A 56489-nucleotide genomic window follows, 5' to 3' on the forward strand; every position below is an offset into this window, starting at 1 on the left:
GGAGATATTATAGGTACTACAACTATCTTTAACAATAGTTTCCGGATTATTTCCCTCCGTATGTATGCGTTTAATACTGTAATTATCGGTTATGGATATAAAATAAATAAAATTTCCATTTACTACAGGGGCATAGGTATTCTCGTCTGAGTAAAGGGTATTGGTAGAACCGTCATTTAAGTTCATTTTGCTGATGGAATTGGTAGTTTTTATTTTGGAGTAATAAAGAATGTTGTCCCAAATAGATATTGGCATAATCGGTTGGTTTGAGATTTTCTTTTCTTCATTGCCATCTATTTTTACCGAATAAAAGGTTAATCCATCTTTATCATAATGCTGGTAGTAAACGTAATTACCGTGAACGTTCATAAAGGTACATGGATTATCGTACAGTATTTTTATATTATTTCCTTTTAAATTAATTCGTACGATACCGTTATTGTTAAAAGAAAGAGCATTTTTCGTATCGGCGTCTTTGCTTTTGCCGTTGCGTATGTAATATATGTAACTTCCTAAAACATTAATATGTCCTGCCTTGTCCGAGGATAACTTTTCGAAATGATTTCCTTCTAAGTCCATAACATATAGGGCACCGTCGTCTTTATAATTGCTAAAATATACTTTATCGCCCAATTGGCTGAATAACCCGCCATTGAAAAGATTACCCGGTGTATTTCCTGAAATGTTCTCTTTATTAAATGTAGTCCTTGAGGCGTTTAAACCCAAAAGTACTGCTATTGCAGCAAAGAGTAAAACAAGAAAAAGTATAACAAATTTCTTGAATTTAGTCATATGCTATTCCCCTCCTATCATTAGTAAAACATTAGATAATCATGCCTTAAATAATTTCTAGCAATATGAAATATTAGGCAATAAATCCTATTCCTATTATAAAGCCTTAAAAAGTTTATTGCAATGAATTCTTTATAAGTGTTGCAAAAAGTGGTATAGTTATTTATAATGTGAAAAAGATTAGGCTCAACTACAGAAAGGAACAATGGTTGAAAAAACGAGTTTTTTCAACCGAGCAATTTGTGCTGGAACACAAATTGCTGTGGTTATTAAATGGTGCTAAAGTACCGGAATAGAGGTTAAAATGATTGATTTGCAGCAGAGCAGAAGTGAAATCGATAGAATAGATAAACAAATAGTTTCTTTATTCGAAGAGAGAATGAAAATTGCATCGGACGTAGCCAGTTACAAGATTAAAACCGGGAAAAAGGTATTGGATAAAGAAAGAGAAAATGAAAAACTCCGTGTTTTACAGGCCATGGCAAGCAATGATTTTAATAAGCATAGTATTACAGAATTATTTACGCAAATTATGTCTATGAGCCGAAAATATCAATATGGATTAATGAGTGCCGGTGAACTGGAACTTCCTTTAAAGGAAATAGAAAGTTTACATAGGGAAGAAAAAATGAAAGTTGTTTGCTTTGGAGTAAAAGGCTCATATACAGAGCAGGCAATGGAAGAATACTTTGGCGGAGATATTGTAAGTTTTTATGCCCCTACTTTTAAAGAAATTATGGAAATTATAAAAGACGGCAAAGCAGATTATGGAGTGCTCCCTATTGAAAATACTTCAACAGGCGGAATCACTGATATTTATGATCTTTTGGTAGAATATGATAATTATATAATAGGAGAACATGTAATAAAAGTTCAGCAGGCATTACTGGGATTATCGGAAGCGAAGCTGGAGGATATTAAGAAGGTCTATTCACATCCTCAGGCACTTATGCAATGTTCCAAATTCTTAGAAAACCATCCTCAATTAAATCCCATTGAATGGCTCAGTACTTCAGACAGTGCCAAGAAAGTCTTGGAGGACCGGGACCTGACACAGGGTGCTATCGCAAGTGTAAGAGCAGCAAAATGCTATAACTTAAAAGTTTTGAAGGAATCCATTAATCATGAAAATACGAATTCTACAAGATTTATAATAGTAACAAAGAAAAAAGAATTTATAAAGAATGCAAATAAAATAAGCATTTGTTTTGAACTTCCTCATGAAAGTGGATCCTTGTATAATATGCTATCTCATTTTATATATAACAATTTGAATATGACAAAAATTGAGTCCAGGCCTTTGGAAGGTCATGCTTTTGAATATCGTTTTTTTGTTGACTTTGTAGGAAATCTTAAGGAAGCAAGTGTGAAAAATGCATTGCTAGGAATTCGGGAGGAAGCGATTGGATTCCGAATATTGGGTAATTACCAAATGGTGTAAATAAAGTTGGTTCATAATTTTTTCAAAGGTAAATCACAAAGTAGACATAAATTCTTGATAAACTTTAGTTATAAACAATAGAGAAATGAATAGCTTTAGTTTGAAAGGAGATATTTGTATGAACGATGAACATAATAATTATGAATCTCAAAATGGCGAGAATAACAATACCCAATCTCAGAATCAGGACAACAAATCTGATAGTGTTTATCAATTAAATAAACAAGATTTGGAAAAATTAAATCAAACATATACGGAAGCAGTGCATGAAAATTCTTATGAAGAAAAAGTGACTTCTTTTAGTATTGAAGATTCTTCTAGAAAAGAAAATGCTTCTGGAACAGAAGATGTTTATAGAGCAGAAGTTTCCTATGAAGAAAAAGAAAACTTTTATGAGAATAATAAAGAATTTTATGAAGAGCATCCCGTTAAAGAAAAAAAGAAATCTAAATTCATAAAAAAGATTGGTGCAGTAGCATTAGCAGGACTTGCTATAGGTACCCTGGGAGCAGCTTCCTTACAGACATATAATTATTTTGGTAAAGGTATTGGAAATTCTTCCTTTGGCGAAACTATAACTGCAAGTGAAAGTGCAGAAGGTAAAGCAGGCAGCAATGGGGATACGGTCGCAGTGGAAACTAGCACAAAAGGTAAAGTGACCGGTGATGTATCCGAAGTAGTTGAAAATGTAATGCCTTCTATTGTAGCAATTAATTCTGTTGTAACCAATGTATCCAGTGATTTCTTTGGCAGACAATATAGCCAGGATATACCTGGAAGTGGTTCCGGTATTATTATTGGGCAGAATGATTCTGAAATATTGATTGCAACTAACAATCATGTTATAGATGGTGCTACCAAAGTGGAAATTGTTTTTGCAGATAAAACGAAAGCTTCTGCAAAAGTGAAGGGAGCAGCACCAAATTCAGATTTGGCAGTGGTATCCGTTGATATTAACAGCTTAGAAAAGGATACTATAAAGAATATTAAGATTGCCACATTAGGTAATTCAGACAATACAAAACTTGGAGAAATGGCTATAGCAATCGGTAATGCTTTGGGTTATGGTCAATCTGTAACCGTTGGATATATTAGTGCATTAAATAGAGAAGTAGACATTGAAGGTGTAAAATTAGACTTAATTCAGACAGATGCAGCAATCAACCCAGGAAACAGCGGTGGCGCATTGTTAAATTCCAAAGGCGAAGTAATTGGTATTAACTCTGTAAAATATGTAGATGAATCCGTTGAAAGTATTGGGTATGCCATACCAATATCGGATGCTATACCTATTATTAACAACTTAATGAACCGTACTACCTTAACGGAAAAAGAAAGAGCATATATTGGGGTATCCGGTGAAGATGTTACAGATGTTTACTCTCATGCCTTTGAGATGCCTGTTGGTTATTATGTAAGCCAAGTAAAGGAAGGCTCTGCTGCAGAAAAAGCAGGAATTAAAGCGGGAGATATTATTGTTGCTCTTAATGACATCAGTATTGATTCCGGTCAAGATTTACAAGATACTTTAACTTATACCAAAGCCGGTTCTAAAGGTACTATCACGGTGAAGAGTCTGGAAGATGGAAAATATGTTGAAAAAGTATTAGACATTGTATTTGGTTATAGACCGTAAATTTTATATAAAGGTTCAAAGAGAAACAGAATAGAAGAATTCCATAAGGTGGTTCTTTCAACCTTTTATATGTGAGAATATCCCATCTAAAAACAGAATAACAGATCTGTTTTTAGATGGGATATGCATGAATATAAGAATAAAACAAGCATGGTTATAAGAACAAAATATGCAATAGATATAAGAACAAATATAAAACAGATACTGTAATACCGTTTTTTATAGTTATAAAGGCAGCTGTATTACAAAAGTGAAGAAAAGGGAGTGGGTGTAATGATGGAAAAGTCAGCAGTAGAAGAGGGAATACTTTCTTTAACGGTAGATGTAATCATACCGGTATATAAACCGGATCATAGGTTTAAATATTTATTAGAACGGATAATAAAACAAAGTGTAAAACCCAATCGGATTTATTTGTTACAAACCATAGAGGATGATCCCGAAAAACAAACAGAAGAGTTGAGAAAAAGTGAGGAGGATATTAAATCCTTAGTTCAGGAGCTTAATGATTCCTCTTGTCTTATACAATGTGTACCTATTGATAAAAGTGATTTTGATCATGGTGGTACAAGAAATTATGGGGCCCATCTTTCTGATGCGGATATTATTCTGTTTATGACCCAGGACGCCGTGCCAGAGGACAAAGATCTTATCAGGAACTTACTGGAATCTTTCCGTAACCCTCAGGTTGCAGCGGCTTATGGAAGGCAGCTTCCAAGAAAAAATGCAGGTACGATTGAGAAATATACCAGAACTTTTAACTATCCGGAAGAAGGCACTATAAAATCCAAAGAGGATCTTCCAAGGCTTGGAATAAAGACCTATTTTTGTTCCAATGTATGCAGCGCATACCGCAAAGAAGTATATGAAGAATTAGGTGGTTTTGTAACAAAAACTATATTTAATGAAGATATGATAATGGCCGCCGCAATTATTCAGGCAGGCTATTTCATCGCGTATGTAGCAGAGGCAAAAGTAGTTCATTCCCATGAATATACCTATATTCAGCAGTTTAAGAGAAACTTTGATTTAGCAGTTTCCCAACAGCAATATAAAGAAGTATTTTCTTCAGTAAAATCAGAAAGTGAAGGAATAAAACTGGTAAAACAAACGGCACAGTACTTGGCTGATGAGAAAAAGTATATTTTAATTCCTGACTTGATTTTTCAAAGCGGATTTAAATACTTAGGCTATTTAGCAGGAAAAAACTATGAAAGAATACCTAAAAGCATAATAAAGAAGTTAAGTATGAATCCTCATTATTGGTAAAATACTGTAAAAAAGAAGAAGGGGTTATACACATGAATAAAGTGAATATCATTATGGCTGCCTACAATGGTGAAAAATATATAAAAGATCAAATCGAATCCATACTTCATAATAGTTTTAAAAACTGGGTGTTATGGATTTTTGATGATGGTTCTAAAGATCAAACAGAATTAATAATTGAAAAATATATACAGCAGTATCCTCAAAAAATAAGATATTATAGGAATAATACGAATAAAGGTGTAACACGTAATTTTTTAGAGGGTGTCAAGTTTGTAACCCTGCAAAATCGTCAGGATGAAGATGCAAAAAATCACAGTCAGTATTACATGTTTTGTGATCAGGATGATGTATGGATGGGGGAGAAGATTCATAAAACCCTAAAGCAGATGAAGAAAGCAGAAAAGAAATATGGCAGTGAAAAACCGGTAGCAGTTTTTACAGATGCCATAGTAGTGGATGAGAAACTTAATATTCAACAATCCTCTTTTTACAAAACCAGTAATTTGAATACGGGCCAAAGGGATTTAGCCCATATGTTGATGGAAAATAAATTAATCGGATGTACGGTAATGTTTAATGAAGCATTAACTGAGAAATTAGATGTGATTCCTAAGAATGCAAGATACCATGATTGGTGGATTGCTTTAATCGCATCTGCTTTTGGCCATATTACTTATCTGAAAGAGGGAACCTTGCTTTACCGACAGCACGGTAATAATGTGGTTGGAAACCAAAGCTTTTTATCCTATGTAAAGAATAGATTCATTAATCTTCATAAACAAAAAGAAATACTTGATATAACCATAAGACAAGCCCGGGAATTTTATAATATCTTCGAAAAGGAATTAACCGGTAATAAAAAAGAATTGGTGTACGGTTTTGCTTATATAAAAAAGAATAGCTGGTTTATGAGAAGAAAACTTATTTTGGAAAAAGGATATTTGAAAACCGGAATAATTCGAAATATTGGGTTATTACTGATAATATAATATGCAAAGTATAAAATTATATAAAATAGGCATGCCTATTTTTAAAATTAATAAAGATACTTAAAACTAAGGTATTAAAACAAAGGCATGAAAGTCTAGGCATGAAAGTCTAGGCATGAAAATAAAGGCATGAAAATAAAGATATGAAAATAAAGACATGAAAATAAAGACATGAAAATAAAGACATGAAATAAAGGCATGAAAATAAAGATACTAAAATAAAGGCATGAAAATTAAGATATAAAAAGACAGATTAATTTCTAATTTAATAATTAGTTTAAACTAAAATAGTATAAAAATGAAGTAAATTATTCGTATATTCATTATTGACATTTTTTATTCCTATTGTTACAATGTATACAATTTATTTGGCAATAAACTTTCGGGAGGTCCCAATGAAAAAGATGGTGTTGTCAATACTGGTGGATAATACAGCAGGTGTAGTTACCCGTGTATCTGGTCTGTTCAGTAGAAGAGGATATAATATAGATAGTTTAACAGGTAGTATAACAGAAGATCCAACCTACTCCAGAATAACTGTTGTGGTAAATGGTGACGATCAAATCTTAGAACAGATTCGCAATCAATTATTAAAATTAGAAGATGTTCGTGAAGTCAGAGAGTTATTACCGGATGAATCAGTGTGTAGAGAACTTGTTCTGGTAAAAGTCGCAGCTGATGTGAAAGATAGGCAAGCTATTATTGCAGTGGCTGATATATTCAGGGCAAAGATTGTGGATGTGGCAGTGGATTCTCTTATGATAGAATTAACAGGTAATAAGAATAAAATAAATGGCTTTCTGAATCTATTAGAAGGTTTTACAATAAAAGAACTTGTAAGAACGGGTATAACCGGTCTTACACGTGGAGCAGGAGATGTTGCTGAGTACCTGGATGATTAAAAGTGATAATCTAGGGTGGGCAAAAGAGGGCTTTCTGCCTACATAGTTGAATCTGTCCGTGACTGTGAGAAACTCGCAAAGCGTGTTTCTCATTGTTTATAACAATTATGTCCATAGGACACATATATTTGTCCAGCACATAAAAACATATAGTTACTAACCATTGCAGGATTTATTTTTTATACGTTAACTTTAATAGTTTAAACAGGTAAAGAATCATATTGATTAACTGTATATGTTTAACACTTATTAAATATAAAATTATTATTAGGAGGAAGTTTAAATGGCGAAGATATTTTATCAGGAAGATTGTAACTTATCATTATTAGAAGGCAAGACTGTAGCTGTCATTGGTTATGGCAGCCAGGGACATGCACATGCATTAAATGCGAAAGAATCCGGAGTAAATGTGGTTATTGGTCTTTATGAAGGCAGCAGCTCATGGAAAAAAGCAGAAGCTGCAGGATTTCAAGTATATACAGCTGCAGAAGCTGCTAAAAAAGCGGATATTATCATGATTCTGATTAACGATGAAAAACAGGCTAAGTTGTATAAAGAATCTATCGAACCCAATTTAGAAGCTGGAAATGTACTGATGTTTGCCCATGGTTTTTCTATTCATTTTGGTCAAATCATTCCCCCGGCAGATGTTGATGTTATAATGATTGCTCCAAAAGGACCCGGACATACGGTAAGAAGCCAATACATAGAAGGCCAAGGTGTTCCTTGCCTTATTGCTGTTCATCAGGATGCTTCTGGTAAAGCTCATGATATCGGTTTAGCATATGCATTAGCAATTGGTGGAGCAAGAGCAGGTGTACTTCAAACAACATTTAGAGAAGAAACTGAAACGGATTTATTTGGGGAGCAGGCAGTTCTTTGCGGTGGCGTTACACAATTAATGAAGACCGGTTTTGAAGTATTGGTAGAAGCAGGTTATGAACCGGAGAGTGCTTACTTTGAATGTATCCATGAAATGAAATTAATCGTTGATTTAATCAATGAAAGCGGCTTTGCAGGAATGAGATACTCTATTTCCAATACTGCCGAATATGGTGATTATATTACAGGACCAAAGATTATCACAGAAGATACGAAGAATGCAATGAGACAAGTATTAAAAGATATTCAGGAAGGCGTATTTGCCCGTAACTGGTTACTGGAAAATCAAATCGGCTGTACCAACTTCTTAGCTAAGAGAAGACAGGAGTCAGAACATCAGTTGGAAAAAGTGGGTACTGAACTTCGTAAAATGATGAGTTGGACAAATAAAGATAAGCTTATTAACAATTAAAGATAAGAAAACGTATCTAATATAATTATATAAGACCTTCGGGGATATGGATATATGTTCCTCAATGATGACTAGTGGAAATTATAGTTCTCATAAGAATTTCCATTAGTTATCGGAGGCATACTCATAATCCCCGAAGGTCTATTTTATTAGAACTCTTTGTTAAAAATGTTGGGGTATGGAAAACATACTTTCAACATTTATTTTATTATAGAACCTTTATTAGCTTGGTATCAAAACTATTTAGGAAAATTAATAGTGTGGGTTTTAGAAAGAGACCACCCACATCTGATTTCAAAGGCTATCTTTTTAGTTCTGCACCTCTGACATATCTTTTTGCAATATTCTGGCTTGAGCCGGTATAGATGAACTTCTCTAAACGTTCCACCAAAGAAGGAGTTCCATTCATTTTAAGAGAAGAGTCGTTTATAACCAAAGCATCAAAATCGTAGCCTTCTTCAAAACTGCCCACTTTGCCAAAGAAGCTTCCGCCACCCTTTGTAGCCAAATAAAAGGCTTCTGAGATACTGATTGGAGCATAGTCAGGATTATCTACAAAATACATTTTTGATGCTGTAATACAGTCTACAATGTGTCTGGACATATCAAGAACATGTCCGCCCCCTACATCTGAACCAAGTCCAACAGGTATATTCAGGTTAAGGTATTTTCTAAGAGGCATAATACCGCTGGCTAAATTAAAGTTTGATTGAGGACAATGAGCTACATATACTTGCTTTTTCCTAAGTATTTCTATTTCTGAATCTGTATTATAGATACAATGTGCCATAATTGTTCTGCCAGGCCTAATAAGTCCAAAGTGATCGTAAACTTCTGTAAAACTATCAATATCAGGATGCAGTTCTTTTACCCATGCTACTTCGGAACGGTTTTCACATAGATGGGATTGAATTGGTACGTTATATTTTTCAGCTATCTCACCTAAGGCCTTCATTAAGGCAGAAGTAGTACTAGGTACAAAACGTGGAGTCAACATATATTGAACCAATGGTGTTTCAGTAGAATCATCCTTAAGTGAAGCTTCATATAACGTTGGAGCTTCTTCCAGCAGTTCTATGGTTTCCTGAATAGATTGTTCTGTAGTTTCCTGCAGTCTTGGAGAAGAATTACGGTCCATATTTACTTTTCCAACATAAGCACCCAAACCGGATTCTTTTAGCAACTGAATTAAAAGAGAGGTAGCATCTTTGTGTCTTGTAGCGAAGATACAAGCTCTTGTGGTACCTGCCTCCTGTAAATCTTGTATAAAGTTCTTATAATGTTCCTTTGCAAACTCTACATGATCAAACTCGCTTTCTAAAGGAAAAGTATATTCATTTAACCATGGAAGAAGTTCTTTGCTATAACCAATTCCGGTGTTAAGCCATTGCGGAGCATGTACATGAAGATCAACGAAACCGGGAATAATCAACTGATCCCCCATGTCCTCAACAGCAGTGTTTTGATACATTTCCGGCAACTCTTTTGTAAGCAATTTAATTTTACCATTCTCAACCACTACATATCCATTCTCATATACTTCAAAACGATCCATTTCTTTTGTAAAAACAAAATTACCTTTAAAAATTTTAATCATATGAAGCCCTCCAATATCTAATAATATAGAAATTCTTTACCATCCCAGTAATATATTATACTATTTTGGGACGATATAATCAAGAAAAGTCGAAGGACGAAATGAGAATAGAGGCTTTCTAATCTAAATAAAATCATATATAATGGTACAAGACTATGATTTATGTTTTGATATATTAGAAAGGTGTAAAAATGAATTATGATTATTCAGAAACAGTAGAGTATTTATTAGATTGGTATGATTTAAATAAAAGATTTCTGCCCTGGCGGGAAAATCCAAAACCTTATTATGTCTGGGTTTCAGAAATTATGCTACAGCAAACCAGAGTTGAGGCAGTTAAGGTTTATTTTGAACGGTTTATCACTACACTGACTTCCATAAAAGAACTGGCAGACTGTGAAGAAGAAAGGCTGCTTAAATTGTGGGAAGGTCTGGGGTATTATAACAGAGTAAGAAATCTTCAAAAAGCAGCCAAGATTGTAGTAGAAGAATATAATGGTCAAATGCCGGCAGATTATAATAAGCTGCTTCAGTTACCGGGAATTGGTTCCTATACGGCTGGAGCAATTGCTTCTATCTCTTTTCAGATTCCCGAACCGGCAGTGGATGGCAATGTACTGCGGGTTATGAAACGAGTAGCAGGAAGCTTCGATGATATAACCAAAGCAGCAGTGAAAAAGCAAATGGAAAATGATTTAAGGGAGATTATTCCCAAAGAAAGGCCGGGGGATTTTAATCAATCATTAATGGATTTGGGAGCAACTGTGTGTATTCCCAATGGAAAGCCCCTCTGTGATAAATGTCCCCTTATGCATTTATGTATGGCATTTTCTAAAGGAACCCAAATGATGATTCCGGTAAAGCCTGAGAAAAAGCCAAGAAAGATAGAAGACAGAACTATTCTATTAATGGAATTTGACAGCCGTTATGCGATTCGAAAAAGAGATAGCAAAGGTTTATTAGCAAGGCTATGGGAACTGCCAGGGATAGAAGGAAAAATATCTTCCATGGCTTTGGAAGAAATATTGCATGGAGAAGGATATCGGAATTTTACAATACAACCTTTAGGTGAAGGGAAACATATATTTTCTCATATTGAATGGCATATGGTAGGATATCATATTAAATTTAGTGAAATTCCTCAGCAGAATATAATCTGTAATTCTGATTACGTTGCAGAATATAATGGATATGAAACGGTTAATACTGATTGTATATGGGTCAGTAGAGAAAGAATTAACAAAGAATTTACATTACCTTCAGCATTTGAAATATATAAAAAGTTTATAATATAATCCATAGGAATCTAATGTAAAAACAAGGAGACAGAAATGGTTACCTTTAAAGAAATAAAAAGTAATGAACAAATTAAAACTTATATACGTAAGGCAGATGAAGCTTTGGCAGCCCTTGGTTATACCGAGCATAGTTTTGCCCATGTAGGAATGGTAGCAGAAAAAGCAAGGTATATACTAGCTACCTTAGACTATCCCAAACATCAAATTGAATTGGCCCAAATTGCAGGCTACATGCATGATATCGGTAATGTGGTAAATCGTGTGAATCATGCACAAAGCGGAGCTGTTATGGCTTTTCGTCTGTTAGATAATATTGGGGCAGACCCGGAAGATATCGCAACGATTATATCGGCTATTGGAAATCATGATGAAGATACGGCATTTCCGGTTAATGAAGTAGCTGCCGCATTAATTTTGGCAGATAAAACGGACGTACGTTATACCAGAGTCAGAAATCGGGATCTGTCTAATTTTGATATTCACGATAGGGTTAATTATTCTGTAAAAGAAGCAAAAACCACTATTAATGAGGAAAAAACCATGATAAGTCTGGAACTTACCATAGATACCGAGGTCTGTCCGGTAATGGAGTATTTTGAAATTTTTCTTACCCGTATGTTATTATGCAAAAAAGCTGCAGGAAAGCTAAATTTAATATTTAGGTTAGTTATTAATGGACAGAAAATATTATAATTTACAATTTGAATTGCTGATAGAAGTTTATAAACTTCTGGGCTGAATCAGAAAGGTAGTTATTATTGGAATAAGCGAAGCCAACTTCTCTTTTTACCAAAGGAACTTTTAGTGGTATCTCAACTAAAGAACCATTCTTTAGTTCTGTTTCAACAAATTCTTTTATAACGCAGGAGACACCCAGCCCAATCTTTGCAAATTCAATTAGTAAATCCATATTACTGACTTCCAGGATTTGATTGGTTTCTATATGATTTTTAATAAAATAGTTATCAATAAAGATACGGGTCATATTCTTTTCATCTAACAACATAACAGTGGCATTTTTAAAAACAGAAGCAGAAAGCAAAGTGGGTTTCCTGCTTCCTTTTTCTTTTTCAGGTAATTCTCGAACCATTAAATTTTCCCAATAAGCCTGCGTAGTTACAAATATATCTTCAATCTGCATAACCGGATAAAAATCTAGATTTTTCCGGTTTTCCGGTTTGCCAATAAGCCCAATGTCTATTTTTTTGTTCTGCAATAAATCCAAGGTTTGAAAAGTAGATTGACATTCAATCGTTATTTTTATGTGAGGATAGGATAGTACAAATTCTTTTAGGAAAGGCAGTAGTATATATTTGCATAAAGTAGTGCTGACACCGATACGAAGATGCCCTATGCCTAACTGAGTTATCCTTTTTATATTCTCTTCCCCTTGAGATAAAGTATCAAAAGCGGATTTAGTATATTCATAAAAAAGTGCACCTTCTTCTGTTAATTTTACACCTCTTGAAGTCCTGGTGAATAAAGTAACTCCAAGATCCGATTCTAACCGGCGGATAGCTTTACTGATGGCAGGCTGGCTGATATAAAGTTCTTTGGCTGCATGAGAAATATTTCCCACAGCAGCTACGGTATTAAATATTTTATATTGGGATAAATTTTGCTCCATAGTAATCTACCTTTCTATTTTGTATTTCGCTTAAAAGAATAAGTCTTTATTAATGATTTGCCGACAAATATTGATTATTTCTAAAATATATTACTAAAATATTCGTAGTTATAATATAAATATAAGTTATATTAAGTATTCTTAATATGTATTTTAATTATATCAGGAGTTGTGTTAAAATAGCAATAGAAAAGAAGAGGCTGAAGCTAAGAATCGAGGTTAATATGAATTATAATATAGCAGTGATACCAGGAGATGGAATCGGACCGGAAATCATAACAGAGGCAAAGAAAGTATTGGATAGAATTGGGGATAAGTATGGTCACCATTTTAACTATAACGAAGTTTTAATGGGTGGTATATCCATAGATACTTATGGAGTACCCCTGACAGAAGAGGCTCTTGCCATAGCTAAGAAAAGTGATTCTGTTTTACTTGGTGCTGTTGGTGGCAATGTTGGACAGTCTAATTGGTATAGCTTTCCTCCAAGTCTAAGACCGGAAGCAGGACTTCTTGCTATACGTAAAGGCTTAGGCCTGTTCGCCAATATAAGACCGGCTGTTCTTTTTCATGAGCTTAAGACAGCATGTCCCCTAAAAGATGAAATCATTGGAGAGGGATTTGATTTTGTGGTAATAAGGGAATTAACCGGAGGCTTATATTTTGGAGAACGGAGCACTACAACTGAGAATGGAATTCGAAAAGCTTTCGATACTTTAAGTTATGATGAAAATGAAATCAGAAGAATTGCAAAACGAGCTTTGGAGGTTGCAATGAAACGGAATAAAAAAGTGTGCAGTGTGGATAAAGCAAATGTGCTTGATTCCTCCAGACTGTGGAGGCAGGTGGTAGAAGAAACAGCGAAAGGGTATCCGGAAGTGGAACTTACTCATATGTTAGTGGATAATTGTGCTATGCAAATAGTAAGAGACCCAAAACAATTTGATGTTATTTTAACGGAAAACATGTTTGGGGATATTCTTTCTGATGAGGCAAGTATGGTAACTGGTTCTATTGGTATGCTGGCTTCTGCAAGTTTAGGTGAAACAAAACTTGGTCTATATGAGCCCAGCCATGGTTCTGCTCCGGATATTGCAGGACAGAATAAAGCAAATCCTATTGCAACTATTCTTTCCGCAGCTATGATGCTTCGTTATTCTTTTGATCTGGAAGCAGAAGCAGATAAAATTCAGACAGCTGTAAAAACAGTATTAGAAAAAGGTTACCGCACTATAGATATTATGTCAGAAGGAAAAAGATTGGTGGGAACAAAAGAAATGGGCGATTCCATTATTGCTGAAATATAATAATATTGCATGTAAGAGGATATAAAATCATGTAAAGCAGGTTAAAAATCATAGTTAGGAGGATATTCATATGGGAATGACAATGACACAAAAGATATTAGCTGCTCATGCAGGTCTGAATAAAGTAACGGCAGGTCAGCTGATTGAAGCCGATTTAGACTTGGTATTGGGTAATGACATAACATCACCGGTAGCCATTCATGAAATGGAGAAAATGAATAAAAAAGGTGTATTTGATAAAGATAAGATTGCTTTGGTTCCGGACCACTTTACACCAAATAAAGATATTAAATCAGCAGAACACTGTAAATGCCTCCGTGAATTTGCAATGGAATATGATATAACAAATTATTTTGAAATCGGTGAAATGGGAATTGAACATGCATTACTTCCAGAAAAAGGTTTAGTAGTGGCGGGAGATGTTGTTATAGGCGCGGATTCTCATACCTGTACTTATGGTGCATTAGGTGCTTTTTCTACAGGTGTAGGAAGTACAGACATGGCGGCAGGTATGGTTACAGGCAAAGCATGGTTTAAAGTTCCGGGAGCATTAAAATTTGTGTTAACAGGAAAACCAAACAAATGGATAAGCGGTAAGGACATTATATTACATATTATTGGTATGATTGGAGTAGATGGGGCTCTTTATAAATCCATGGAGTTTGTAGGGGATGGAATCGCTAATTTAACCATGGACGACAGATTCACAATTGCCAATATGGCAATAGAAGCAGGCGCAAAAAATGGAATGTTTCCGGTAGATGAAAAAACCATTGGATATATGAAAGAACATTCCACAAAAGAATATAAAATCTATGAAGCCGATGAAGATGCAGAATACGAAAAGTCATATGTAATAGATTTAAGTACTTTAAAATCTACTGTAGCCTTTCCGCATCTTCCTGAGAATACAAAAACCATAGACCAAGTGGGGAATATTAAGGTTGATCAGGTTGTTATTGGTTCTTGTACCAATGGGCGTATGGAAGATTTAAGAGCTGCGGCAAAAGTGCTGGAGGGAAGAAAAGTAGCAAAAGGAATGAGAGTGATTGTTTTTCCTGCTACTCAGGCCATTTATCTTCAAGCTATGGAAGAAGGATTACTTGCAACCTTTATAAAAGCAGGTGCTGTGGTAAGTACCCCTACCTGTGGGCCATGTCTGGGAGGACATATGGGTATTTTAGCAGCAGGTGAAAGAGCAGTAGCTACTACCAACCGAAACTTTGTAGGGCGCATGGGACATGTAGAATCCGAAGTATATCTTGCAAGCCCAGCGGTGGCGGCAGCAAGTGCAGTAACCGGCAGAATATCAGCTCCAAGTGAGTTAGGCTTATAGGAAGTAGGTTGAAAACCAGCTTTTCAACCGGGAATTTGTATCAGAGCACAAAATTGCTGTCGTTATTAAAAAGGCCTAAAAACCTTTAATGGAGGTTGTCATAATTTGTATGCGTAATAAAACACGCAGAAAGGAGTATAAGTATATATGAATGCACATGGAAAAGTACATAAATACGGTGATAATGTAGATACAGACGTAATCATTCCTGCAAGATATTTAAATTCCTCAGACCCGGAAGAACTTGCTAAAAAATGTATGATAGATATTGATCCTGATTTTGTTAACCGTTTAAATAAAGGAGATATTATTGTAGCAAATAAGAATTTTGGCTGCGGTTCCTCAAGAGAACATGCGCCCCTTGCAATTAAAACTGCCGGTGTAAGTTGTGTTATAGCTGAAAACTTTGCAAGAATCTTTTATCGCAATGCAATCAACATTGGTCTTCCGATCATTGAATGTCCGGAAGCTGCCAAAGGGATTGAAGCAGGGGATGAAGTAGAAGTTAACTTTGATAACGGAATGATTTACAATATAACAAAAGAAACTAGGTATCAAGGTCAGCCTTTCCCGGAATTTATGCAAAAATTAATGGAGGCTGGGGGCTTAATCAATTATATAAATAATTAGTAAATAGAGAGGAAAAACTGTGGTTTTTGTATGAAGATTGGATTAAGCATACAAAAATTCATGGTTTTTCTTTTTATGTTAAGGAAATCCGTGATTTTAATTTTGTTAAAGGTGCAGTAAAGAAAATAAATCTATAACTATAGTTTAAAAATAGCATATGAAAACGTTGCATTAAAAGGAGATAAGTGGTAATATCTATTATAACAAATTATTGGGACAACCCAAAATAAATATGAAAAAGGTGAATTATGAGAAATTATGTTATAGTCACAGAAACAACGACTGATCTTCCGGATGAAATTGCAAAAGACCTGGATATTCGAGTAATTCCAATGGCATTTGAACTAGATGGAAAAAGTTATTATAACTATTTAGATGAAAGAGAATTGGATATACATGAATTCTATGAGAGTTTAAGAAAAGGTGGAAAGTCAGTTACCTCCCTAGTTAACACGGAAGTTTTCATGGATTTCTTTGAGCCAATTCTAAAAGACGGATGTGATATTTTATATATCTCTTTTTCTTCTGGATTAAGTGGAACATATAATGCCTCTCTTTTAGCAATTGATGAGTTAAAGGAAAAATATCCGGAATCAAAAATCTTTTCAGTGGATTCAAGATGCGCTTCTCTCGGAGAAGGTTTATTGGTATATAGTGCAGCATTAAAGAAAGAAGAAGGTATGTCCATTGAGGAGTTACATGAATGGTTAAATGAGAATGTTCTTAAACTATGCCACTGGTTTACCGTGGATGATTTAAATCATCTGAAACGAGGCGGAAGAGTAAGCGCAATCAGTGCTGCAATTGGAACCGCACTGAATGTAAAGCCGGTACTTCACGTTGATAATGAAGGTAGATTAATTCCTATAGAAAAAGTAAGAGGACGTAAAAAATCGTTGATTGCTTTAGCAGACAGAATGCTTGAAACTTGCACGAATCCGGAAGAACAGACGATTTTTATCGGACACGGTGATGCAATAGAGGATGCAGAATACTTAGCACAGCTTATTAAAGAAAGAATGAATGTAAAGGACTTTGTTATTAATCCAATAGGTCCGGTAATCGGTTCCCATTCAGGTCCGGGTACCATTGCTTTGTTCTTTTTTGGAACAGAAAGATAAAACATATTTAGCATTCTTTTGCAATGTACAAAGAATGCTATTTTGCTATATAATAATACAAAAATGATACTGGAAAATACTTTCCGGCAGTGCTTGTAATCTGCACATTATGTATACTAGGAGGATAAGTTATGAAGTTAACTTTTTTAGGAGCTGCACATGAGGTTACAGGAAGTTGTTTTTATTTAGAAGCTTGTGGAAAACATATTTTAATTGACTGTGGTATGGAGCAGGGAAAAGATGTTTATGAAAATGAGGAACTTCCCATATCAGCAGCAGAAGTGGAAGCTGTTTTATTAACCCATGCTCACATTGATCATTCAGGTAATTTGCCGCAGCTTTATGCAAAAGGGTTTCGGGGAGAGATACATGCTACAGGAGCAACTTGTGAATTGTGTGAAATAATGCTTAAAGATAGTACCCACATTCAATTATTTGAGACAGAGTGGAAGAACCGAAAAAGAAAACGTACCGGAGAGGAACCAATCATACCCTCCTATACGATGGAAGATACTTATAATACCATAAAATTATTTGCACCCCATCATTATGGTGAAAGAATAAAACTATTTGAAGGTATTGAATTCCGCTTTGTGGATGTAGGACATTTGCTCGGCTCTGCAAGTATTGAAGTTTGGATAACAGAAGAGGGCGTCACTAAAAAAATTGTATTTTCCGGTGATATTGGCAATATAAATCAGCCTTTAATTAATGATCCAAGTTATATAAAAGAAGCGGACTATGTCGTTATGGAATCCACTTATGGTGACCGAAATCATGAGGAACGGCCTAATTATATAAAAGAATTAACTGAAATTATTCAAACTACTTTTGACCGGGGAGGGAATTTAGTTATTCCTTCATTTGCGGTTGGAAGAACACAGGTGCTGCTATATTATATAAGACAGATTAAAGCGGAACATTTAATTAAAGGACATGATAATTTTAAAGTATATGTGGATAGTCCTTTAGCAAATGATGCGACCCAGATATTCAATGAAAATATGTATGGATATTTTGATAAGGAAGCTATGGCTCTTGTCCGCCATGGTATCAAACCAATATCCTTCCCTGGATTAAGAACCTCTATTACCAGTGATGATTCCAAAGCAATTAACTTTGATGAAGAACCTAAAGTTATTATATCTGCAAGTGGTATGTGTGAGGCAGGCAGAATCCGCCATCATTTAAAACATAATTTGTGGAGAGAAGAAAGCACAGTTTTGTTTGTAGGTTATCAGGCTAACGGTACTTTAGGAAGGACTATACTGGATGGAGCAACGGAAGTAAAACTATTTGGAGAAACTGTGCAGATAAATGCCCAGATCCGTAAGCTATCCGGTGTAAGCGGTCACGCAGACCGGGAAGGTTTGTTAAAATGGATAAGAAGTTATGAAAAGAAACCGGAGAAAGTATTTGTAGTTCATGGAGAAAGTGATGTAACAGATTTATTTACCAACACTTTGAGAGAGGAACTGGATCTGAATGCAGATGCTCCTTATAGTGGTGCCATCTTTGATTTAAAGAACAATTTATGGATAGAAGAAGGAAAAATGGTAGAAGTTCAAGCTAAGCCAAAACAAAAGAAAGGTTTTACTGTTTTTGAACGATTAGTTAATGCGGGAAGAAGACTGATGGTTGTCATACAGCATAATGAAGGCGGTGCCAATAAAGATTTAGCCAAATTCACCAGTCAAATTGAAGCATTATGTGATAAATGGGATAGATAATAAAAATAGGCGAAGCTTTTTCGCATAAAATTATGGAGGACATAAAGATGAAACTAGTTATTATTGAGCCGCTTGGAGTGGATAAAGAAAAATTATTATCTTTGGCAACAGAAGCCTTAGGAGATAAAATAGAAGTAGTTTATTATGATACCAAGGTGACAGATACGGAAACTTTAATTGAAAGAGGAAAAGATGCGGACATAATTGCTGTATCCAATCTTCCCTTAAATGGAGAAGTTATTAATGGATGCAAGAATTTAAAATTATTATCCGTTGCATTTACCGGTGTTGATCATATAGCAATGGACACCTGCAAACAGAATGGAGTTATGGTATGTAACTGCGCAGGATATTCTACAGCTGCAGTAGCAGACTTGGTATTCGGAATGATTATTGCCCTTTATCGTAATATCATTCCATGTAATAAAGTAACCAGAGAAGAAGGCACCAAAGACGGCCTTATTGGTTTCGAACTGGAAGGAAAGAAATTTGGTGTAGTTGGTACCGGTACCATCGGTATGAGAGTAGCTAACATTGCCAAGGCATTTGGATGTGAAGTATATGCTTATAGCAGAACCAAAAAAGAAGTATCGGGAATTACTTATACAGATTTAAACACGCTGCTATCAACCTGTGATATTGTATCCATTCACACTCCGTTAAATGAATCTACAAAAGGGTTAATTCATGCAGAAAATATTGCCTTAATGAAGGAGAACGCCATCCTGATTAATACGGCAAGAGGGCCAATTGTAGACAGCAATGCACTTGCGGATGCTTTGAATTCAGGTAAAATCGCAGGAGCGGGAATCGATGTATTCGAAAAAGAGCCTCCAATTGGAAAAGACCATCCTTTATTCCAGACTCCAAATACAGTAGTAGCTCCCCATATAGGATTTGCTACGAAGGAAGCCCTTGTAAAGAGAGCGGTTATAGTATTTGATAACATTGTAAAATGGATGGAAAATAAACCTCAAAATGTAATGTAAATAAAGTCATCCGGAACCTTTAAATCGCAGGTACTTATTAGACTGAAACTAAATAAAAAATTAAGAAAATGTCATTCTGAGCCTTGAAGGCGGAAAAACTCATTTGAACGGTGAGTTCTTCTAGCTAAACTGCTGTCAGAATGGCATTTTTGTAAACATCTTCTTTTCAACGATGTTTACCAACACCAAAATCATAAATTTCATTGGTAACTTCTTTAATTCTAACATCTTCAATTTCATTTCCAAGAAAGTACTCCACTGCATATTTTGCCTGTGCAACTAGCATTTCTAAACCATTAACTGCCTTCATTCCCAAGGCTTCTGCCTGAAGAAGCAGCTTTGTCTTTAAGGGATTGTAGATTAAGTCAAGAACTGCCTTACAATTTGTAAATTTACTTAAGTCAATGGGAGATTCGTTTACATTAGGGTACATACCGACAGGAGTGGCATTAACGACAACCTGCCCATCAAAATGTTTTTCATAACATTCTGCAAAAGTTATGGTATTTTCACGGAGAGTTCTGCCAGCCAGAATGATTTCTTTTGCTTTTAGGAATTTTAAAACAGCAACCACCGCTTTGGAAGCGCCGCCATTTCCTAATACAAGCACTTTTTTGTTCTTAATTTCAACTCCATTATTTTGTATCACATATAGGAAACCGGAAAAGTCCGTATTGTGTCCTATTAGTTTGCCGTTGGTATTTACAATAGTATTAACAGCACCAATCTGTTTTGCGTTATTGTCCATTTCATCTAAATAAGGAAGCACTTTTTCTTTATAAGGTATGGTTACATTGATTGCTTTGAACTCTCTTTTCTCCATAAATAATGGGAATTCTTCTTTTGTTAAAGGCGTTAAGTCGTATTTATAATCTGCCAGTTTTTCATGGATAATTTTTGAATAACTATGTCCCAATTTTTCTCCGATTAATCCGTATTCCATAATTCCCTCCTAAAAATACATCAAGCATAAATTTTCATTACTAACTAGAATAATATAATTCAGTGAGTTTTACAAGCCTTATGTTGTCAAAGAATTTTGAAGAGCGCTATTATATTGTCTATGATTTTTCTGCTTTGGGTTTAAAAGGTAATTTAAACAGACTTTTTTTCTCACATTTTTTTAGAATATTTTCTTTAGGTGGACATATATTGTTCTAAGGAGGGGAGATGAGATGAATAAAAAAGACGAGCTGTTAAAAATCTTTTCCTTAAAGCTTAGAACCATACTCTCGAAGGTGGAATTTGATTACGATAAGCTGCAGGAAATCAGACTTCGAGTAAATGGACCCTTGATTGTAATCTATGATAATAAGGAATATTTTATTACCGCTGAGTCCCAGATGGTAGAAAACGATAAAAATGCTTGTATTATCTTGAAAAATGAAATCCGGGAAACAATGGAATATATCAGTAATTTTTCTTTGTATGCTTTTGAAGAAGAAATCAGACAAGGTTTTATAACTATTACTGGGGGACATAGAGTAGGAATCGTTGGCAAGGCTGTATTGGATGACAATAAAATTAAGAGTATAAAGCATATATCCTTTATTAATATACGGTTATCCCATCAGATAAAAGGCTGCGGTGATAAAGTTCTGCCCTATCTCATAGATGAATATAATAACTGTTACCATACTTTAATTATTTCGCCGCCCCGCTGCGGGAAAACCACTCTTTTACGGGATGTAATCCGTCAATTATCTAACGGTAACGGAAAGAGACCGGGAATGACAGTGGGAGTAGTGGATGAAAGGTCTGAAATAGGTGCCTGCTATATGGGAATTCCCCAGAATGACTTAGGAATTCGGACAGATGTATTGGATTGTTGTCCCAAAGCAAAAGGTATGCTCATGTTAATAAGGTCTATGTCTCCAAGGGTGATTGCCGTTGATGAAGTGGGTTCCGGTGAAGATATTGATGCTATAGAGTATGTAATGAATTGCGGATGCAAATTAATTGCCACGGTTCATGGTAATTCCATAGAAGATATAAAAAGTAAGCCGATACTTGGAAAATTAGTGGAGGAAAAGCTTTTTGAAAGATATATTTTATTAAGCAATGCAAAAGGTGTGGGACATTTAGAAGATGTCTATGATGCAGAGGGAAATAAAATTAGTGATAGGTGCTAATGTATCGAAAGAGAGATTAGGTTCACTTTGATTTATAAGCGTGCTAAATCACGCAGATGGGAGTTGTCATGGGATTTTTAAAAATAATAGGTTGCATATTAATCATCACATCTTCAACCGGAATGGGTTGGTATTTTAGCGGTGAATTAAAAAACAGAATCAGTGATTTGAAAGAACTAAAAAAGCTTCTATTCCTCTTGCGGGGTGATATACGATATGCTAATACACCATTGCCTGAAGCAGTACAAGCCTTATCGAATCGTCATAGCGGTAAGTTTAAGCAGTTCTTAACGGTTATTGCAAATCGGCTTTTTGAATTGGGTGGAGTGTCCTTTTGTGATATATGGAAGGAAGCAGTAGAAAAAGAGCTGGAAAACACTTCCCTAAGTAAAAAAGATTTGACTGGCCTTAGTCAATTTGGTGAAAACCTTGGCTATTTAGACAAGGATATGCAGATAAATACCTTGGATCTGTACATATCACAATTAGAAGAAGAGATTAATGATTTATCCCAAACTGTAAAGCAAAAATCTTATTTATATAATTCCTTAGGCATTATGGGAGGAATCTTTATCATCATAGTGATGTTATGATTGATGATAATTGAGAAAAAGGCATACGCAAGGAGGATGACATGAATATCAACCTGATATTTAGGATTGCGGCAGTAGGTATTTTGGTTTCCGTACTTAATCAGATACTAAAGCAATCCGGTAGAGACGAGCAGGCATATTTGGTAAATCTGGCAGGATTACTTTTAGTATTGTTTTGGATTGTGCCATACATATTTGATTTGTTTGAAATAATCAAAAGATTATTTGCATTATAAAGAGAGATTTGTGCTATATAAAGTCTCAGTCTTTGAAAGGAGCAAGGTTATAGATGATAAAAATAGCCCTGATTGGATTGGTTGCGGTATTATTGGCCATACAGTTTAAGAGCAGCAGAGCAGAATTCTCCACCTATATCAGCATAGTAGGCTGCATCCTGATTTTCTTACTGGGTGTAAATAGATTAGAGATTATTATCAATGCAATTAAGAAAATTCAATCCTATATCAGTTTAAATCAAGCCTATATTACCATATTACTTAAAATCATCGGTATCACCTATGTAGCAGAAATATCGTCCAATATATGCAAAGACTGTGGATATACGGCAGTAGCCAATCAAATTGAATTGGTAGGAAAGTTAACTATATTAGCTACTGGTATGCCTATATTATTAGCTTTATTAGATACCATTAATAACTTCCTCAAAGCTTAAGTCTGAAGGAGGACAAAAGACATGGCAGAATGGGACAAGAGAAATAGCAAAAGGAAGGTACTGGTATTTCTGATACTGATTATTTTATTTCTTCTTTTAGTAGAAAAAGAGGTATTTGCCAGTGATGTGACAGCAAAGAATAAGACAGGCTCAGACAGTGCGGAAACCACCAATGATACGGGATTATCCAGCGGAATAAACGTTGCTGATGATATGGATATCAATTATCAGGAAGTGCAGCAGGTCATTGATGAAATACTTAGTGGCAATGAGAAGATTAATTTTGAAGAATATGTTTCTAATCTGGTATCGGGGAAAACAGAATTTTCTCTTAAACAAATCAGTATAGATATAAAGGATGGTATTATAAATGAGTTAAAAGGAAATATCGGTACTTTAACAAGCCTGCTATCTGTTGCGATTATTGCCGCTGTTTTTACGAATTTTTCTCATGCTTTTCAGAACAGTCAAGTTGCAGAAACCGGGTTTTATGTAGCCTACTTGCTGCTATTTAGTGTATTGACCGCCTCCTTTATTTCGGCAGCAAACTTAGCAGCAGCCACGATTTCAAAGGTACTTAATTTTATGACGGTCCTGGTTCCAACTTATTTTATAACCGTGGCCTTTACTTCAAGCGCAAGTACTTCCATGGTGTACTATCAGGCGACGTTATTTCTAATTACTTTTGCAGATGCATTATTAATCAAAGTTATAATACCATCTATTAACATATATTTAATTACTTCCATGGCCAATAATTTATCCAAAGAAGATTTATTATCTAAACTATCCGAATTAATGGCAGTGATTATAAAATGGGTATTACGAACTTTACTTGCAGTTGTATTAGGTTTTAATGCAGTACAGGGGCTAATATTACCGGTGGCGGATAATTTAAAAAAGTCCGTATTTATGAGAGCAGCGGGAGCGATACCGGGAGTGGGAGACATTCTTGGAGGAGTAACGGAAAGTATTTTAGGAGCAGGCATACTTTTAAAGAATTCGGTGGGAATTGTTGGTGTAATTATTATAATTATCGTTTGCGCAGTACCTATATTTAAGCTGGCAGCAACCACGCTTATTTATAAAGTAAGCTGTGCGGCTGTCCAGCCAATTTCGGACAAGCGGATGCTTAATTGCATAAATTCCTCAGCAGAAGCCTCGGCATTACTGCTTGAAACGGTCTTTGTAGGCGCTGTTTTATTCTTATTAACCATTGCCATGGTTGCGGCAAGTACTACATAGGAAGTTATAGTACAATAATCTAAAGTGCTGACCCAAATTAGCGGTGTCCGGCAGAATGGAGATTCTTGTGAATGAAGTTTATAGCTGGGTAAAAAATATTATTATATTCTTGGTACTTTCAACCATTATTAATAACTTACTTGGAAAAAGCACATATAAAAAATATATTAACCTTATAACGGGAATTATTTTAGTTATTCTTGTAATATCACCACTATTTAAAGTTTTTGAACTGGATAAATCCTTGGAATATTATATGTCAACTAATTTTTTTATAGCGGAATCAGAAAATATTAATCAGATATTGTTGGATTCAGAGCAGGAGCAAAAAGACAGGATTTTAGCAGAATATAAGGAGAGAATCAATGAACAAATTGCTTCATTAATTAAAAACCAGGATTTATATGTTGTTAATTTAAATATAACTATAGATGAAGAACCAGAAAGTATTTCCTTTGGTTCATTAAAAACCATTGATTTAACGGCAGGTTTTAAAAAACAAAAAGCAAAAGAAAATCTTTCAAAAATGGAACCTATTGAGATCGATAAAATTAAGATTGGAAATGAGGAGGAAGACCGCAGGACAAAAGAAAGGGATCACTTATCTCCTGAAGAAATTAATGTAAAAAACCTGTTGTCGGACTTCTATAATATGAAACCTGATAATATAAATATTAGTATACAGGAATAATAAATTTCTGTGGTACTAAAGTAGGAGAAGTCATGGATAAGGTAAAAAATAAAGAAAGTGATCATGAGAAGGATATTGGAAAAGATAATGGTAAAAGATTAGCAGGAAAGAAGTTTATCATCAAACCAGTTAATTTGGTAATGCTCCTAATAGCCGGTGTGCTGCTTCTGCTCACATCATTTCCGAATTTATTTTCGTCAAAAAATCTCCAGAACGAAAAAAGTACAGCAGAAAAGATTAACCAAACAGAAACAGTAAAAAGTTCTTCAGATATTAAGAAGGAAGATGAAACAGAAGTCTATTCCGAAGATTTGGAAAAAAAACTAAAAAAATTTCTATCTAATGTTGCCGGTATCGGTAATGTAGAAGTCATGGTAACCTTAAAAGGTTCTAAAGAAAGGATTGTTCTTAAAGATAATCCATTTACACAAGAAAGCATGAATGAAGTTGACGGGGAGGGCGGAAATAGAGTAAGTAGTAGTGTAAGAAATGAAGAAAGCACAGTTATGGTAGGCAGTGGAAGCGGGGAAAACCTTCCATATGTGGTTCAGGAATTAGAGCCGGAGGTAGAAGGAATAGCAGTAATTGCCGAAGGTGGTGATAAGCCTGAAATTATTGCTGAAATTATTGAAGCTGTACAGGTATTATTTAATGTTCCCGCACATAAAGTTAAAGTAATGAAAATGAATTAAAGAATATTAAAGGAGGCAAGTATGAAGAATATATTCAAGAAAAACCAAATAATCATAGTAGCTCTTGCGGTTATGATTATCATTGCAGGGTATCTAAATTATTCCGGAAAGAACGATAAAAATAAGACGAATACCGCAAATATTGGAAATGGCGAAGTATTAGATTATGATGAACATGCAGAAACGAAGGGTGATAATATTCTGAATGGAGATATGGTTGAGTTAGAAGGGGATGTTTCTTCTGATTTACTTGATCCTACGGCAGAAGGTAAAGATGCGGAAGTAAAAGATACCACCCAGGTAGATACACAAAACGCTGAAGTAGCAGATGCTGACGACAAGGATGCAGAAGAGGTTGCAACTTTTGACGTAAGTGATACCGGCGAAATCGTTTCTAATGAGGGTCAGGAAAAGAGTACGGAACCCGGTGAAGCTGTTTTAGTAAACACAACCATTGCTCCTAATTATTTTGTATCCAACAGACTGGAAAGAGAGCAAATACGTTCCAAGAGCAAGACTACTTATACAGACATTATAAATAATGCCAATCTTTCAGCTGATGTAAGAGATAATGCTGCCAACATGTTGTTAAAACTAACAGCTAATGCAGAGCGAGAAGACGCTACGGAATCTTTATTGGAGGCAAAAGGCTTTGCAGATGCATTAGTTACAATTTCAGAAGAAGGAAAAGTAGATGTTGTTATTAATGCTGCCAGTATTTCAGATCAGGAAACCGCACAAATTGAAGACATCGTAAAGAGAGAAACTAATGCGGAGTCTAAGAATATTGTGATTGCACCGGTAGTTATAGAAGAATAATCCAGCAATACATAATCCACGGAAGGTCTGTTACAAAACAAAGTGTTTTGAAATACACTTTTATTTGTGACAGCCTTTTTCCTCTTAAGAAGCTGTAAAGTGTATTAAGAATATAGACTCTTAGGGGGCATGTTTCGTTCTTATACAAAAATGTGAATAAAATGGTTTGCAAAAAGGTTCAATTCTGATATAATACCTAATAAGAACTATTTTTGAACACAATGAATCCAGAAATGTGTAAGGACTTAGGAGGTAATGACTGTGAATAAGGAACAGGAGAATAGAAATACTTATCAAATACATGCAAGTAGTAAAGTGGGAGAGGTTCAGATAGCAGATGAAGTCGTTGCTACAATTGCCGGCATGGCCGCTACGGAAGTAGAAGGTGTTGCCTCCATGGCAAGCAACATTACCAATGAGCTTGTTAGTAAATTAGGAATGAGGAACCTTTCAAAAGGGGTTAAAATTGATGTGAATTCAAATGCAGTCTCTGTTGATTTAGTCCTGACCTTAGAATATGGTTATAACATTCCCAATACATCAAAGCAAGTTCAAGAAAAAGTAAAATCAGCTATCGAAAGTATGACTGGGCTAAACGTTTCCAATGTTAACATTCGAATTACAGGTGTTAATATTGATAAGAAAAAGTAAGCATTATAAAATCAATAATGTCTAATCCTATACAACCCTTAGATAATTACTATTTAAGGGTTGTTTATGCGTTAATTCTGCACTTTTATGCATAAGATAGAATATAGTATATAAAAATATAGGTGGTTGAAAGAAAATATATCTGAAGAAAGGCTGCCGCGAAATGATTCTTTCAACCTGTTTTTTGTGGCGGTATCGCATTTACAGCATATATTTTATGCAGGGTATGTGATATGCAATAGGTATAATTATGAGCAGAAGAGAAATAAGAGAACACTTATTTAGAATGTTATTTAGAAGAGATTTTCACGACGAAGCAGAATTGAATGAACAAATTGATTTCTATTTTGAATCATTGGAAGCACCAAAAGAAGAAGAACTTTCCTATCTAAAGGAAAGATTTAACAAGATCATAGAAAAAATTCCGGATATCGACGTAATTTTAGCAGATGCCTCTAGTGGCTGGAGACTAAACCGTCTTGGAAAAGTAGACTTAACCATTATGAGACTGGCTGCCTATGAGATTGAATATGATGATGAAATTCCCAATAAGGTAGCAATTAACGAGGCCGTAGAGATTGCTAAAATATTTGGCGGGGAGTCTTCCGGATCTTTTGTGAACGGAGTTTTGGCTAAACTGATAAAATAGGGTTTTGCTATATAGATTCAATTAGTTGAACTGAAATGTAAAAACCATGTAAATTTAAGAGGAGGTGTGGTATGAATAATGTATATTCTGTAACACAGGTTAATTTATATATAAAAAACATGTTCATTCGGGATTACACCTTAAGTAATATATATGTAAAAGGCGAAGTGTCAAACTGTAAGTATCACACTTCAGGACATATATATTTTACATTAAAAGATGGACAAGGACAGATGGCTTGTGTTATGTTTGCAGGCCAGCGAAGCGGTCTGAAGTTTCAAATGAAAGAAGGACAAAGTGTAATAGCACTGGGCAGTATCAGTGTATATGAACGGGATGGTAAATATCAATTATATGCAAAAGAAATTATTCTGGATGGTTCTGGTTATCTATATGAAAAGTATGAGCAGTTAAAGAAGAGTTTAGAGCAGGAAGGACTCTTTGACAGCAGTCATAAAAAACCAATACCTTCTTTTGCTAAAAAAGTAGGTATCATAACCGCAAGAACCGGTGCAGCATTGCAGGATATAATTAATATTTCAAGCAGGAGAAATCCCTATGTGCAGTTGATTTTATATCCGGCACAGGTACAAGGGGAAGGTGCGGCAGCTACCATTGTAAAAGGTATTAAAACCTTGGACAAGTTAGGGGCTGATATCATTATTGTGGGCCGTGGAGGCGGGTCTATAGAAGACCTGTGGGCATTTAATGAAGAAATAGTAGCCCGGGCAATTTATCAATGTAATACACCAATCATATCGGCAGTTGGTCATGAAACCGATACAACAATTGCCGATTTTGTATCGGATCTTAGGGCTCCCACCCCGTCAGCTGCAGCAGAATTAGCTGTATATGATATTAAAAACTACAATGCAGATATAGAAACACTTAATAAGACCCTGAATTATCAGATGCAAAAGAAGATCATCGCTTTTAGAAATCAAGTAAAACAACTTTCAATGAAGTTGGTATACTCCAGTCCTATTTATCAGGTAAGACAGAAGCGGCAAAACCTTATGGATATGGAACAAAAGCTGGGTAATTTAATGGAAATGATTGTTACAAAGAAAAGGCATCAATTGGAAATTTGTGCAGAAAAGTTAGAAGGTTTATCTCCTTTAAAGAAATTAACTAAAGGATATTCCTTGGTTGTAAATAGTAACAATGAAGTCATGAATCGTCTGGAGAAAGCAAAAGTAGGGGAAATGCTGCAAATCAGTGTGACAGACGGTGATGTAATGGCAAGAGTAGAAGAATTAATTAAGAAGGAGAGAGGTAATGAAAACCCAGGACATGCAAAATAAAACATTAGAAGCATCCTTTGAAGAACTACAGGAAATCATTAAAAAGCTTGAAAATGAAGAAATTAGTTTGGAAGATTCCTTTAAGCTTTATACAGATGGTATAGAACTATTGAAATATTGCAATAATTCAATTGACAAGGTTGAAAAGCAATTAATTATATTAGGGGAGAATAAAGACTCAAATGAACTTTAATGAAGAACAAGCCAAGCGAATTGAATATATAGAGACAGTTATTAAAAAATATCTTCCTAAAGAAGAAGGTTTTCAAAAAACTGTATTTGAAGCCATGAATTACAGTGTATTAGGCGGCGGCAAGAGAATCCGTCCTATGCTTATGTTAGAAACTTACCGCTTATTTGGCGGAACAGATCAAAGCTACATAGAACCTTTTATGGCGGCAATTGAGATGATTCATTCCTATTCTTTGGTGCATGATGATTTGCCTGCAATGGATAATGATGAATATCGAAGAGGCAGAAAGACTACCCACATCGTATATGGAGAGGCAATGGGAATCTTGGCGGGAGATGGGTTGTTGAATTATGCCTTTGAAACAGCCTGTAAAGCATTTGCAGTTAAAAATGCCGAAAGCGATGCAATTGTTTTATACGAAAGAATTAGAAAAGCAGCGAAATCCATGGAAATATTGGGACAAAAAGCCGGAGTGTATGGAATGATAGGCGGACAAGTTGTAGATATTGAAGGAATACAACATGAGGATTCCCCTTTGGATAAGTTAAATTATGTGTACAAATTGAAAACCAGTGCATTAATTGAAGCCTCCATGGTGATAGGAGCCATATTAGCCGGCGCAAATGACAAAGAGGCAGCTATTGTAGAAGATATGGCAGCTAATATCGGACTGGCATTCCAAATACAGGACGATATATTAGATGTTACCTCTACAGTAGAAGTTCTTGGAAAACCGGTTCATAGTGATGAACGGAATGAAAAGATTACCTACGTTACGCTTTTGGGAGTAGAAAAAGCAAAAGAGCAGGTAGAAGAATTAAGTCAAAAAGGATTAGCAGGATTTGAATCCCTTAAGAGAGAGAATGAATATCTTAAAGAGTTGATAAATATATTAATTACGCGGAAGAAATAATCATCGATGGAGCCGTCATGGAGGCGGAGAAACGTATGGGGTACTTGAATATTAGAATGAAGGTGTAGTTATGTTTCAAATTTTAAATGATATCAATCAGGCAAATGATATAAAAAAAGTGAGTCAGGTTGATTATAAGCAATTAGCTGGGGAAATCAGGCGTTTTCTTGTTAAAAATATTAGTAAGACTGGAGGCCATCTCGCCTCTAATTTGGGTGCTGTGGAATTGACCATGGCCTTACATCTGTTTATGAACTTTCCAGAAGATAAATTAGTTTGGGATGTGGGACATCAATCTTATACTCATAAACTGCTAACGGGTAGAAAAAATGAATTTTCCACTCTAAGAGCTTATGATGGTTTAAGTGGATTTCCAAAAAGAAGAGAAAGTGAATGTGATGCATTTGATACCGGTCACAGTTCCACCTCCATATCAGCCGCCCTTGGCATGGTAAAAGCAAGAGATTTGACCGGTCAGGATTAAAAAGTAGCTGCCGTTATCGGAGATGGTGCGTTATCCGGTGGTATGGCTTATGAGGCATTAAATAATGCGGCAAGAATACAGTCTAATTTTATGATCGTATTAAATGATAATGAAATGTCTATCTCTGAAAATGTGGGAGGTATGGCAAACTATTTAGGAAAAATCCGTACGAACTCCCAATATCATAATTTTAAAAAGAGTCTGGAACAGTCTTTGAATTCCATTCCAGGTGGTGTGGGAGATAAGATTATGGATAAATTGAGAAGATCCAAAGATTCCATGAAACGATTGGTAATCTCAGGTATGCTTTTTGAGGATATGGGAATCACCTATATCGGACCTATTGACGGACATGATATTAATCAATTATTAATGGCTTTCCAAAGTGCTGCAAGAGTGAAAGAAGCAGTATTGGTTCACGTGGTTACCAAAAAAGGTAAAGGATACAAATTAGCGGAAGAAAACCCTAGTAAGTATCATGGCGTAGAAGCTTTTAATATAAAGACAGGAAATGGTGTATCCAACAAAAAAGGTAAGAGCTATACGGAAGTATTTTCTGAAACCATGTTGGAACTGGGAGAAAAGGATGAAAAAATCGTTGCCATTACCGCAGCAATGCCTAGTGGAACTGGTTTAAGTAATTTTTCCAAGAACTATCCTGAACGGTTCTTTGATGTGGGGATAGCAGAAGAGCATGCGGTGACCTTTGCTGCCGGACTGGCAGTTGGGGGAATGAAACCCGTGGTTGCTATTTATTCCTCCTTCCTTCAAAGAGCATATGACCAAATCATACATGATGTCTGCATTAACAGCCTTCCCGTTATTTTTGCCATCGATCGAAGTGGTTTGGTAGGAAGTGATGGAGAAACCCATCAGGGAATGTTTGATATTACTTATTTGTCTCATTTGCCATCTATGACCTTAATGGCACCTAAGAATGGTAATGAGCTTCATGACATGCTGCTTTATGCAAGTGAATATGAGGAAGGACCTGTTGCTATCAGGTACCCCCGTGGCAGGGCTTATGAAGAATTAGGAGAATTTCGTGCTCCTATTGAATATGGTAAAAGTGAAATTCTATATGAAGCACCTCAGGGAATTGTCTTATTAGCTGTGGGAAGTATGGTGGAAACAGCGGTACGTGTGAAGGAGCTGTTGGTTGCTGATGGAAAAGAAGTAACTCTTGTTAATATGCGGTTTATTTCTCCAATGGATGAAGAACTGCTTCATAGATTGGCTGTTACACATGAAAACTGGGTAACCTTGGAGGAAAATATAAGATCAGGGGGATTTGGGGAGAAAGTGTCAGGATTTCTCGTAGAACATAATTATCAAAACATTACCCAACTGATTATCTCCTTACCGGATGAATTTATTGAACAAGGTGATGTATCTATATTAAAGGAAAAGAATGGTTTAGGTGAAGTCACTGTGTTTAAGAAAATTTTAGAGATTATGGAGTAAGCCTAAATATAAAGAATGCATATGGGTGTAAAAATGAAAGAACGTTTAGATGTACTGTTAGTAAAAAGAAATTTAGTAGAATCAAGAGAAAAGGCAAAAGCCATCATTATGTCGGGAAATGTTTTTGTGGAAGAACAAAGAGAAGATAAAGCAGGAAGTATGTTTCCTGACACAGTAAACATTGAATTAAAGGGCGTAACAGCAAAGTATGTCAGCCGCGGAGGCTTTAAGCTGGAGAAAGCCATAGATCATTACGGTGTTAATCTGGAAGGAAAGATCTGCATGGATGTTGGGTCTTCCACAGGCGGTTTCACTGATTGTATGCTGCAAAATGGTGCAGTAAAAGTTTATGCAGTAGATGTGGGTACTAATCAATTGGTTTGGAAGCTTCGACAGGATCCAAGGGTGGTTTCCATGGAAAAAACCAATATCCGGTATTTAGAACCGGAACAAATTAATGATGTGATTGATTTTATATCCATTGATGTTGCGTTTATATCATTGACCAAAGTATTAATACCCGTAAGAGAGCTTTTAAAAGACGGTGGAGAAGTAGTTTGCTTAATTAAGCCACAATTCGAAGCTGGAAGAGAAAAAGTAGGAAAAAAAGGTGTTGTTCGGGAGCAAAGCGTTCATATAGAAGTTATTGAAAAAATAATTGCATATGCGGTAAGCATTGGATTTCGAATTTTGAATCTGGATTATTCACCTATCAAAGGACCAGAAGGTAATATTGAATATTTACTGCACATAAAGAAAAGTACTCTTGTTTTGGAAGAAGAAGGTAGGGATGAGCTGTCATTAGAAGAATGCACTTCATATGTTGATAATGTAAATTTATTAGATTTGCAGAAGAGTATACGAAATGTTGTCACCTTATCCCATGAAACATTAAACTTGTAAAAGAGTGTGATTTATGTTAGAATATCAAGGTGAAGCTGAATTGGAATTAATTGATAATTATCAGCTGAATTTTTTATTTAAATTAAAAATACTATGTATATTTAAACAAATTGATGTAAAATAGTAGGAGTCCTAAATGGATAAATTTTGTGTTATAACCAATCGCGATAAAGATGAGGATTTAGTCATTACCAAGAAGATTGTGGAGTACATGAAAAAGAATAAGAAAGAATGTGTTCTGCTGAATGGCCGGCCCTCTATTAATTCAGATTATTTTTTTACCGATACGACAGACGTTTCAAAAGACACAGAATGTGCTATTGTACTGGGAGGGGATGGTACAATCATCCAAGCGGCCCATGATTTATTAGGAAGAAACATACCAATCTTAGGTATTAATCTTGGTACTCTTGGATTTTTAGCAGAAATTGAAGTCAATAATATATACAATGCACTGGACTGCTTGTTTGAAAATAAATACAATGTGGAAAATAGAATGATGATAGGTGGTAGAATCTATAGCAATAATAAAGAAATGTATACCGGCTTAACTCTTAACGACATTGTTGTAACCAGAAGCGGTTTTTCAAGAATTATAAGTGTTAGTATATATGTTAATGGGGAATATGTAGATCGATATCGGGGAGATGGGATTATTGTATCTACACCAACCGGATCCACCGGATATAGTCTTTCCTCCGGAGGCCCTGTTGTAAAACCGATTTCTAAGGTGATTATCATTACACCTATTTGCCCTCATTCTTTATATGCAAGAAGCATAGTAGTATCTGCTGAGGATCACATTACTATTAAAATAGATAAAAGCAAAAAAACCCAAGAAGAAGAGGCAATCGCGACCTTTGACGGAAGGCAGGCAATTTTGCTTCATGCAGAAGATGTTATTGATATATGCAAAGCAGAAGAAGAGACTAAACTGGTAAAAATTAATAATACTAGTTTTTTTGAGATTTTAAGAACAAAAATTGGACAAGGTGGGGAATTGGTATGAAATTAGGAAGGCAGAGTAAGATTATTGAACTGGTTAATAAGAATGATATAGAAACCCAGGAGGAATTAGCGGATCTATTAACGAAAGCCGGTTATAATGTAACCCAGGCTACCATATCAAGAGACATAAGAGAATTAAAACTGACCAAGGTAGCAGGAGATGATGGAAGACAGAAATATATTATATTAAAGAACAATGAAGCTGGTTTAAGCGATAAATTCATCCGTGTATTAAAGGATGGCTTTATTTCCATGGACATGGCTATGAATATCATTGTGATTAAGACCGTTTCCGGTATGGCTATGGCAGTGGCGGCTTCCTTAGATGCATTGCATATTCAGGGAATATTAGGCTGTATCGCAGGTGATGATACCGTTATGTGCATTGTTAAGACAAACGAAGAGACTATTTCCGTAATGGAAAAATTAAATAAATATATTAATACGAAAAGTATTTAACCCATCAGGCAAGGGCCCTTGCCTGTTTCAGCAGGAGTTCAAGTTCCGGGTGAAATGCTACGTAGTGGCAATGAGGTTATGAACAAGTAGCGTAAGCGGATAAACTTGCCTGCAGGCAAGTGGAATATTTGCTTTGACGCATTCTTATAAAGTGGAAGGAGAATCACCATGTCAGGACATTCAAAATTTGCAAACATAAAACATAAAAAAGAAAAGAACGATGCTTCAAAAGGTAAAATATTTACCAAGTTAGGAAGAGAAATTGCCGTAGCAGTAAAAGAAGGTGGTGCAGATCCTGCATCTAACGGTAAATTAAAAGATATAATCGCTAAGGCAAAATCAAATAACATGCCTAACGATACCATTGAAAGAAGTATCAAAAAGGCAGCAGGCGATGCTAACGCAGATAATTACGAGCGTGTAACATATGAGGGTTATGGTCCTAACGGTTCAGCCATTATCGTAGAATGCTTAACTGATAATAAGAACAGAACCGCATCCAACGTTAGAAATGCATTTACAAAAGGCAATGGCAACGTAGGTACACCGGGATGTGTATCCTTTATGTTTGATAGAAAAGGACAAATCCTTATTGATAAAGAAGAGTGGGAAAAAGACGCGGATGAATTAATGATGCTTGCTCTTGATGCAGGTGCAGAAGATTTCAGTGAAGAGGAAGACAGTTATGAAATCATAACGGATCCCGATGCCTTTAGTGAAGTTCGTGAAAAGCTTGAGGAAGCAGGAATTCCAATGGCTCAGGCAGAAGTAACCATGCTTCCTCAAACCTTTGTGGAACTTACAGATGCTACGGATATTAAGATGATGAATCGTACTTTAGATTTATTAGATGAAGACGATGATGTCCAGGAAGTGTACCACAACTGGAATATGCCGGAAGAAGATGAAGAATAGTAGAACTACTAAACCTCTGTACACCGTCGCTGACGGAATTGTATAGAGGTTTTTTGTAATTACTTCCTTTTTACTTTATAAAGATGTGAGCAGCCTGACAAGTTTCCAACACATACTTTTATTTGAACAAAACTGGTTATAAGTACTACGTCTAAAACAAAAGCATTTATAATTAATATTAATAAAAACTATAAATTTCCTAATCATTTTTGATTTAATTGCCGATACATAATTGAATAATGTAAAGATGGGTACATCCTGAAAATAAATAAAAAGACTCAAGAGAAATATGCTAGAGAAACATGTCAAGGAGGACGAATATGAAGAAGTTTAAGGGAAAAATACTATTAGGGGTTATGTGTATGGCCGCAGCAATAAGCATTAGTATGCTGCCCGGTGTGAAAGCAAGTGCTACTACTGTACCAACTCCAACCCCAACACCTGTTGAGGAAGAATATTATTTTGATTATGGCGGGAAAAAAATTCCCCATGGCGGAAGTATTACTATAAGTGATGGTAACAGCATTGACTTACGTGTAAGTGCTACAGATGCAACTTCGGTTAATTGGAAATCCTCCGAAGAAAGTGTTGCCAAGGCAGAAACAGGGACACCGAACTATCAGGTGAAAGTAACACCGAAAGGACCGGGTTTTTCTGAAATTTCTGCAACAGTTACAAAGGATGGAGTAACAAAAACAGTTGTTTGTTACATAGAAGTGCCATTAGTGGTTGATAACGGTAATTTTATAACTACCAGTTCAGGAGATAAGGTTTTGCAGTTAACATTTAATCCAGATGCATCTGATCCCGATAGTACTAAGACAATTAATATTATGAAACCGGATGCAGGTACAACACCTAATTTATTATGGACTGTTGCTAATCCTGAAGTTGCGGTAGTTGATTCTACTGGTAAAGTTACAGCAAAAGGTGCCGGTTCCACTATTATTACAATTACTTCAGGGACTAGCTTGGCAAATGGCAAAAAATTAGAAGCGAAGGTACCAGTAATTGTTTCACCTTTAATTAAGGATACTGACAATAATTATAAGAGTTCAGCAACGATTTTATTGGCAGAAGGAATTACAAGTACAACATTAAATACCAATGCCGGTTCTGCAACCAATTTAGCATGGGAAATATATGATAACAAAGGGACAATTATTTCAGCCAGTGATACCGGAAGGATAATTAGGGATATTCATTCTTATGACAGTAAAATAAATTTGTATAATTTAAAAGCGGGTACTTATAAAATTAAGGCCTATTCTGATATTAAATACAAAGGCGATGGCAAAATTACGCCCTTAGAAATAACACTTATTGTACCAATTCATATTAAAGATGGTAGAGAATATATTATTATGAATGTGGGGGATGATTTTAGATTAACAGATAATTCAAATATCTATAATCCGGGTATTTTTACATATACCTATCCAAATGGCGATAGTACTGCTGTCAGTGTAGCTCCTTCAACAGGAATTATAAAAGCAGAACATGAAGGTTCTGTAGAAGTATTGTTAACCTATCAGACATCATCAGGATTATTTGATCCTGCTTATACACCAAGTACTAAAACAATAAGAATAACTGTAATTGATGGTATATCACTAAATCATACTAATGCAATTATATATAAATCAGGTTCCATACAATTAATTGCAACCTCAACAGAGAATACTAATACAACGCTCTGGACCACCAGTGATCCTGCGGTTGCTACTGTTGAAGATGGTCTGGTAACCGGTATCAAGAAGGGTACGGTAACAATAACTGCATCACAGATTATTAAGGGTGTCCGTAAAACGGCAACCTGTATTATACGTGTTGAAGATTCCGTATCAAAAGTTACCGTAAGTCCGGCTAGTACAATACTGGAAGTGGATCAATTTGTAACTTTGTCAGCAAAAGTAGAACCAGCAGGCGCTAACAAAGGGCCATTACACTGGGTATCATCAGATCCCAATGTTGTAGAAGTGAAAGACTCTACGGATTTAGCTGCTACCATTCGAGGAGTACATCCTGGTACAGCCGTAATATCAGCCATTAACCAGGACAATGTAGTGGTAGGTTATTGCCATGTGTCAGTAAGACAGCATGTAGAAAGAATTACATTATCAGAAACAGCAATTACCCTTCCTTTAACCACAAAGAATTTTCAATTAAGAGCCAATGTGGAACCGGAGAATGCAACCAATAAGAATGTGAAATGGAAATCCACCAATGAAAGCGTTGCCAGAGTAGATGAGAAAGGTATGGTTACTTTAGTTTCATCCGGTGTGGCTGCTGTTATCGCATTCTCAGAAAGTGATCCTTCTGTAACTGCAATATGTAATATTACAGTGGAGATTCCGGTAAGATCTTTAACCTTAGATGAAAAGGCTAAAGTAATGTATGTTGGAGAATCAGCAAGAATCGGATATTTATTAACACCAAATGATGCTTCCAAAAAGAATGTAGTATGGAGTTCTACTGACACTTCCGTTGTCAGTGTGGACTCAAAAGGCCTAATCACGGCAAGAGGTGCAGGTCAGGCTATTGTAATGGTAAAAACAGAGGATGGTGCATATTATAGTACCTGTACCATTACAGTAAGGCAAAAAGCAACCGGCATAAAATTTGACGTTGATAATCTGGAATTAAACGTAGGCCAAACTTATACCATTGAGTTAACTGTCACCCCATCTAACAGTACGGAACTTGGATTAGTATGGGATACAACAGACTCTAAGGTGGCTACAGTAGACGAGAAGGGTAAGATTACTGCAAAGGCACCGGGCAAAGCAGTTATATTTGTAAGAACAGCTTATGGTGCTGCCATATATTGTAACGTAACAGTCGTTCAACAGCCTAATGACCTACAGCTTAATTTTGACGAGAAAACACTTGTTATAGGTGAGGAATTTAAATTAAAAGCGACTATGCAGCCAAGTTCAGCTGAAGAAGTAAATTTGACCTGGACAAGTTCCAATGAAAAGGTTGCAAAAGTATCCAATAATGGTACCGTAAAAGCAATCTCTGGCGGTACAGCTGTTATCAAAGTACAAACAGCGGATAAAAAGATTACTAAATTTTGTGTTGTAAATGTTGTTGAACCTGTAACGAATATAAAATTGAATAAAACCAGTTATGTGATGGGTGTTGGTAAGAGATTTACTTTAAAGGCTACCGTGGAAGCAAATACGGCAACCAATCCAAAAGTAAAATGGTCAACCAGTAATTCAAAAGTAGCAACAGTGGACTCTAAAGGAGTGGTAACAGCCAAATCCTTAGGTACAGTGGTAATTACAGTTACTGCCCAAGATGGTACAAGAGCTGAGGCAAGTTGTGACATCCGAGTAGTAAGAGCTGTAACTTCGGTTACACTTAATACTTCCGCTGTTACAACCGTTGAGGGAAGAAGTTTTACTCTAAAAGCAACTGTTAAGCCTAATAATGCTACTATTAAAAAAGTAAAATGGACCTCCAGTGATGAATCCGTTGCAATTGTAGATTCAAAAGGTGTGGTTACCGCATTAAAAGCCGGTACGGCAACGATAAAAGCCTCTGCCACAGATAATAGTGGTAAATATGCTTCTGCAGTGGTGAAAGTAAAAGCTCAGGTACCTGCTTCAAAAGTAATAGTTTCTACAAAAAGCTTAATCATGACTCCTGGTGAATCCGCAACTTTACAAAAAGTTATTAATCCCACCAACAGTACAGACAGATTTACATGGGAAACGGATAATAAAACAGTAGCATCCGTAGATAAATCTACCGGAAGAGTAACTGCTCATAAACCGGGAACTGCTAATGTCATCGTAATTACAGAATCCGGTAAGACAGCAACAACAGAAGTAACAGTTGTAGGATTAAATACCACGAACCTGGAATTAGAGCAATACTCCAGATATACTTTAAGTGTAATTGGTGTTAATTCAGGAATTGTATGGGATGTAGATGATCCGGGTGTTGCAACTGTACGAAATGGTATTGTAGAATCCAGAAAGGTTGGAACTACTACCATTACTGCCAATATTAACGGTAAGATTTTAAGATGTAGAATAAAAGTTACACCTATTGGATAATAAAATTAGCAAATAAAAAGATACCTCTTAATTATCATTGAGAAATGTAATTAGGGGGTATCTTTTTTTGCGTTATATAAGAATTGGAACTTCAAGGTATAATATTTATAAAAAATATTTGCAACCTGAATGGGACTATGCTACAATTGCATTAGAACATATGTTTTCAAAAGTTGGAGAGTACCATTTGAAATTGTTTGTTACATTACATAAAACAAACGATAGGAGGAACAGATTTTGTTACTGAATTTACATGTAAAGAATTTTGCAATTATTGATGAAGTAGAAGTATATTTTAAAGATAATTTAAATATACTGACAGGCGAAACAGGCGCCGGTAAGTCCATTATAATAGGTTCTATTAATGTTGCATTAGGTGGAAAAGTTACAAAAGATATCATCCGAAAAGGTGCAGATTATGCTTTGGTGGAGCTGCTTTTTCAGGTAGAAGATAAGGATGTATTGGCAGCTATTGGAGAATTGGATGTGCCCATAGAAGATGGCCAGGTTATTATAAGCAGAAAAATAATGAACGGAAAAAGCATATGTAAAGTAAATGGTGAAACCGTTACTACCAGCGTATTAAAAAGTATTGCAGGCTTATTGATTGATATACATGGACAGCATGAGCATCAGTCACTATTGTATAAAGAAAAACATTTAGAAATTGTAGATCGGTACGCAAAGGACTACATTAGTGATACGAAACAGAAACTGGAAGTTGTTTATAAAGATTACATAGAAGTAAAGAACAAATTAAAAGAATTGAAAATAGATGATGATAAAAGACTCCGGGAGATATCCTTTTTGGAATATGAAATCAATGAAATCAGAAATGCTGCTTTAAAATCCGGAGAAGATGAGGTACTTGGAGCAGAATACAGGCGTTTAGCTAACGGGAAAGCTATATCAGAAGGATTAGGAAACATTCACGGATTAATGAGTAATCAAGAATCTGGTTCGGCAGGAGATCAAATTGGCCGTTCTGTAAAATGTCTAACGAAATTGGTGGACTACGATTCTTCCATCGCCAATTTTTTAAATCAAATTGCTGACATTGAGTCTTTGGTGAATGATTTTAACCGTGAATTATCCGAATATTTATCGGATTTAAATACTAGTGAAGAGGATTTTAATAGTATCGAACAGCGCCTTGACTTAATCAATCATTTAAAATCAAAATACGGGAATAGTATTCCTGAAATTTTAAAGTATTGTGAAGAAGGCGAGAAAAAATTAGAAGAATATAATAATTATGAAGATACCATATTATTATTAACAAAACAGCAGGACAAATTAGAAGAACAATTAAATCGTCTTTCGGAGCAACTATCTGCCATTAGGCAAGAAAAAGCAAAAGAGTTAACTCATAATATGAGAGAAGCACTTATTGATTTAAATTTTTTGGATGTAAAGTTTGAGATGGTATTTCGAAAATTGGCTCATTATACCGCCAATGGTTTTGATGAAAGTGAATTTGAAATCTCCACCAATCCGGGAGAAGAATTAAAACCTTTATCAAAAGTTGCTTCCGGTGGTGAATTGTCAAGAATTATGCTGGCAATTAAATCCGTACTTGCAGATAAAGACGAAATTGATACTTTAATTTTTGACGAAATTGACGTGGGTATCAGCGGCAGAACGGCACAGAAAGTTTCAGAAAAACTGTCTATGATATCCAAAAATCATCAGGTAATATGCATTACCCATTTAGCACAAATAACAGCAATGGCAGATGCACACTTTATTATCGAGAAAACAACAGATGGAATTACAACAAAAACTTCTATCCGAAGCTTAAATGAAACAGAATCCATAGAAGAATTGGCCAGAATATTAGGCGGTGCATTTATTACAGATACAGTTATAGATAATGCCCGTGAAATGAAAGAATTGGCAAAAGGAACTAAAAAATTCTAGTTTGAAAAAAAATAAAATAGGCATACTAACAAAAATAGTAATTCTGGGATATACATTCTAAATGTATATCCTTTTTTATGTTAAAAGGAATTGCATTCTATTAAAACTCTTCGCTTAGGCTGTGCAATCAAAGCTTACTTATCCTGAAGACAGCTGTCATTTTGTCATATGACAAATAAATTACTTCCTCGTGAAAGGGCTTGTTGAAACATGAAGAAAAAATCAATTTACCGAAAAATACTTCTTCTCCTATTTGCTATTAATGTTTTTGTAATTCTTATTTTTGCATATAAAAGGCTATATAGAAGCATTCCTGACAAAATAAGAATTAAAATAGGAGAAGATGAACAATTTAATTTTAATTTGCCGTTCCAAGCTGATTTTACAAATGAAAACATTGGAGTTATTAGTGTAAACAATAAGAAAATTCCCGCCAATCAAATAAAAATAGACCTAAATAAACCTTTTACTATTAAATCAACGGAATTAGGACAATACACAATCAGTTTAAAACTTTTTGGATTTCTGGAATTTAAAAAAATTGAAATTGGTGTTGTAGAAGATAAGGAATTAAGACCAAGCGGTGCACCCATTGGAATCTATGTTGAGACAGATGGTGTGATGGTACTGGGAACAGGAGCAATTAATGCAGCAGATGGACTAAATTATGAGCCTTCCCTAAATAAATTAAAGTCCGGAGACTATATTACAGCTATTAATCAAGTACCCATCAATAGCAAAGAAGAATTAATACAATTGATTCAAAATTGTGATGGACGGGATTTGCTGTTGGATATAAGAAGAAATGAAGAAATTATTCAATACAAGATTACACCGGTAAAAACTGCAGATGGAGAATATAAGATTGGCACTTGGATCAGAGATAATACCCAAGGAATCGGCACTATGACTTTTACTACAAGAGAAGGTGAGTTTGGTGCGCTAGGTCATGGTATTACAGATGTTGATACAAGTTTAATCATGGAAATTCAACAGGGTTATTTATATAATGCAGAAATCATGACGATTATTAAGGGAAGACAAGGGGCTCCCGGTGAATTAATAGGTGTTATCAATCAAAATGAATTCAACAAAATAGGTAAAATAAAGAAGAATACAAATCAAGGTATCTTTGGATCTATCACAGAAAACTATGTAAATGCTGCCCAGCATGATTTTATTCCAATAGGCTTGAAGCAGGAAGTCACATTAGGACCGGCAACCATTCTAAGTTGTGTCGAAGATGAAGTAAAAGAGTATAAAATAGAAATAAAGAAAATTGACCTAAATAACTCAAATTCTAACAAAGGAATGGTCATTAATATTGTAGATGAGGAACTTTTAAGCTTAACAGGGGGAATTGTGCAAGGTATGAGTGGCAGTCCAATTATACAAAATGGTAAAATTATAGGTGCTGTAACTCATGTATTTATACAAGATTCTACCAAAGGTTACGGTACATTTATTGAAAATATGATATATAACTTAGATGGTATGGAATGAAAAAAATTATCGACGGGATTTGTGAAAATTTTCATATAAATGTTGATAATAATCAATTAATCTTTACTATTTTTTTAATTATTTTTTACAAATAGCATTAATAAGATGAAAAAAATCTTAAATTAAGATATTCTTGTCGTTTTATGCGATAAGAAACATTTGATAATATGTTATTTACTGTATATAATGCAAATATGGTAAGCTTTAACTTGCAATTTGTATTTGGTTTTTTATTTGTGGGAAATAAAAACTAAATATGTAAAGCTAACTATATTTTGCAAATATATATAGTCATGTTGTCGATGATTCAATTTTTTGGAAGTTTTTTTAGGAATTATTGACTAAATATCTTTTATACGATATAATATATGATACGTGTAGTGGTAAATAATAGAAAATAATGTTTGGAAGGAGGATAGTTGAAAATAGTTATCAATCATATTTGCAAAAGACTTTAAATTTGTTGGTTCAATAATTTATAGGTTGAGGGAGTTTTAAATTATGCAATCAACATTTTAGAGGTACTAGGTTAGAAGTAAAAGCAGAATTTTGCAAGAAAGTTTGCACTCTATTAGTTATAATAAGGTTTAAACATTGGGAGGTATTAAAGTGGGTAAAATTAACGTAGCAATTGTAGATGATAACGAGCGTATTGTAAATCTTTTGGTTGATATCTTAAAAGGTGACTCCGACATAGAAGTTACCGGAACATCTTCCAATGGTATGGAAGCGCTCGAATTAATCAAAGAGAAGAAACCAGATGTTGTTCTATTAGATTTAATCATGCCAAAGTTAGATGGACTGGGAGTTATGGAAAAAGTAAGAATGGATGAATCATTTAAGAAAACTCCAGCTTTTATCGTAATTACGGCAATAGGCCAAGAAGGCGTTACAGAAAATGCATTCGAACTTGGTGCCAGCTATTATATTATGAAACCGTTTGATAACAATATGGTGCTTTCAAGAATTAAGCAAGTCAGAGGTGACTTACATAATAGTAAATTAGTTGATAGTCATAGAGTCAGCACTTATGAAAGCAAAGATAATTTCAGAGAGAGAAACCTTGAATCCGATGTTACAAATATTATTCATGAGATAGGCGTTCCGGCCCATATTAAAGGTTATCAGTATCTTAGAGATGCTATAATGATGTCAGTGAATGATAACGAAATGTTGAATTCGATAACAAAACTATTATATCCATCCATAGCGAAACGGCATAAAACAACTCCCAGCAGAGTTGAAAGAGCTATCAGACATGCCATTGAAGTAGCTTGGAGCAGGGGTAAAATGGATACTATAGATGAATTGTTCGGGTATACTGTAAGTAATGGAAAGGGAAAACCCACCAATTCCGAATTTGTTGCTTTGATTGCAGATAAAATTCGCTTAGAGTATAAGCTAAGAGCATAAATGTATAAATAGAGAAGAAGAAATAAAATCATGTCATTCTGAGTAAGTAAAGGTTTTTATGGAAAGCCTCTGCTTATCAGAATGACTTTTATTTTTTCTATCTTTATATTTTCTATCAATTTTCGCTATCATATTATTATAAGTTAATGTATAATAATGGTATCCAAGTAATTTTTTTAGAGAGGAAGGCTATTCAATGAGAAATATTCTTTTTGTTGCATCAGAATGTGTTCCGTTTATAAAAACCGGAGGACTGGCTGATGTAGTTGGTTCATTACCAAAATACATAAATAAAGAGGAATTTGATGTTCGTGTTATGCTTCCCAAATATACTGCATTACCGGAATCTTATAAAGCACAGATGAAGTACCTGACTCACTTTTATATGGATTTGGCTTGGAGAAACCAATATGTGGGGGTTTTCCAGCTTGATTATGACGGGATAACCTTTTATTTTATCGACAATGAGTATTATTTTGCAGGGCCAACTCCTTATGGAAATATATATGAGGATATTGAGAAATTTGCTTTCTTTTGCAAAGCTTCATTATCTGTTCTTGGATTAGTGGGATTTAAGCCGGATATTATACATTGTCATGATTGGCAGACAGGACTTCTTCCGGTTTATTTAAAGGACCGATTCGTGGAAGGAGATTTTTACAAAAGAATCAAAACAGTAATAACAATACATAACTTAAAATTTCAAGGGGTATGGGATGTAAAGACGGTTAAGGATATTACTGGTCTTTCCGAATACTATTTTACTCCGGATAAGCTGGAGGCTTATGGAGATGCCAATTACTTAAAAGGCGGCATTGTATATAGTGATTTTGTTACAACCGTCAGTGATTCCTATGCAGATGAAATTAAAATGCCTTTCTATGGAGAAGGTTTAGATGGATTAATAAATGCAAGATCCAATGTACTGGAGGGGATTGTGAATGGTATTGACTATGAAGAGTACAATCCGAAAACAGATGAACTAATTAGTAAAAACTATAATTCTCTTAATTTTAGAAAAGAAAAAATAAAGAATAAAAGGGCTTTGCAGCAGGAATTGGGATTGAAAATTAATGATAAAGCCTTCGTGATTGGTATTGTATCAAGGTTAACGGATCAAAAGGGTTTGGATCTGATTGATTATTGTATAGAGGAAATATGTGCAGAAGATGTTCAACTTATAGTGCTTGGAACAGGAGAGGAAAAGTATGAGAATTTATTCCGGCATTATCAGTGGAAATACCCAGAGAGAGTATCTGCAAATATCTTTTACTCCAATGAAAGAGCTCATAAAATATATGCTGCCTGTGATGCATTTCTAATGCCTTCACTATTTGAGCCATGTGGGCTTAGTCAGCTCATCAGCTTAAGATATGGAACCGTACCAATTGTCAGGGAGACAGGCGGATTAAAGGATACGGTTGAACCATATAATGAATATGAAGGGACAGGAACCGGTTTTAGCTTTCAAAATTATAATGCCCATGAAATGTTATCCACCATTAACTATGCCAAAAAAATATTTTTTTCTAAAAAGCGTGAGTGGAATAAAATCATTGACAGAGGCATGGCTAAAGATTTTTCATGGAATAATTCAGCTAAAAAATACGAAGAGTTATATAAAAAAATATAATAAAACGACAAAAGAAAAGGAAATTTTGTTATTTCATGAATGTTAAGAAAGTTCGTGAATTAACACTTCATTCTATAAATAAAAAAGTAAAATAAGAATAATAATATACCTCCTTTGAAATAATACTCATAGATAACTGTTGAATGAATAAAATCATCTGCAATTATCTGTATTTTAATGAGCAAAAGGAGGACAAAAAATATGGGTAACCTAACAGAAATGGAATTACAGAATTTAAGACATCTTTTATTATTCAGTGAGACAGATATGGAAAAATATAAAGCTTATGCAGAAAGTGCGCAAGATCCAAATGTAAAACAATTTTTCCAAAAAGAATGTCAATCCGCTGCACAGAAAAAACAGACCTTATTACAATTCTTAAGATAGGAGGATTTTACTATGCAAGAGCAAGCAATGGTAACAGATGCTTTAAATTCAATTAATAATGGTATTAAATCTTTAAGTGATATGATTACACAAACAGATAACCAGCAATTACGCCAGACATTACAGCAAATGAGAAATCAATCCGAAACATGCCAATATGAATTATACACAATTGCAAAAAACAAAAATTATTATCAACCAGCCAGTCAGGCAACTCAACAGGAAATATCAGATGTTAAGAGTACTATAAATAGCATAGTTTCTCAATAATATCTTGGAATATGGTATCACACTCTTGCTAAATAGCTTTTAGTAAGGGTGGGGATAACCATATTATAACTTGTTGATAATGTTACATAGTATGGGATGTACAAGATTGGATGTTTTTTACAGTGTTTTTGCACAAATATTTTAATAATAACATTAAAAATATGTGATTAATATTAATATTAAAGCAAATCCTATTTTACGCTTGAATTTTGCACTTAAAAAAGGTAAAATATAAGAGGTTTGAGAAAAATTTATCAATCATTAACGATTAATAACTGTCTTGTTTCATAACTATATTTGGGCAAAAATACTTATTCTTGAAGCAATCAGGCAGTTTATTATAAATATATTTTTAGGAGGAATATAATTATGGCAGTAAAAGTAGCAATTAATGGTTTTGGACGTATTGGACGTCTTGCATTCAGACAGATGTTTGGCGCTGAAGGATATGAAGTCGTAGCTATTAACGATTTAACAAACCCAGCAATGTTAGCACACTTATTAAAATATGATTCAGCACAAGGCAGATATTTAAATCATACAGTTGAAGCAAAAGAAGCATCTATCGTTGTTGATGGAAAAGAAATTAAAATTTATGCAGAAGCTGATGCAAAGAATCTCCCTTGGGGACAAATCGGTGTAGATGTAGTACTTGAGTGTACAGGCTTCTATACTTCAAAGGCAAAAGCACAGGCTCACGTTGATGCAGGTGCAAAGAAAGTTGTTATTTCAGCTCCAGCTGGTAATGATCTTCCTACAGTTGTATTTGGTGTTAATGAAGGTACTTTAAAGGCTGAAGACACTATTATTTCCGCAGCTTCTTGTACTACAAACTGCTTAGCTCCTATGGCTCATACTTTGAATAAATTAGCTCCTATCCAAAAAGGATTCATGACTACTATTCATGCATATACCGGAGATCAAATGGTATTAGACGGACCACATAGAAAAGGCGATTTAAGAAGAGCACGTGCGGCAGCTGTTAATATCGTTCCTAACTCAACTGGTGCAGCAAAAGCAATTGGTTTAGTAATTCCTGAATTAGCAGGTAAATTAGACGGCGCAGCTCAAAGAGTTCCAGTACCAACCGGTTCTGTTACAGAATTAGTATCTGTAGTTAATGGCACTGTTACAGTAGCAGATGTTAATGCAGCTATGAAAGCAGCAGCTAATCCATCTTTCGGATATACCGAAGAAGAAATCGTATCTTCTGATATTGTTGGTATTTCAGAAGGATCTTTATTCGATGGAACTCAGACAAAAGTAACTGATCTTGGAAACGGTCAATCATTAGTTAAAACTGTTGCATGGTATGATAATGAAAATTCTTATACCAGCCAGATGGTTAGAACAATTAAGTATTTTGCAGAATTAGCATAATTTGATTAGCATAATCTAATTAGTATAATACGTAATTGTATAATTTGGTATAATACCAATTGACATAATACGTAATTATTTAACGGATTAGAATCGTTTACGAACAAAAGTGGACAATAGTTTACTTAAAACATCATAATATTGATCCGATTATGGGTCCGGTCTTTGTATATAAGTCTGGGAACGTTTACCGAACCCAGCTTATCTATGAAAACCGGACCTTTATTTTTTATTATAACATGCTGAAAGGAGCTACACATATGCTAAATAAAAAATCAGTAGATGATATTAACGTAAAAGGAAAAAGAGTTTTAGTCAGATGCGACTTTAACGTACCTCTTCAGGAAGGCAAAATTACAGACGAAAACCGTCTTGTTGCAGCACTTCCAACTATAAAGAAATTAATTAATGACGGTGGAAAGATTATTCTTTGCTCTCATTTAGGAAAACCAAAGGGAGAACCAAAACCAGAATTAACTTTAGCACCGGTTGCAGTAAGACTTGCTGAACTTCTTGGACAACCAATTAAATTTGCTGCAGATCCTAATGTAGTAGGTGAGAATGCAAAAGCAGCTGTTGCTGCTATGAAAGAAGGAGAAGTTGTACTTCTTGAAAATACCCGTTATAGAGCAGAAGAAACAAAAAATGGTGAAGAATTCAGTAAAGAATTAGCTTCTCTTTGCGATGTATTTGTAAATGATGCTTTTGGTACTGCTCATAGAGCACATTGCTCCAATGTTGGTGTAACACAATTTGTTGATACTGCTGTTGTAGGTTATTTAATGCAAAAAGAAATTGATTTCTTAGGAAATGCAGTAGATACTCCTAAGAGACCATTTGTTGCTATCCTTGGTGGCTCTAAAGTATCCAGTAAGATTTCTGTTATCAACAACCTATTAGATAAAGTTGATACTTTAATCATTGGTGGTGGTATGGCTTATACCTTCATGAAAGCATTAGGAGAAGAAGTAGGTAAATCTTTATTAGAAGAAGACTATCTTGAATATGCAAGAGAAATGATGGATAAAGCAAAACAAAAAGGAGTTAATTTATTAATTCCTGTTGATACTGTTATTGCTCAGGAATTCTCTAACGATACAGAATTTAAGACAGTAGGCCGCGGCGAGATACCTGCTGACTGGGAAGGCCTTGATATTGGTGAAAAAACACGTCAGTTATATACAGATGCTATAAAAGATGCTAAGACTGTTGTTTGGAATGGACCTATGGGCGTATTCGAATTACCTAACTTTGCAAAAGGTACTATTGCAGTAGCAAAAGCATTAGCAGAAATCGATGCAACTACTATTATTGGTGGTGGAGATTCCGCAGCAGCTGTAAATCAATTAGGTTTCGGCGATAAGATGACTCATATTTCAACTGGTGGCGGAGCTTCTCTGGAATTCTTAGAAGGCAAAGAACTTCCTGGTGTTGCAGCAGCTAACGATAAATAATATTATATTTTCATGACTAATAAGGGTTGTTGCTGCAAGTTGTTTTATATAACAGATAGCAACAACCTCTATGTGGTTTCTATCATAAAAATATTGAATTACAAAATATATTTTGTAAAAAGGTAGAAGTGTGAAAAGAAATACTAAGCCAGCACAGTACGCTGACTAAGAATTTCTAAGTTTCACACAGGAAGAACTCCAACAAGAGAATCCAGTGGAATTCTCTTGTGAACTTCTTCATCCATTATTTGTGATGTCGCAGAGCGACATCATGTTTGGAAGTGTGAAGAAGAGCATTTCACACAATGTTTTGTGCTTAGGTTTTTAAAATGCAGATCTACAGATTGCGTTTGCACAAAATTTCAGATGCGCAAAAATGTGCGCAGGAATGGAGGAAAAATGCGTAGAAAAATAATTGCAGGTAACTGGAAAATGAACAAAACTCCAAGGGAGACAGTTACATTAATTAATGAATTAAAGCCTTTAGTAGCAAGTAATGATGTGGATGTTGTATTTTGTGTACCGGCTATATCATTGACAACAGCAGTGGAAGCAGCGAAAGGTACTAATATACAAATCGGCGCTGAAAATATGCATTTTGAAGAAAGTGGTGCATATACAGGAGAAATAGCTGCTAATATGCTGACAGACGTTGGTGTAAAATACGTTATCATCGGACATTCTGAAAGAAGAGAGTATTTTGCTGAGACAGATGAAACAGTAAATAAAAAAGTATTAAAAGCATTTGAACATGATTTAACTCCAATCGTATGTTGCGGTGAAACCTTAACTCAGAGAGAGCAGGGTGTAACCATCGACTTTATCCGTCAGCAGATTAAAATAGCATTTTTAAATGTAACTACAGAAAATGCTAAAAAAGCAGTTATTGCTTATGAACCAATCTGGGCAATTGGAACTGGTAAGGTAGCAACAACAGAGCAAGCCCAAGAAGTGTGTAAAGCAATTCGTGAATGTATTGCAGAAATATATGATGAAGCTACCGCAGAAGCAATCCGCATTCAATACGGCGGAAGTGTATCTGCATCAAGTGCTCCTGAATTATTTGCACAGCCAGATATTGATGGTGGCTTAGTAGGCGGAGCAAGTTTAAAACCTGATTTTGGAAAAATTGTGAATTATAAATAATATAATTTGATTGTCATTCTGAATCTGCAAGGCGAAGAATCTCAAAGGTATGAGATACTTTACATAAGCTCATTTACAGGAAATGCACTCTTAGAATGAAATCAACCTATCTTATATAGGGTGAATAACTCTATATAAGAATTCATTATACGAATTTCCATTTTGAAGTCTTTAAAGAACTTCAGAAAAAGGTTTTTTATATAATTTTCAAAGTGTTTTGATTAAGATTTCTTATTGTAAATTCGTATTAATATCTTTTGTAAATCGTTTTGACTTATGGAAGAAATTATGCTATTATGACTTGATACCTAAAGATTTAAATGTAAAGGAGCGATGATTATGAGTAAAAAACCAACGGTTTTAATGATATTAGATGGCTATGGATTAAATGAAAAGACAGAAGGAAATGCAATTAAATTAGCTAATACACCGGTTATGAATAAACTTATGAAAGAATATCCATTTGTTCGTGGTAATGCCAGCGGAATGGCAGTAGGTCTTCCGGAAGGTCAGATGGGTAATTCAGAAGTAGGTCACTTGAATATGGGTGCCGGTAGAATTGTATATCAGGAATTGACTAGAATAACAAAAGAAATTCAAGACGGAGATTTTTTCAAAAATGAAGCTTTCTTAGAAGCTATCAGCAATTGTAAGAAAAATAACTCTGCCCTTCACTTATATGGCTTATTATCAGATGGCGGTGTTCATAGCCATATCACTCACTTGTATGCTTTATTGGAATTGGCAAAAAAGGAAGGCTTAACCAATATCTATGTGCATGCATTTTTAGACGGAAGAGATACCCCTCCCACATCAGGAAAAGGTTATGCTGAAGAATTAACAGATAAAATGGAAGCTTTGGGAGTAGGCAAAATTGCAACTGTTATGGGACGTTACTATGTAATGGACCGTGATAATAGATGGGACAGAGTAGAGAAAGCTTATAATGCAATGGTTTTAGGCAAAGGTGAAACTGCATCTTCTGGAGTTGAAGCAATACAACAATCTTACGATGCTGGCAATAACGATGAATTTGTTGTGCCTACTGTTGTTATGGAGAATGGAAAGCCTGTTGCTACTATTAAAGAAAATGATTCTATTATCTTCTTTAACTTCAGACCTGACCGTGCAAGAGAAATTACAAGAGCTTTCTGTGATGATAAGTTTGACGGATTTAAGAGAGAAAATGGAAGATTCCCATTAACTTATGTATGCTTCTCAGAATATGATGTAACAATTGAAAATAAAATAGTTGCTTTCCATAAAGTATCTGTGGAAAATACTTTTGGAGAATTCTTAGCTGCTAATCATAAAACACAATTAAGACTTGCAGAAACTGAGAAATATGCCCATGTTACATTCTTCTTCAATGGAGGAGTGGAAGTTCCTAATGAAGGAGAAGAAAGAATCCTGGTTAAATCACCTAAGGTTGCGACTTATGATTTACAGCCTGAAATGAGCGCATTTGAAGTGGCTGAGAATCTTGTGACAGGAATTAAATCTCAAAAATATGATGTTATTATCGTAAATTTTGCAAATCCGGACATGGTAGGACATACTGGAATTCAGGATGCTGCTGTTAAAGCAGTGGAAACAGTAGATAAATGTGTAGAAATGGCATGTGACGCTTTACTTTCAGTAGATGGCCAGATGTTTATCTGTGCAGATCATGGTAATGTTGAACAATTAATCGATTACAACAACGGAGAACCATTCACAGCACATACTACCAATGATGTACCATTTATATTAGTAAATTATGATAAAGATTATACCTTAAAGGAAGGTGGCTGCTTAGCTGATATTGCTCCTACTTTAATCGAAATGATGGGTATGGAACAACCTGCAGAAATGACAGGAAAGTCTTTATTAGTAAGAAAATAATCGGAAAATAATCTTTTTCTGATGATTTGACTTGTACAAAAAGTAGTTGAAATCTTTGGCTTAGTATGGTAGAATTACCTTTAGCTTTAGGAGGTGTAATGATGGATATACTAAAAGTGATCGTAACAGTTGTTTACGTTCTGATTTGTATCGCATTAGTAATCGTAGTTTTAATGCAAGAGGGCAAATCTGCAGGTTTAGGCGCTATTGGCGGCGGTGCTACTGAAACCTACTGGGGTAAGAATAAAGGGCGTTCTATGGAAGGCGCTTTGGAGAAATTTACAAAAGGTCTTGCTGTAGGATTTATTGTTCTTTCCGTGGTACTTAATTTACTTTAATATGAGACAAAATAAAGCACTCTACTATTGTGGAGTGCTTTTATTAATGGTTCTGGCTGATTAAGGAAAAACATGGGAAAGAACACCAGATGTTAATGAGCTTAATTGTTGATCCAGATAATCTGCAAGCAGTTAGGAACAAAAAAACAGCTGTTGCTTATGGGTTTAAATTTGTAAGGTCCAGAAATCATGTATCTGTGGAACAAAAGAACACCTACTACTAATGAGTTCATATTACTTTAGAGTTTGCTAAGCAAACTCTTTTTAAAAATGCTTTAAAATATACGAAAGTATTTGTATTATTTGTAGGAGAATTATGGTATACTACACTATAAACCTATAATTTTAGAATGTTTTTAAGTGTAACAGCTTAAAGATTTGGAGGCTTTATGGACAGTTTCGTACTTAACGAAAAAAAGAAGATTCTATTAGAATTTATAAATAGCAAAGAGTACCAGCCTATGAAATTTAAAGAACTATGTAATATATTACAGGTACCTCGTTCGGAAAAACAGGATTTGAAAGAAGTGCTGTTATCTTTACAAGATGAGGGTAAAATACTGGTAGATGTGAAAGGTAAATATAAAGCGGCAGAAGAAAACACTAAAACAGGAATATTCTCCGGCACCCAAAGGGGTTTTGGATTTGTTATTGTGGAGGGGGAAGAAGATGATATATTTATTCCGGAAAACAGTACAAGAGGTGCACTTCACAATGACAAGGTATTAGTCAGTATAAAGGAAGAAAAAACAGGGAAAAGAAGAGAAGGGGAAATTATCCGTATTATTGAGAGAGGGTTAACAACAGTTGTTGGAACCTTTGAAAAAAGCAAGAATTTTGGCTTTGTAGTTGCGGACAACCAAAAGCTTGGTAAAGATATATTCATTCCCAAAGAACATACAAAAGGCGCAGTTACCGGTCATAAGGTGGTTGTTAAAATAACTGATTTTGGAAATCAGGAGAAAAATCCGGAAGGAAAAATAGTTGAGATTCTTGGACATATGAATGATCCGGGAGTGGATATTCTATCAGTAATTATGGCCTATGAGCTGCCCGTTGAATTCCCTGATGAGGTTATGAAACAGGTGGAATCTGTTCCTGATGAAATTGATTCCAAGGATATGGCAGGAAGAAAGGATATCCGCCATTTACAAACCGTTACCATTGACGGGGAAGATGCGAAAGATTTAGATGACGCTATAACCATATCCCAAGAAGGTAATCTATATAGATTAGGTGTTCATATTGCGGATGTCACCAACTATGTTACAGAAGATTCTTCTATGGATAAAGAAGCTCTGAAACGAGGAACCAGTGTGTATTTGGTAGACCGGGTTATTCCCATGCTTCCTCATAAACTATCCAATGGAATATGCTCATTAAATCAGGGAACCGACCGTTTAGCACTTAGCTGCTTTATGGATATTGATGACAAGGGAAATGTAGTTGGGCATGAAATAGCAGAAACCGTTATCAACGTAGACCGAAGGATGACCTACACCAGTGTAAGAAAAATCTTAGAAGATCATGACCAAGAGGAAATGAAAGAATATGAAGAACTGGTTCCTATGTTCCTGTTAATGAAAGAATTGGCAGATATTCTTCGCGAAAAGAGAAGAAAACGAGGCTCTATTGATTTTGATTTTCCGGAAAGTAAAATCTTATTAGATAAAAGTGGGCATCCAATTGATATAAAACCTTATGAAAGAAATACGGCAACCAAAATTATAGAAGACTTTATGTTGCTAGCTAATGAGACCATAGCAGAAGATTTCTTTTGGCAGGAGCTTCCTTTCCTTTATCGTAGTCATGAAAAACCCGATTCCGAAAAAATCCAGCAATTAGGCATATTTATTAATAATTTTGGATATCACATTAAAGTCGGCCAAGATGAAATACATCCCAAGGAATTGCAGAAATTACTATCAAAAATAGAAGGAACTCCGGAAGAAGCATTAATCAGTCGATTAACCTTACGGTCCATGAAACGTGCTAAATATACTACCGACAGTGACGGGCATTTTGGATTAGCTACCAGATACTATTGTCATTTTACTTCACCAATTAGAAGATATCCGGATCTACAAATTCATCGAATCATAAAAGAAAATCTCCGCGGGGGCTTAAGGGAGAAAAGAATCAAACATTATAATAAAATCTTACCTGACGTTGCCAGACAAACCAGTTTATTTGAACGCCGTGCTGATGATGCAGAACGAGACGTGGAAAAACTTAAGAAAGTAGAGTATATGAGTGGCTTTATAGGCCATACTTTTGAAGGCGTCATCTCCGGAATTACTTCCTGGGGTATGTATGTGGAACTGCCTAATACAGTGGAAGGTATGATTAAAGTGGTTGATTTACAAGATGATTATTATATCTACGATGAAGGAACCTATTCCATGACCGGAGAGCACACCAGAAGGACCTTCAAATTAGGCCAAAAGGTCACCGTAGAAGTAATAGGAACGGATATGCTTATGAAAACCATTGATTTTGCTTTGGTAGAAGAAACATTAGAGGAACCATAAGCAGACCAAAAAAACTGTAAGGATTCATTAAATGAGCAAAAAGCTATAAGCAAGAAGCTTTAAAATATGAAATGAAATAAAAAAATAGTTTAAATAAAGCAGAATAAATTACATGAGAGAAATAGGAATAAAGAAAATACAAAAGCTGAAATGTAAGTAACATTGATAAGAAATTAAATTTTGTATTGAAAGGTTGTAAACTACTTTGTTATAAGCAATTAGTATAGAATCTAATTGTTGGGAGGATATATGTCAAAAGAAAGTATTAAAATGATTTCTAACAATAAAAAAGCAAGGTTTGACTATTTTATTGAAGATACCTATGAAGCAGGAATCGTTCTGCATGGTACCGAGGTAAAATCCTTGCGTATGGGAAAATGCAGTATAAAAGAAGCCTATATCCGTATAGAAAACGGGGAAGTATACGTATATAACATGCACATCAGCCCATATGAAAAAGGTAATATATTTAATAAAGACCCTTTGCGTATTAAAAAGCTATTACTTCATAATTATGAAATTAATAAAATAATGGGTAAGATTGCGCAAAAGGGATACACAGTAGTTCCCCTTACCGTATACTTTAAAGGCAGCCTGGTAAAAGTAGAAATCGGTTTAGCAAGAGGTAAAAAGCTTTATGATAAACGTGAAGACATAGCTAAAAAAGACCAGCGCCGTGAAGCAGAAAAAGACTTCAAAGTAAAGAATTTATATTAGACTAATAAAAATTTGTTGCAGCAGGACGCTTTGCCTGGAGGGTGTAGAGAACTCAGAAAGTGTTACTGGGGCTTTCATAATGACTTAATTTATT

General features: G+C 35.1%; 49 protein-coding genes and 1 pseudogene. 46 read left to right on the forward strand and 4 right to left on the reverse strand.

Annotation, left to right across the window (positions count from 1 at the left end; all coding sequences use genetic code 11):
• Positions 1–792: DUF5050 domain-containing protein (locus RT261_RS18065; RefSeq protein WP_313134500.1), on the reverse strand; the 792-nt coding region annotated here is incomplete at its 3' end.
• 304 nt (positions 793–1096) lie between these two features.
• Between RT261_RS18065 and pheA the strand changes: the two genes are divergently transcribed.
• From pheA to ilvC, 6 genes are all read left to right on the forward strand, one after another.
• A complete protein-coding gene (gene pheA / locus RT261_RS18070; RefSeq protein WP_313134501.1) occupies positions 1097–2233 on the forward strand; it encodes a prephenate dehydratase in 1137 nt (378 codons plus the stop codon).
• A 118-nt stretch (positions 2234–2351) separates the two neighbouring features.
• Positions 2352–3869: a S1C family serine protease gene (locus RT261_RS18075; RefSeq protein WP_313134502.1), complete on the forward strand. Its 1518-nt coding sequence runs from the start codon at positions 2352–2354 to the stop codon at positions 3867–3869.
• 273 nt (positions 3870–4142) lie between these two features.
• A complete protein-coding gene (locus tag RT261_RS18080; RefSeq protein ID WP_313134503.1) occupies positions 4143–5138 on the forward strand; it encodes a glycosyltransferase in 996 nt (331 codons plus the stop codon).
• 32 nt (positions 5139–5170) lie between these two features.
• On the forward strand, positions 5171–6130 hold the full coding sequence (locus RT261_RS18085; protein WP_313134504.1) for a glycosyltransferase family 2 protein: 960 nt from the start codon (positions 5171–5173) through the stop codon (positions 6128–6130).
• A gap of 395 nt (positions 6131–6525) precedes the next feature.
• A complete protein-coding gene (gene ilvN, locus RT261_RS18090) occupies positions 6526–7032 on the forward strand; it encodes an acetolactate synthase small subunit (RefSeq protein ID WP_313134505.1) in 507 nt (168 codons plus the stop codon).
• A 283-nt stretch (positions 7033–7315) separates the two neighbouring features.
• Positions 7316–8326 carry a ketol-acid reductoisomerase gene (gene ilvC, locus RT261_RS18095; RefSeq protein ID WP_313134506.1) on the forward strand — a complete coding sequence of 337 codons (1011 nt, stop codon included), beginning with the start codon at positions 7316–7318 and terminating at the stop codon, positions 8324–8326.
• A gap of 301 nt (positions 8327–8627) precedes the next feature.
• Here ilvC and RT261_RS18100 read toward each other — a convergent pair whose 3' ends face one another.
• A complete protein-coding gene (locus tag RT261_RS18100; protein WP_313134507.1) occupies positions 8628–9923 on the reverse strand; it encodes an amidohydrolase family protein in 1296 nt (431 codons plus the stop codon).
• 191 nt (positions 9924–10114) lie between these two features.
• Between RT261_RS18100 and mutY the strand changes: the two genes are divergently transcribed.
• Together mutY and RT261_RS18110 are read left to right on the forward strand one after the other, a co-directional pair.
• Positions 10115–11218 (forward strand): A/G-specific adenine glycosylase, encoded by a 1104-nt coding sequence (mutY, locus tag RT261_RS18105; RefSeq protein ID WP_313134508.1) that lies wholly within the window; start codon positions 10115–10117, stop codon positions 11216–11218.
• A gap of 36 nt (positions 11219–11254) precedes the next feature.
• The gene (locus RT261_RS18110; RefSeq protein ID WP_313134510.1) at positions 11255–11914 is read left to right on the forward strand and encodes an HD domain-containing protein; all 660 of its coding nucleotides are present in this window, start codon (positions 11255–11257) and stop codon (positions 11912–11914) included.
• Position 11915: 1 nt separating this feature from the next.
• On the opposite strand, the gene RT261_RS18115 is transcribed toward RT261_RS18110, so the two are convergent.
• Positions 11916–12848: a LysR family transcriptional regulator gene (locus RT261_RS18115; protein ID WP_313134511.1), complete on the reverse strand. Its 933-nt coding sequence runs from the start codon at positions 12846–12848 to the stop codon at positions 11916–11918.
• Positions 12849–13072: 224 nt separating this feature from the next.
• Between RT261_RS18115 and leuB the strand changes: the two genes are divergently transcribed.
• From leuB to RT261_RS18145, 6 genes are all read left to right on the forward strand, one after another.
• Positions 13073–14155: a 3-isopropylmalate dehydrogenase gene (gene leuB / locus RT261_RS18120; RefSeq protein ID WP_313134512.1), complete on the forward strand. Its 1083-nt coding sequence runs from the start codon at positions 13073–13075 to the stop codon at positions 14153–14155.
• A gap of 70 nt (positions 14156–14225) precedes the next feature.
• Positions 14226–15491: a 3-isopropylmalate dehydratase large subunit gene (gene leuC, locus RT261_RS18125; RefSeq protein ID WP_313134513.1), complete on the forward strand. Its 1266-nt coding sequence runs from the start codon at positions 14226–14228 to the stop codon at positions 15489–15491.
• 147 nt (positions 15492–15638) lie between these two features.
• Positions 15639–16121: a 3-isopropylmalate dehydratase small subunit gene (gene leuD, locus RT261_RS18130; RefSeq protein WP_313134514.1), complete on the forward strand. Its 483-nt coding sequence runs from the start codon at positions 15639–15641 to the stop codon at positions 16119–16121.
• A 248-nt stretch (positions 16122–16369) separates the two neighbouring features.
• Complete coding sequence (locus RT261_RS18135; RefSeq protein ID WP_313134515.1) at positions 16370–17242, forward strand: DegV family protein; 873 nt, start codon at positions 16370–16372, stop codon at positions 17240–17242.
• A gap of 131 nt (positions 17243–17373) precedes the next feature.
• Positions 17374–18972, forward strand: coding sequence for an MBL fold metallo-hydrolase (locus RT261_RS18140; RefSeq protein WP_313134516.1), 1599 nt, complete (start codon positions 17374–17376; stop codon positions 18970–18972).
• Positions 18973–19019: 47 nt separating this feature from the next.
• Positions 19020–19961, forward strand: coding sequence for a 2-hydroxyacid dehydrogenase (locus tag RT261_RS18145; RefSeq protein ID WP_313134517.1), 942 nt, complete (start codon positions 19020–19022; stop codon positions 19959–19961).
• Between the two features lie 166 nt (positions 19962–20127).
• Here RT261_RS18145 and RT261_RS18150 read toward each other — a convergent pair whose 3' ends face one another.
• Positions 20128–20904, reverse strand: coding sequence for a shikimate dehydrogenase family protein (locus RT261_RS18150; protein WP_313134518.1), 777 nt, complete (start codon positions 20902–20904; stop codon positions 20128–20130).
• 232 nt (positions 20905–21136) lie between these two features.
• On the opposite strand from RT261_RS18150, the gene spoIIIAA reads away from it, so the two are divergent.
• The 32 genes and pseudogenes from spoIIIAA to smpB all read left to right on the forward strand — a co-directional run bounded on the left by spoIIIAA (position 21137) and on the right by smpB (position 56395).
• Entirely contained in the window at positions 21137–22093 is a 957-nt protein-coding gene (gene spoIIIAA, locus RT261_RS18155) for a stage III sporulation protein AA (protein WP_313134519.1), read from the forward strand.
• Positions 22094–22161: 68 nt separating this feature from the next.
• The gene (locus RT261_RS18160; RefSeq protein WP_313134520.1) at positions 22162–22686 is read left to right on the forward strand and encodes a stage III sporulation protein AB; all 525 of its coding nucleotides are present in this window, start codon (positions 22162–22164) and stop codon (positions 22684–22686) included.
• Positions 22687–22727: 41 nt separating this feature from the next.
• Positions 22728–22922: a stage III sporulation protein AC gene (gene spoIIIAC, locus RT261_RS18165; protein ID WP_313134521.1), complete on the forward strand. Its 195-nt coding sequence runs from the start codon at positions 22728–22730 to the stop codon at positions 22920–22922.
• A 53-nt stretch (positions 22923–22975) separates the two neighbouring features.
• Complete coding sequence (locus tag RT261_RS18170) at positions 22976–23359, forward strand: SpoIIIAC/SpoIIIAD family protein (RefSeq protein ID WP_313134522.1); 384 nt, start codon at positions 22976–22978, stop codon at positions 23357–23359.
• Positions 23360–23380: 21 nt separating this feature from the next.
• Positions 23381–24604, forward strand: a complete 1224-nt coding sequence (locus tag RT261_RS18175; protein WP_313134523.1) for a stage III sporulation protein AE — start codon at positions 23381–23383, stop codon at positions 24602–24604.
• A 67-nt stretch (positions 24605–24671) separates the two neighbouring features.
• Positions 24672–25295 carry a stage III sporulation protein AF gene (locus RT261_RS18180; RefSeq protein ID WP_313134525.1) on the forward strand — a complete coding sequence of 208 codons (624 nt, stop codon included), beginning with the start codon at positions 24672–24674 and terminating at the stop codon, positions 25293–25295.
• A gap of 32 nt (positions 25296–25327) precedes the next feature.
• Complete coding sequence (locus RT261_RS18185; protein WP_313134526.1) at positions 25328–25987, forward strand: hypothetical protein; 660 nt, start codon at positions 25328–25330, stop codon at positions 25985–25987.
• A gap of 21 nt (positions 25988–26008) precedes the next feature.
• The gene (locus RT261_RS18190; RefSeq protein ID WP_313134527.1) at positions 26009–26806 is read left to right on the forward strand and encodes a SpoIIIAH-like family protein; all 798 of its coding nucleotides are present in this window, start codon (positions 26009–26011) and stop codon (positions 26804–26806) included.
• 255 nt (positions 26807–27061) lie between these two features.
• A complete protein-coding gene (locus RT261_RS18195; RefSeq protein WP_313134528.1) occupies positions 27062–27457 on the forward strand; it encodes an Asp23/Gls24 family envelope stress response protein in 396 nt (131 codons plus the stop codon).
• Positions 27458–27707: 250 nt separating this feature from the next.
• Positions 27708–28106, forward strand: coding sequence for a transcription antitermination factor NusB (gene nusB, locus RT261_RS18200; protein WP_313134529.1), 399 nt, complete (start codon positions 27708–27710; stop codon positions 28104–28106).
• A gap of 71 nt (positions 28107–28177) precedes the next feature.
• Entirely contained in the window at positions 28178–29410 is a 1233-nt protein-coding gene (gene xseA / locus RT261_RS18205; RefSeq protein ID WP_313134530.1) for an exodeoxyribonuclease VII large subunit, read from the forward strand.
• Positions 29385–29603, forward strand: a complete 219-nt coding sequence (gene xseB / locus RT261_RS18210) for an exodeoxyribonuclease VII small subunit (RefSeq protein ID WP_313134531.1) — start codon at positions 29385–29387, stop codon at positions 29601–29603. Before xseA ends, xseB begins: the two co-directional genes overlap by 26 nt.
• Positions 29593–30516: a polyprenyl synthetase family protein gene (locus RT261_RS18215; protein WP_313134532.1), complete on the forward strand. Its 924-nt coding sequence runs from the start codon at positions 29593–29595 to the stop codon at positions 30514–30516. Before xseB ends, RT261_RS18215 begins: the two co-directional genes overlap by 11 nt.
• Before the next feature lie 70 nt (positions 30517–30586).
• Positions 30587–32464: pseudogene (gene dxs, locus RT261_RS18220) on the forward strand (1-deoxy-D-xylulose-5-phosphate synthase).
• Positions 32465–32497: 33 nt separating this feature from the next.
• Positions 32498–33367: a TlyA family RNA methyltransferase gene (locus RT261_RS18225; RefSeq protein ID WP_313134550.1), complete on the forward strand. Its 870-nt coding sequence runs from the start codon at positions 32498–32500 to the stop codon at positions 33365–33367.
• Between the two features lie 136 nt (positions 33368–33503).
• Positions 33504–34376, forward strand: coding sequence for an NAD(+)/NADH kinase (locus RT261_RS18230; protein WP_313134533.1), 873 nt, complete (start codon positions 33504–33506; stop codon positions 34374–34376).
• The gene (gene argR, locus RT261_RS18235; protein WP_313134534.1) at positions 34373–34834 is read left to right on the forward strand and encodes an arginine repressor; all 462 of its coding nucleotides are present in this window, start codon (positions 34373–34375) and stop codon (positions 34832–34834) included. The genes RT261_RS18230 and argR overlap by 4 nt, the downstream gene beginning before the upstream one ends.
• Before the next feature lie 168 nt (positions 34835–35002).
• Positions 35003–35749 (forward strand): YebC/PmpR family DNA-binding transcriptional regulator, encoded by a 747-nt coding sequence (locus RT261_RS18240; RefSeq protein ID WP_313134535.1) that lies wholly within the window; start codon positions 35003–35005, stop codon positions 35747–35749.
• 320 nt (positions 35750–36069) lie between these two features.
• The gene (locus RT261_RS18245) at positions 36070–39819 is read left to right on the forward strand and encodes an Ig-like domain-containing protein (RefSeq protein WP_313134536.1); all 3750 of its coding nucleotides are present in this window, start codon (positions 36070–36072) and stop codon (positions 39817–39819) included.
• Positions 39820–40056: 237 nt separating this feature from the next.
• Positions 40057–41739 (forward strand): DNA repair protein RecN, encoded by a 1683-nt coding sequence (recN, locus tag RT261_RS18250; protein ID WP_313134537.1) that lies wholly within the window; start codon positions 40057–40059, stop codon positions 41737–41739.
• Between the two features lie 210 nt (positions 41740–41949).
• On the forward strand, positions 41950–43242 hold the full coding sequence (gene spoIVB, locus RT261_RS18255) for a SpoIVB peptidase (RefSeq protein WP_313134538.1): 1293 nt from the start codon (positions 41950–41952) through the stop codon (positions 43240–43242).
• 609 nt (positions 43243–43851) lie between these two features.
• On the forward strand, positions 43852–44655 hold the full coding sequence (gene spo0A / locus RT261_RS18260) for a sporulation transcription factor Spo0A (protein WP_313134539.1): 804 nt from the start codon (positions 43852–43854) through the stop codon (positions 44653–44655).
• Between the two features lie 196 nt (positions 44656–44851).
• Positions 44852–46288, forward strand: coding sequence for a glycogen synthase GlgA (gene glgA, locus RT261_RS18265; protein ID WP_313134540.1), 1437 nt, complete (start codon positions 44852–44854; stop codon positions 46286–46288).
• Positions 46289–46489: 201 nt separating this feature from the next.
• The gene (locus RT261_RS18270; protein ID WP_313134541.1) at positions 46490–46675 is read left to right on the forward strand and encodes a hypothetical protein; all 186 of its coding nucleotides are present in this window, start codon (positions 46490–46492) and stop codon (positions 46673–46675) included.
• A 12-nt stretch (positions 46676–46687) separates the two neighbouring features.
• The gene (locus RT261_RS18275; protein WP_313134542.1) at positions 46688–46945 is read left to right on the forward strand and encodes a spore coat protein; all 258 of its coding nucleotides are present in this window, start codon (positions 46688–46690) and stop codon (positions 46943–46945) included.
• Between the two features lie 369 nt (positions 46946–47314).
• On the forward strand, positions 47315–48325 hold the full coding sequence (gene gap, locus RT261_RS18280) for a type I glyceraldehyde-3-phosphate dehydrogenase (protein WP_313134543.1): 1011 nt from the start codon (positions 47315–47317) through the stop codon (positions 48323–48325).
• Positions 48326–48585: 260 nt separating this feature from the next.
• Positions 48586–49779 (forward strand): phosphoglycerate kinase, encoded by a 1194-nt coding sequence (locus RT261_RS18285; RefSeq protein ID WP_313134544.1) that lies wholly within the window; start codon positions 48586–48588, stop codon positions 49777–49779.
• A gap of 399 nt (positions 49780–50178) precedes the next feature.
• Positions 50179–50925 (forward strand): triose-phosphate isomerase, encoded by a 747-nt coding sequence (gene tpiA, locus RT261_RS18290; RefSeq protein ID WP_313134545.1) that lies wholly within the window; start codon positions 50179–50181, stop codon positions 50923–50925.
• Positions 50926–51264: 339 nt separating this feature from the next.
• On the forward strand, positions 51265–52809 hold the full coding sequence (gpmI, locus tag RT261_RS18295) for a 2,3-bisphosphoglycerate-independent phosphoglycerate mutase (RefSeq protein ID WP_313134546.1): 1545 nt from the start codon (positions 51265–51267) through the stop codon (positions 52807–52809).
• A 101-nt stretch (positions 52810–52910) separates the two neighbouring features.
• The gene (gene secG, locus RT261_RS18300) at positions 52911–53147 is read left to right on the forward strand and encodes a preprotein translocase subunit SecG (RefSeq protein ID WP_313134547.1); all 237 of its coding nucleotides are present in this window, start codon (positions 52911–52913) and stop codon (positions 53145–53147) included.
• A gap of 389 nt (positions 53148–53536) precedes the next feature.
• Positions 53537–55678, forward strand: coding sequence for a ribonuclease R (gene rnr, locus RT261_RS18305; protein WP_313134548.1), 2142 nt, complete (start codon positions 53537–53539; stop codon positions 55676–55678).
• 249 nt (positions 55679–55927) lie between these two features.
• On the forward strand, positions 55928–56395 hold the full coding sequence (gene smpB, locus RT261_RS18310; RefSeq protein ID WP_313134549.1) for an SsrA-binding protein SmpB: 468 nt from the start codon (positions 55928–55930) through the stop codon (positions 56393–56395).
• Positions 56396–56489: the final 94 nt, after the last annotated feature.

The sequence above is a fragment of the Anaerocolumna sp. genome (assembly GCF_032079385.1).
Classification (GTDB): Bacteria; Bacillota; Clostridia; order Lachnospirales; family Lachnospiraceae; genus Anaerocolumna.

Bases quoted from the DNA above. Each gene is read 5' to 3' on its own strand.
- glgA (WP_313134540.1), top strand. From the start codon at position 44,852: ATGAGAAATATTCTTTTTGTTGCATCAGAATGTGTTCCGTTTATAAAA.
- RT261_RS18150 (WP_313134518.1), bottom strand. From the start codon at position 20,904: ATGGAATACGGATTAATCGGAGAAAAATTGGGACATAGTTATTCAAAA.
- ilvN (WP_313134505.1), top strand. From the start codon at position 6,526: ATGAAAAAGATGGTGTTGTCAATACTGGTGGATAATACAGCAGGTGTA.
- RT261_RS18135 (WP_313134515.1), top strand. From the start codon at position 16,370: ATGAGAAATTATGTTATAGTCACAGAAACAACGACTGATCTTCCGGAT.
- RT261_RS18080 (WP_313134503.1), top strand. From the start codon at position 4,143: ATGATGGAAAAGTCAGCAGTAGAAGAGGGAATACTTTCTTTAACGGTA.
- RT261_RS18195 (WP_313134528.1), top strand. From the start codon at position 27,062: ATGACTGTGAATAAGGAACAGGAGAATAGAAATACTTATCAAATACAT.
- RT261_RS18175 (WP_313134523.1), top strand. From the start codon at position 23,381: ATGGCAGAATGGGACAAGAGAAATAGCAAAAGGAAGGTACTGGTATTT.
- RT261_RS18145 (WP_313134517.1), top strand. From the start codon at position 19,020: ATGAAACTAGTTATTATTGAGCCGCTTGGAGTGGATAAAGAAAAATTA.
- RT261_RS18215 (WP_313134532.1), top strand. From the start codon at position 29,593: ATGAACTTTAATGAAGAACAAGCCAAGCGAATTGAATATATAGAGACA.
- RT261_RS18110 (WP_313134510.1), top strand. From the start codon at position 11,255: ATGGTTACCTTTAAAGAAATAAAAAGTAATGAACAAATTAAAACTTAT.
- ilvC (WP_313134506.1), top strand. From the start codon at position 7,316: ATGGCGAAGATATTTTATCAGGAAGATTGTAACTTATCATTATTAGAA.
- xseA (WP_313134530.1), top strand. From the start codon at position 28,178: ATGAATAATGTATATTCTGTAACACAGGTTAATTTATATATAAAAAAC.
- tpiA (WP_313134545.1), top strand. From the start codon at position 50,179: ATGCGTAGAAAAATAATTGCAGGTAACTGGAAAATGAACAAAACTCCA.
- RT261_RS18245 (WP_313134536.1), top strand. From the start codon at position 36,070: ATGAAGAAGTTTAAGGGAAAAATACTATTAGGGGTTATGTGTATGGCC.
- RT261_RS18240 (WP_313134535.1), top strand. From the start codon at position 35,003: ATGTCAGGACATTCAAAATTTGCAAACATAAAACATAAAAAAGAAAAG.
- RT261_RS18275 (WP_313134542.1), top strand. From the start codon at position 46,688: ATGCAAGAGCAAGCAATGGTAACAGATGCTTTAAATTCAATTAATAAT.
- RT261_RS18190 (WP_313134527.1), top strand. From the start codon at position 26,009: ATGAAGAATATATTCAAGAAAAACCAAATAATCATAGTAGCTCTTGCG.
- smpB (WP_313134549.1), top strand. From the start codon at position 55,928: ATGTCAAAAGAAAGTATTAAAATGATTTCTAACAATAAAAAAGCAAGG.
- leuB (WP_313134512.1), top strand. From the start codon at position 13,073: ATGAATTATAATATAGCAGTGATACCAGGAGATGGAATCGGACCGGAA.
- pheA (WP_313134501.1), top strand. From the start codon at position 1,097: ATGATTGATTTGCAGCAGAGCAGAAGTGAAATCGATAGAATAGATAAA.
- RT261_RS18075 (WP_313134502.1), top strand. From the start codon at position 2,352: ATGAACGATGAACATAATAATTATGAATCTCAAAATGGCGAGAATAAC.
- nusB (WP_313134529.1), top strand. From the start codon at position 27,708: ATGAGCAGAAGAGAAATAAGAGAACACTTATTTAGAATGTTATTTAGA.
- spoIVB (WP_313134538.1), top strand. From the start codon at position 41,950: ATGAAGAAAAAATCAATTTACCGAAAAATACTTCTTCTCCTATTTGCT.
- RT261_RS18160 (WP_313134520.1), top strand. From the start codon at position 22,162: ATGGGATTTTTAAAAATAATAGGTTGCATATTAATCATCACATCTTCA.
- secG (WP_313134547.1), top strand. From the start codon at position 52,911: ATGGATATACTAAAAGTGATCGTAACAGTTGTTTACGTTCTGATTTGT.
- leuD (WP_313134514.1), top strand. From the start codon at position 15,639: ATGAATGCACATGGAAAAGTACATAAATACGGTGATAATGTAGATACA.
- RT261_RS18115 (WP_313134511.1), bottom strand. From the start codon at position 12,848: ATGGAGCAAAATTTATCCCAATATAAAATATTTAATACCGTAGCTGCT.
- spoIIIAA (WP_313134519.1), top strand. From the start codon at position 21,137: ATGAATAAAAAAGACGAGCTGTTAAAAATCTTTTCCTTAAAGCTTAGA.
- xseB (WP_313134531.1), top strand. From the start codon at position 29,385: ATGAAAACCCAGGACATGCAAAATAAAACATTAGAAGCATCCTTTGAA.
- RT261_RS18270 (WP_313134541.1), top strand. From the start codon at position 46,490: ATGGGTAACCTAACAGAAATGGAATTACAGAATTTAAGACATCTTTTA.
- gap (WP_313134543.1), top strand. From the start codon at position 47,315: ATGGCAGTAAAAGTAGCAATTAATGGTTTTGGACGTATTGGACGTCTT.
- RT261_RS18140 (WP_313134516.1), top strand. From the start codon at position 17,374: ATGAAGTTAACTTTTTTAGGAGCTGCACATGAGGTTACAGGAAGTTGT.
- RT261_RS18230 (WP_313134533.1), top strand. From the start codon at position 33,504: ATGGATAAATTTTGTGTTATAACCAATCGCGATAAAGATGAGGATTTA.
- RT261_RS18225 (WP_313134550.1), top strand. From the start codon at position 32,498: ATGAAAGAACGTTTAGATGTACTGTTAGTAAAAAGAAATTTAGTAGAA.
- RT261_RS18285 (WP_313134544.1), top strand. From the start codon at position 48,586: ATGCTAAATAAAAAATCAGTAGATGATATTAACGTAAAAGGAAAAAGA.
- argR (WP_313134534.1), top strand. From the start codon at position 34,373: ATGAAATTAGGAAGGCAGAGTAAGATTATTGAACTGGTTAATAAGAAT.
- mutY (WP_313134508.1), top strand. From the start codon at position 10,115: ATGAATTATGATTATTCAGAAACAGTAGAGTATTTATTAGATTGGTAT.
- gpmI (WP_313134546.1), top strand. From the start codon at position 51,265: ATGAGTAAAAAACCAACGGTTTTAATGATATTAGATGGCTATGGATTA.
- spoIIIAC (WP_313134521.1), top strand. From the start codon at position 22,728: ATGAATATCAACCTGATATTTAGGATTGCGGCAGTAGGTATTTTGGTT.
- RT261_RS18170 (WP_313134522.1), top strand. From the start codon at position 22,976: ATGATAAAAATAGCCCTGATTGGATTGGTTGCGGTATTATTGGCCATA.
- leuC (WP_313134513.1), top strand. From the start codon at position 14,226: ATGGGAATGACAATGACACAAAAGATATTAGCTGCTCATGCAGGTCTG.
- RT261_RS18100 (WP_313134507.1), bottom strand. From the start codon at position 9,923: ATGATTAAAATTTTTAAAGGTAATTTTGTTTTTACAAAAGAAATGGAT.
- rnr (WP_313134548.1), top strand. From the start codon at position 53,537: ATGGACAGTTTCGTACTTAACGAAAAAAAGAAGATTCTATTAGAATTT.
- RT261_RS18185 (WP_313134526.1), top strand. From the start codon at position 25,328: ATGGATAAGGTAAAAAATAAAGAAAGTGATCATGAGAAGGATATTGGA.
- RT261_RS18085 (WP_313134504.1), top strand. From the start codon at position 5,171: ATGAATAAAGTGAATATCATTATGGCTGCCTACAATGGTGAAAAATAT.